The following is a 55,530-nucleotide window of genomic DNA, read 5'->3' on the forward strand; positions in this document are numbered from 1 at the left end:
ACAATAGAGTTGTGGAACCACCTGATCCCTTGCCGAACTCAGAAGTGAAACGCAACATCGCCGATGGTAGTGTGGGGCTTCCCCATGTGAGAGTAGGTCATCGTCAGGCTTTCATTCCAAAGGCCCTGATCGCTAACGCGGTCAGGGCCTTTTTCATTGCAGCCTGCCGATGACCTACCGCTGTGCGGTACGGTCAGGTCACTCGGGCCATCCATGGCCCTCACCCTTCGGGAGGTCACTCGGGCCATCCATGGCCCTCACCCTTCGGGCAGCCTGTGGCTGTGCAAAACGGCTTTCCTGCCGTTTTGTCAGGCTTCTAAAAAAGAAAACCCCCGCAGGGAAACCTGCGGGGGTTTTGTTTTTTGGATACGATGAAATGCTGTCGACTAGCACGCAGCGCGGAGCGCTGCCATGTGACAACCCATGCACCGAAGGTGCAGAGGTTGGGGCGCCGAAGGCGTCGCGTAGCGATGGCGAGCGCAGCTCGACACCCAGTGTAGGGTGAGGAGCGGTCGCCGCAGGCGGCGCAAAGCACCGCGTTGCGAGCGACGAACGCCTCGCCAAGGACGGCCGGGCCGGGGCCTGATCGAACACTCTGCCGTCGCGCCAGGGACGGCGGCACAAAAGCCTATAACCTCTGCGCAGGTAGATGGATCGGTGCCGGAATTTAAGGCCTATCGCGGCCATGGGCCGCTCCTACAGATAGCCGATTACAAATCACGCAAAGATCTGCCGCCGAACATCGCGATAAATCGGCGGGACACTCCTCTCCGTTCCTACGGCGGCCAATCCACTTGGCGGCTCTCTTTCCTGCTAAAAAACAAAAAAGTCCAATGCAGGCTTCGAGAGAGGCCGTCAGTAAATCTAAAGTCCACGCCTGCATGGGCGCCCGCTCACCGCGAGAAAAGCTGCGTAAAAAAGCCCATAAAGCAGCCCGCAATGGGCGGGTAAAAGCCTGATGTTTTTTTGCGCGCCATCTCGCGAAGCCCCAAATACGGCCGCAGAAACCAACTATCCCAAACTTGTACACAGGTCTATCCATGAAATCTGTTAGTAACAGCGTTGTGTGCACAGTGTTCGGAGAGCGGATCTCAAGTGGTGCTTTTTTACCCGCCATCAGCTCAGCGGCACGGATTCGGGCCTGAGGGTGAATATCCCATAGTTATGCACAGCTCTATCCATGTATTCTGTTAGTAACGCCGGTGTCATCTCCGAAAAACGGTTGGTGACGCCCTCTACAAAGTCACCAGCGAAGGTAAATAGTTATATTCCATGCAACGTATACAGTCCGCGCTCGATCAATCATTTTCGCTTTCCCGGATAGCAATGGGGCTCTGGCGCCTCGCTGACTGGAAATACACACCCCGGCAGACACTGGAGCTAGTCGAGCAGTTACTGGACCTCGGCATTACGACTTTCGACCTGGCGGATATCTACGGTGACTATCGCTGCGAAGAGTTGTTCGGCGAGGCGCTGAAACTTAAACCCGCACTGCGTGAACAGATGGAGATAGTGTCCAAGTGCGGTATCAAGCTGATGGGCAGCGGCAACGACTACGCCCTGAATCATTACGACACCACGGCAGGGCATGTCCTCGCTTCGGTCGAGTCCAGTTTGCGCAAACTGGCCGTCGAGTCCCTGGATCTGCTGTTGATACATCGCCCCGACCCGCTGATGGATGCGGAGGAGCTGGCCGGCGCACTGGACCGGTTGCTGTGCGCAGGTAAGATCCGCGCGGTAGGTGTTTCCAATTTTCTGCCGCATCAAGTGGCGCTGCTGCAATCGCGACTGTCTGTCCCGTTGTTGGTGAATCAGATAGAGGTGTCGCTGTTGCACACCGAGCCCCTGTTTGACGGTCAACTGGATTACTGTCAGCGCGAGAGACTGCTGCCGATGGCCTGGTCGCCTTTCGCAGGCGGGGCCCTGTTTACCGGCACGGGAGAGGTGGCCAGGCGTGTACAGACCTGCCTCGAGGTGTTGTCGCGGGAACTGGATATGGAACCGCAGCAGATCGCACTGGCCTGGTTGCTGAAGCATCCGTCGCGGATGGTGCCGCTGCTGGGCAGCGGCAGAGTGAGTCGCTTGCGCAGCGGTCTCGCCGCGCTGGATAGAGAGCTGCCGCGGGAGGCCTGGTTCCGGCTGTTGCGGGCCGCCCGCGGCAGGGATGTGGATTAGGGAGGCTGAAAAAACGCCGCCGGAACGGAGGGGCTTAGCGCTCGTAGGCGTTGTCTGGCATCAGGTCGTAGTTCTGATCGCCGAAATCGAATTCCTCCAGTGGCGCCAGATGTGTTGGCACCAGATAGTGGCGCAGGGGCTGGTCGTTGCGCCAGTCCATTACTTCCAGCTGTTCACCCTGGATGCCGTGCAGCAGTGTTTCGAATTCCGTGGCCGCGGCGGCGATCAGGGATTGGTATTCCAGGTTGTCGCCGAGCTTGATAAAGCGGTAATCGCCGTCGGCCTGTTCTATACGCAGCCAGCCGGCACCGCGCTTTTTCTCTGCTTCGCCGATCACCAGTGGGCCCTGTTGGTCGCAGAACACCGGTGTCAGCTGCAGGCGGGTATCCTGCTCCACCGGAGTGCCGACCCAGACCCAGCCGGAGAGACCGATGCGGCTGAGGTGCCACTCGCTCAACCACACGGTCTGTTCGCCGTCGATGCGGAACTCGCTGTATTCGCGCTGGCTCGAGCGGTTGTCAAAATTGATATCCGCGCTGGGATTCTCCTTGCGGAAATTGTGCAGCTGCTGGGTCATCTCGTAATTGACTTCCCAGTGCTTTTTCAGCCGCCACTGGATCGGATACTGGCCCCATTCGACGATGTATTCCTCGCGTTCGCGCACCGTTTCCACCACGCGCCAGAAGGCACCGTCGATGAGAATGCAGGTGTCCCCGGGCTTGCTGCCGGGGGCGATGATGCTGCACTCGGGCGAGGCCTCCGAGGCATTGACAAGATGTTCACCGCGACCCTCGATCACTTCGTACCAGGGAAAGCCGTGGCGCAGGGGCGGCGGGAAAGCCAGTGGCGGACGGCCGGCCAGCAGGCGGCGGAAGAGTACCGATTTCTCGATTTCCAGGTCAGAGAGTGTATAGCCTTCCTTGTGCGTGATCTGTCCCCAGGCAAAGGCGGCTCGGATTAGTTGTTTTTCTCGGTCTGAAAAGCTCATGGGTGTGGGTATGGGAAGAGTACAATGGGAAACCTTACCACTGCGGGCCCCGCCGCGCTAATGCAATCGCCGCCGGCCGGGCGGCACCGACGACAGGACGGACAAAAGTTCGATAGACTGGCGTTCTTTCCAAAGTATTCGAGTGGGAGAACAGTTCGTGGTATGGATGCGGCGGCTGCTACTGGCGGCAGTGCTAGCGGTCGGCAATGGATTGTCGGGGCCCGCATTGGCCCAGAGTGAGCCGGAATACACAAGGTGTTATCTCGACGGCTGGGGGAGCTCCCTGCGCTGCTATCGGGTAGTCGTCGGCGAAGGCGGGGGCCTGAGTGAGTTGGCGGTGATGGTGGCGCCGGCGGTCAACGACAGCGGCCGCGAGCCGCTGTATTTGCTCGCCGGCGGACCGGGGCAGGCGGCGAGTGAGTTGGCGCCGCTGCTGAATGCGTTCCGCAAGATCAACCGCGAGCGCGCCATCGTTATGGTCGATCGCCGCGGCGCCGGGCGATCCGGCGCATTCCGCTGCGGCTTCGGGCGTGAGATGCCGGCGGACCTGGAGCAGTTTTCCCAACGCCTGGCGGACTGCTATCTGCGCAACGCGCAGCTGGCCGAAACCCTGAACAGCCGCCAGGCGGTCGAAGACCTCGAGCGCGTGCGGCAGTACCTGGGGCACGAACGCATAGCCCTCTGGGGCGGCTCCTGGGGCACCCGCACGGCGCTTCTGTACCAGCAGTGGTATCCGCAATCCCTGACCGCGCTGGTTTTGGATGCCGTGGCGCCGATCGACAGCAAGGTGTTCCTGACCGCCGCGGCCGCCGAGCGGGCCCTGCGCGCGCTGGAGCGTGACTGCGCGCGCGATGCCGTCTGTGCCCGTTTCGGCGACTGGAGAGGGCAGCTCGATCGCCTGCTGCAAGACTGGGATCAGGAGCGGGCCGCGTCTTTTCCCGATCCACTGACCGGCGCGCCGCTGGGCGAGCCGCTGCAGCGCTGGGTACTGGCGAACGCTATTCGCGCGGCTCTCTACGATCCGGCCGCCGCCGCGCAGCTGCCCTACGCGGTGCACCAGGCCGGCCGCGGCAATTATCTGCCGCTGTCCGGGCTCACCGGACTGTTCCTGAATCAAGCCGACAGCATGGCGATGGGACTGACATTTTCCGTGGCCTGCGCCGAAGAGCTGAACCGCATCAGCGCCGAAGAGGTGGCTGCGGACAGCGCCGGCACCTTTCTCGGCTCGGCGTTTATCGATCTGTTTAGAAGCGGCTGTGGGGTCTGGCCGGTCCAGGCCAGACCCTACGCCGCGCCACAGCCGAGGGAGCAGCCGGTGCTGCTGATTTCCGGCTCGGCCGACCCGATCACGCCGCCGCAGTACGCCGAGCAGCAGTTGGACTACCTGTCTCGCAAACAGCACCTGGTGGTGGCGGGTGGCGGTCATATCAATTCCCCCCGCGGCTGTATTCCGGAGCTGATCGCGCGCTTCCTGGACGCGCCGGCGGAGCCGCTGGATCGGAGTTGCGTGGCGGATATCCGGCGGCCGCCGTTTATGGCGGATGCATTCGGCCCGGCCCTAGGGGCGGGCGGCGGTTCCGCGCAGCGGGGGGGGCAGTCGTGATTGCAGTGGAATCCATCGACAAACAGTTTGCCGGGCGGCAGGTCCTGAGGGCGCTCAGCTTCACCGTGCCCGACGGACAGATTACCGCGCTGCTCGGCGCAAACGGCGCCGGCAAGACCACCTGCCTGCGTATCATCACCGGCCTGCTGCGCGCGGACTCCGGCTGCGTGCGGCTGGGCGGTATCGATGTGGCCCGCGATCCTATGGCCGCGCGGCGGCAGCTCGGCGTGGTCGGCGACCGCGAGGGCCTCTACGAGCGGCTGACGGTGGCCGAATACCTGTCGCTGTTCGCCAGAGTGCAGGGGCTCTCCGGGAGTCGGCTGAAGGAAGCCCTGCAGTCGGTACGCGAGGAGCTGGAGCTGGACGACCTGTGGCAGCGCCGCACCCGCGGCTTCTCCCAGGGGGAGCGAATGAAGGTCGCCCTGGCGCGCGCGCTGGTACACCGCCCGCAGCACCTGATCCTGGACGAGCCCACGCGGGGTCTCGATGTGCTGGCGGCGCGACTGCTGCGCCGGACGTTGCTGCGGTTGCGGGCCCAGGGCACGACGATACTGTTTTCCAGTCACGTGATGTCTGAGGTGTCCGAACTGTCGGACCGGGTGTTGGTCATGGCCGGCGGGCGCATTGTTGACGGCGGCTCGCCGGCGGAGCTTGTGGCGCGCACCGGCTGCGGGAACCTGGAGGACAGCTTTGTCGCTCTCGCTTACGGCGCGGCCGGCAAACAGCGAGTGGAGGTGCCGGCGTGATGCTTGTGGGCCAGCTTTTTTCGCCGCAGATGTCGGCGCTGTTGCGCAAGGAGTTTCTCGAAGCCTGGCGCGATCGCCGCGCGCTGTGGATGGCCATCTGTTTCTCGCTGTTGTTTCCGGTGCTGCTGGCCGGCTCAACCATCTTTCTCGTCAAAAAGCACAGCGAGGAGTCCACGCGTCTGGCGCTGGTGGGCGGCGATGCCGTGCCCCTGCTGGCGCAGCAGCTGCGCGGCGACAGCCTGGAAGTGGAAGTGCTGGCCGAGGGGGATCCGCGTGAACTGATCGCCGGCGGCTACGACCTGGTGTTGACCCTGAGCGACGATTTCGTCGAGCGCTACGAAGCCTTCCGCGCGCCGCAGATGTATCTCTATGTGGACGCCTCCTCCACCTCCGCCGGGCGCGCCGAGCGCCACTTACAGGAGCGCCTCGGCAGACTGCAGCAGCTGATCGTGCAGCAGCGCCTGGCCGCGCGCGGTGTCGCCCCGCAGCTGCTGTCGCCCTGGCAGCTGCAGGTGCGCGACCTGAGCACGCCCTCGAGTCGCGGCGCCATGATCCTGGCGATGGTGCCGGGATTGCTGATCCTGACCCTGTTCGTCGCCAGTCTCGCCACCTCGGTGGATACCTCGGCCGGCGAGCGCGAGCGCCTCAGCCTGGAGACGCTGCTGCTGCAGCCGCTGCCCGGCTGGCAGCTGGTTGCGGCCAAGACGCTGGCCGTGGCCAGCATGGGCTGGCTGGGCGCGCTGTTGGCGATCGCGGCTCTGGTTGCGCTGATGCCCGTGATGCCACTGGCCGAGCTGGGCATACAGCAGGCCACCACCGCCGCCGGCGTGGTCGCCATGGGGCTGCTACTGTTGCCGCTGGCGCTGCTGGTGGCCGTAGTGCAGATTCTGCTGGCCCTGCGCTCGCAGTCCTTCAAGGATGCGCAGACGCAGCTGAGCATTCTGCAGCTGGCGCCGGTCACATTGCTGATGGCGCTGGATATGTCGCGCATACAATTAACGGAGCCCTACTGGCAACTGGTGCCGCTGGTGGGCCAGCAGCAGTGGCTCAAGGCGCTGCTGGTGGGGGACGCCGTATCCCCGCCGCTGGTGCTGGCGGGATCGCTGGTGTGCCTGTTACTGGTGGCTTTGGCCGTGGCCTTTGGCGCCCGGGCCCTGCGCCGCGAGAGCCTGCTGGGGGCGGTATAGCGAGTGAGTTGGATAGAGACGGCATGAGTGATTCCCGCGAAGGCCTGCTGACCATCGATCTGCAGGCGGTCGGCGACAACTACCTGGACCTCCGCGGCCGCCTGGCCGGCGGCAGCCGCTGCGGCGCCGTGGTCAAAGCGGATGCCTACGGCCTGGGGATGGCGCAGGTGGCGCCGGCGCTCTACCGGCGCGGCTGTCGGGACTTTTTCGTCGCCACCCAGACCGAGGGGGAGAGGCTGCGCGCCGCGCTTGGCGAGGCCGTCAACATCGTGGTGTTGACCGGCGTGCGCCACGGCGCCGAACTGGAGTGTGCGCGCGCGGGCCTGGTGCCGACACTGTTTACCCTGCAGCAGCTGCGCGACTGGGTGGCGATTTGCGCGAGAGAGGGCCTGCCCGCTCCCTGTGCCCTCAAGGTGGACTCGGGCATGACCCGCCTGGGCATGACCCCGGAGGAGTTCGAGCAACTGCTGGCGGACCGGGCGCTGCTGCGTGCGGCGGATATCCGCCTGTTGTTGAGCCACCTGGCCTGCGCCGACGAGCCCGGACACCCGCAGAACCGGCTGCAGCTGCGCAATTTCCGCGAGTTCGCCCAGCGGCTGCGGGCGCAGTGCCCGGACGTGCTGCTGAGCCTGGCCAACTCGTCGGGTATCTTCCTCGGCGAGGAATACCACTTCGATATCGTCAGGCCCGGCTGCGCGCTCTATGGTGTAAACCCGGTACCCGGCGCCCCCAACCCGATGCGCCCTGTGGTGGAACTGAGTCTACCCATAGTGCAGAAGCGCCACGTCAGCAGCGAGCAGCCTGTCGGCTATGGCGCCACCCAGCGCGTTGCGGCCGGAAGCTGGCTGGCGGTGGCCCGCGGCGGCTACGCCGACGGTATACTGCGCGCCCAGAGCGGTCGCGGCTGCGGCTGGGCCTGCGGCCGGCGCCTGCCGATGGTCGGGCGGGTGTCGATGGATTCCACCACTTTCGATATCAGCGCCCTCAGCGCCGCGGAGCGCGATGCGCTGACGTCCATCGAAGTGCTCAACCAGGAACTGACCGTGGACGAGGTGGCCGGCTACGCCGGCACCATCGGCTACGAAATACTGACCAGTCTCGGCAATCGCTATTTTCGCCGCTATTTGAGAAGTTGAATTTGCAGAGCTCCAGCCCGAAAAATCCGCTACAGCAGCTGCGCCCGGTACTGAACCTGCTCGCCGACGGAGAGGTGCACTCCGGTGAAGCCCTCGGCGCCGCTCTGGGGGTGAGCCGCGCGGCGGTGTGGAAACAGCTGCAGAAACTCGAGCGCTACGGTCTGGCCCTGGAGTCGGTCAAGGGGCGCGGCTACCGCCTGCCCGGCGGCCTGAACCTGCTGACTGCGGATGCGATCGAGTCCGGCCTGAACGCGGAGGCGCGCGACCTGCTGCAGCAACTGCTGCTGCGCGACGAGGTGGATTCCACCAACGCCCGGCTGCTGTCACTTCTCGAGCGCGGCGCCGGCCACGCTGTGGCCATGTTCGCCGAGCGGCAGACCGCGGGGCGCGGGCGCCGCGGGCGCGCCTGGGTGAGCCCCTTCAGTGGCGGCATCAACCTGTCTATTGGCTGGCAGTTCAGCGGCGGGGTACAGCTGCTGGAGGGACTGAGCCTGGCGGTGGGGGTGGCCCTGGCGCGCGCGCTGGAGGAGTTTTCGGTGCCGGATGTGCGCCTCAAGTGGCCCAACGACGTCTGGTGCCGGGGGCGCAAGCTGGCGGGGGTTCTGCTGGAGCTCTCCGGCGACCTCACCGATCGCTGCGCCGTGGTCGTGGGTATAGGGCTGAATGTGGGGCTGCGCGGGGACAGTACCGCCGCCATCGATCAGCCGTGGATAGATCTCAACAGCGTGCGCCCCGGCATCGACCGCAACCGTCTGGCCGCGGCCATGCTGAACCAACTGCTGCCGCTACTGCGGGATTACCCACAGTGCGGTTTCGGCGCCCACCGCGACGCCTGGCTGGCACTGGATCAGTTCGCCGGGCAGCCGGTGCGGCTGCAGTCGGCGAGCCGCGTCTGGTGTGGCACCGCGGCCGGGGTGGACGATTCCGGCGCGCTGCTCCTCGATATCGATGGGGAGACACAGCGCTTTCACGGCGGCGAGATATCGCTGCGGGGGAGGGAGCCTTGATTCTCGAGGTGGATCTGGGCAACACCCGCGGCAAGTGGCGCCTGCTGGACGGCGGTGAGGTGCGCGCGCGCGGCAGCCTCTCCACCGCGGCGCTGCGCGCCGGTGAGGTGCCGGAGGCCTGGGGTGAGTTGCGGCCGCGGCGGGTGCGCGCCGCCAACGTCGCCGGCGCGGCCGCCGCGACGGCCCTCAAAGAGGCCGCCCGCGTACTGTTCGCGCTGCCGGTGGAATTCGCCCGCGTCGAGGCCCGCTGCGCCGGCGTGACCTGCGGTTACCGCGATATCGGGCGCCTGGGGGTGGATCGCTGGCTGGCGGTTATCGCCGCTCACGATAAAAAACCGGGCGCCGCACTGATTGTGGACTGCGGCAGTGCCGTGACCCTCGACTTGCTGGATAATGGCGGCCACCACCTGGGGGGCTATATAGTGCCGGGCCTGGAGCTGATGCGCCGGGCCCTGTACAAGGACACGGACGCGGTCAAGGTGCCGCAGGCGTTTGCGCCGGATATGGCGCTCGGCGCGGGCCGCGATACCGATGAGGCCGTCAATCGCGGTCTGGTGATGATGGCGCTGGGGGCGATAGATCGCGGCCTTGGCGAGCTGCGTCGCGGCGGCGCGGCTGCGCCGCGGCTGTGGCTGACCGGCGGCGACGCGCCGCTGTTGTCCGCCCTGTGCGACAGGCCCCACACGCTGGCGCCGGAGCTGGTGCTGGACGGCCTGGCCCTCAGCAATCCCTAGATAGATTCAGAAGACACCATGCGTTGGATAGTTCTCGCCCTGTTACTCGCCAATATCGGCCTTTTTGCCTGGTTCCAGAGCGCCGGCCGCCCGCCCGCGGCAAGGGTCGCTGCTGTGCCGTCGCAGATGGGGGGCGGGGAGTCCATTCAACTGGTCAGCGAGGTGCCACGGGAGCGGCTGGCGAAGCGGGCTGCGCGGCCGGCACCGCAACCCCCGGCGCAGAAGCCACAGCCGGAGGCGCAGCTCTGCACCCTGGTGGGGCCCTTCGCGGAAGTGTACCAGGGGCAGGATGTGGCGCAGCGGCTGCAGGCTCTGCAGGTAGAGGCGGAACTGCGCGAAATCGAAATGGAAGGGCAGATGCGCTACTGGGTCTTTCTCGAGCCGCTCGGGTCCCGCCGTGAGGCCTTCCGCAAGCTGCGTGAATTGCAGGCGGCCGGTATCGACAGTTATGTGATCCCGAAGGGTTCCCTGACCAACGGCATCTCCTTCGGCATCTTCAGCGAGCTGGATCGCGCCGAGTCCCTGGCGGCGGAGCTGAAGGCGCGCGGTATCGCGGCGCGGACGCGGGAGGAGCCGCAGACCTATCTGGAGCGCTGGATCGTGCTGCCGCCCGGCGCTGCGGAAGGGCTCGCGGAGGAGTTCTGGAGCGAGTTGCAGCTTGAATACCCGGAGCTGGACCGCCGGCAGAACCTCTGTAGCGAAGTGAAGGGTGCGTCACAGGCATAGCCGACGCCTGTGAGCGCGAGCGCTCCGGCGTCTGGATTTCCCGCTTTGGCCGCCAATATCCGCCTTCCAATCTTTGGGGTGAATTTACTGTTGCTTGTCGGCATAACATCCCCTAGAATCCCGCCTCCACTGACGGGGCGACTAGAGTTTCCGCAGTGAGGGACAGGGCTGGCGTAGCTCAGTTGGTAGAGCAGCTGACTTGTAATCAGCCGGTCGGGGGTTCGACTCCTCTCGCCAGCTCCATTTTTGTCCTATGCGCTGAAGTGCTTTAAGTTCCGCAGATAAGTGTGTGAATTTGAAGGAAAAAACGTTGACAGCGCAGCGGGCGATGTAGAGAATACACGCCGCTTTAAGCAGGGGTTCCCGAGTGGCCAAAGGGATCAGACTGTAAATCTGACGCGCAAGCTTCGGTGGTTCGAATCCACCCCCCTGCACCATATTGAGATGCCGGTTCGCCGACAGGGTTGGCCGGTGTCGCCAGCGGAAGGTTGAAGACCTTTTGCTTGGAGGTTCCCGCATGCGGGCTTGGTCCTGCGGGCATAGTTCAATGGTAGAACCTCAGCCTTCCAAGCTGATGATGCGGGTTCGATTCCCGCTGCCCGCTCCATACTGCGTGTGGGGCTAGGTGGGAGTGAGTCGCCAGTGGGGTAAGCTGGTGGCTGGGTGAGTGGATGAGGTTGTCCGCTCGCCGATTCGGTGCTCCGTGTGGGTGCTGGGTTTGGCAGTAATATGCTCATGTAGCTCAGGGGTAGAGCACACCCTTGGTAAGGGTGAGGTCGGCGGTTCAAATCCGCCCATGAGCTCCATTTTTAATGGCCGCAGGGGCAGGTGCCTCTGCGGCTATTTGTATCCGGGGTCGGCGCCGGTTTTGGGGTGGTCGGCCGGGATGCGCCTGTTCTGGACGTAGGGGCGCTGGTGTTTGCGTACCTATATTAGGAGGCTGCAATGGCAAAAGAAAAGTTTGAACGTTCCAAGCCCCACGTAAACGTGGGCACCATCGGTCACGTTGACCACGGCAAGACCACCCTGACCGCTGCCCTGACCCGCGTCTGCGCGGAAGTCTGGGGTGGAGAGGCCGTTGCCTTCGACGGTATCGACAACGCACCGGAAGAGCGTGAGCGCGGTATCACCATTGCCACCTCCCACGTTGAATACGAGTCCCCGACCCGTCACTACGCCCACGTTGACTGCCCGGGACACGCCGACTACGTGAAGAACATGATCACCGGTGCCGCCCAGATGGACGGCGCTATCCTGGTCTGCTCCGCTGCTGACGGCCCCATGCCGCAGACCCGCGAGCACATCCTGCTGTCCCGTCAGGTAGGTGTACCCTACATCGTGGTATTCCTGAACAAGGCCGACATGGTCGACGACGAAGAGCTGCTGGAACTGGTTGAGATGGAGGTGCGCGAACTTCTGGATCAGTACGAGTTCCCGGGCGACGACACCCCGATCATCGTCGGTTCCGCTCTGATGGCCCTGAACGGCGAAGACGACAACGAGCTGGGTACCACCGCTGTCAAGAAGCTGGTAGAGACCCTGGACGAGTACATCCCGGAGCCGGAGCGCGCTATCGACCAGCCGTTCCTGATGCCGATCGAAGACGTATTCTCCATCTCCGGTCGCGGTACCGTGGTAACCGGCCGTGTGGAGCGCGGTGTCCTGAAGACCGGCGACGAAATCGAAATCGTCGGTATCCGCGAAACCACTTCCACCACCTGTACCGGTGTGGAAATGTTCCGCAAGCTGCTGGACGAAGGTCGTGCCGGCGAGAACATCGGCGCCCTGCTGCGCGGCACCAAGCGCGACGAAGTGGAGCGTGGTCAGGTACTGGCCAAGCCGGGTTCCATCACTCCGCACACCAAGTTTGAGGCGGAAGTGTACGTGCTGTCCAAGGACGAAGGTGGTCGTCACACCCCGTTCTTCAAAGGCTACCGTCCGCAGTTCTACTTCCGTACCACCGACGTGACCGGTGCGGTTGAGCTGCCGGAAGGCACCGAGATGGTAATGCCGGGCGACAATGTTCAGATGAAAGTGACTCTGATCGCTCCGATCGCGATGGAAGAGGGTCTGCGTTTCGCGATCCGCGAAGGCGGCCGTACCGTCGGCGCCGGCGTTGTAGCCAAGATCATCGAGTAATCCTTGATCGCCGCGCCGCCGGACCCCAGGGCGGCGCACTTTGCTAAATGTGGGGGAGGGTGGTAAGATTCGCCCCCTCATTTTGGGCGCTGAAGCGCCCAAGTACGTTCCAGGCCAGTAGTTCAATTGGTAGAGCACCGGTCTCCAAAACCGGCTGTTGGGGGTTCGAGTCCCTCCTGGCCTGCCAACTTTTCAATCGCCCCGCCACCTGGTGCCTGAGGGCGTCGCAGCCGCCGGTCCCCGGGGTTGTGTTTGTAAGCGCTAAGGGCTTATCTAGAGTGCGCTAAGGGCTTCTTTTGTATGAATGCTAAGGTAGAAGCGAAAACCTTTCGTCTTGACGGCCTGAAGTGGTTGCTGGTGGTGCTGTTGGTTGGCGCCGCCGTCGCGGGCAACTCCTATTATGCCGAATTCCCCCTGCTTTACCGTGTGCTGGCAATCGTGGCGATCTGCCTCGTGGCGCTGGTTGTGGCGATCAATACCGCCAAGGGTAACGCCTTCTGGAATTTGTTGCGGGAGGCGCAGACAGAGGTGCGCCGTGTCGTCTGGCCGAGCCGCCAGGAAGCGACCCAGACCACGCTGATCGTGGTGGTGTTTGTGTTGATCATGGCGCTGATTCTGTGGGGGCTGGATTCCGCCCTCGGCTGGGCTGCCTCCAAGATAATCGGCTAAAGGTTGATAGATGGCTAAGCATTGGTACGTGGTTCAGGCTTACTCCGGTTATGAGAAGCGCGTTGCCGCCTCTCTGAAGGAGCGCATCGAGCTGCACGAGATGGACCACCTGTTTGGCGAGGTGCTGGTGCCCACCGAAGAAGTGGTGGAGATGCGTGCCGGCCAGAAGCGCAAGAGCGAGCGCAAGTTCTTCCCCGGCTATGTGCTGGTGGAGATGGAGCTGAACGACGACACCTGGCACCTGGTGAAAGAGACGCCGCGGGTGCTCGGCTTTATCGGCGGCAAGGCGGACAAGCCGGCGCCGATTACGGATCGCGAGGCGCAGGCTATCCTGAATCGCATAGACGATTCGGCCGACAAGCCGAAGCCCAAGACCCTGTTCGAGCCCGGTGAGATGGTGCGGGTGATCGACGGTCCGTTCAATGATTTCAACGGTGTCGTGGAAGAGGTCAACTACGAGAAGAGCCGCCTGCGTGTGGCGGTGTTGATCTTCGGTCGGTCCACGCCTGTGGAGCTGGAGTTCGGTCAGGTAGAAAAGACCTGATTCTGGCATAAGGATTCTTGCCCTCTTCTGCCGTTTGGCGGAAGGGGGTTTTCGCGTCCCTGAAAAACGCCGCGCTGCGGTGTTGCGAGGGGCAAACGGGGAGCCGAGCGTTGCAGTCCTTGCGGCTGTACAGCGCAGGCGTTAATACCCAATCAGAGGAGAGCTGTAATGGCTAAGAAAGTCGAAGCTTATATCAAGCTGCAAGTGGCCGCAGGCCAGGCCAACCCGAGTCCGCCCGTCGGCCCCGCGCTGGGTCAGCACGGCGTGAACATCATGGAGTTCTGTAAGGCGTTCAACGCGCAGACCCAGGGTATGGAGCCGGGTCTGCCGGTGCCGGTAGTGATCTCTGTATACAGCGATCGCTCCTTCACCTTCATCATGAAGACCCCGCCCGCCGCGGTACTGCTGCGCAAGGCGGCCAAGATCAAGAGCGGTTCCGGTCGCCCGAACACCGAGAAGGTGGGTAAGGTAACCCGCGCTCAGCTGGAAGAAATTGCCCAGACCAAGATGCCCGACCTGACTGCATCCGATATGGAAGCGGCCGTGCGCACTATTGCCGGTTCCGCCCGCAGTGCCGGTATTGAAGTGGAGGGTCTGTAAGTGGCTAAGTTGAGCAAGCGTCAGCGCGCCATCGCTGAAAAAGTAGAAGCGGGCAAAGCCTACGGTATCGACGAAGCCGTAGCCCTGCTGAAAGAGCTGTCCAATGTGAAGTTCGCCGAAACCGTGGATGCGTCCATCAACCTGGGCATCGATCCGCGCAAATCCGACCAGGCTGTTCGCGGCGCCACCACACTGCCGCACGGCACTGGTAAAGAAGTGCGCGTAGCCGTGTTCACCCAGGGCGCCAACGCCGATGCGGCGAAAGAAGCCGGCGCTGACCTGGTGGGCATGGACGAACTGGCTGCCGAGGTAAAAGCCGGCAAGATGGATTTCGACGTGGTGATCGCCTCTCCGGATGCGATGCGCGTTGTCGGCCAACTGGGTCAGATTCTGGGTCCGCGCGGCCTGATGCCGAACCCGAAGACCGGCACCGTAACCCCGGACGTGGCCACTGCGGTGAAGAACGCCAAGGCCGGTCAGGTGCGTTTCCGCGCCGACAAGGGCGGCATCATCCACGGCGGTATCGGCAAGGTGAGCTTTGACGCCAGCGCGATCAAGGAAAACCTGGAAGCGCTGGTTGCCGATCTGAAGAAGGTCAAGCCGGCTTCCGCCAAGGGTGTTTACCTGAAGAAGATCACCCTGAGCACCACCATGGGCCCGGGTCTGACCATCGATCAGGCTTCCCTGAACATTTAATTGCTGGCAGGAGCGGCCATGGGCCGCTCCTGCGCAAACCGAACTTTGGGGTCCGCCCGAACGCTTCGGCGGGAGGGCGGGCCGTCAAAGACCGTAGGTGCCAGTTGCGTTTGAGGTTTTGAGGTATAGCGCGGCTGACTTAATCCGGACTTCGGCCAGGCCGGCCAATCGAGAAGTCCGAGCCTACGCAGACGGTGTCGCCCAAACCAGTATTTTTACTGGATTTGAGCTTTGTGCACCGGAACGGATCGGGCTGAATAGCCCGGTCTTTTTTCAAATCCAGGAGTGACACTATGGCTATTGGACTCGAAGACAAGAAAGCGATTGTCGCAGAAGTCCAGCAAGCTGCTTCGAGCGCTCTGTCGGCGGTAGTTGCGGATTCCCGCGGCGTTACCGTGAACGACATGACCGCTCTGCGCAAAGAGGCTCGCGAGAACGGCGTTTGGTTGAAGGTCGTCCGCAATACTCTGGCGCGTCGCGCTCTGGCAGGTACCGAATACGAATGTCTCACCGAGAAGTTCGTCGGTCCCAGCATCATCGCCTTTTCCACAGAACATCCGGGTGCCGGTGCGCGCATCCTGAGCAAGTTCGCCAAGGAAAACGACAAGCTGGAGCTGAAAGGTGCTGCCTTCGAAGGCGCGATCACCGACGTCGCACTGTTGGCAAGCCTGCCGACTTACGATGAGGCGATCGCCAAGCTGATGAGCGTGCTGAAAGAAGCATCTGCTGGCAAGCTGGTCCGCACTATTGCGGCCATTCGCGACCAAAAAGAGCAGCAGGCCGCCTAATTTTTTCGCATTTGCGAATGGCGGTTTTTCAACGACTGTTTTATTGAATTAGACGAGCAGCTCGCTGCTCAAATCAAATCAGGTACTGACTCATGTCTCTGACTAAAGAAGATATCATCAACGCTGTTGCCGAAATGTCTGTTAAGGACGTTGTCGAGCTGATCGAAGCAATGGAAGAGAAGTTCGGCGTTACCGCTGCTGCCGCAGTAGTGGCCGGCCCGGCTGGCGGCGAAGCTGCCGCCGAAGAGAAAGACTCTTTCGACGTGATCCTGGCTTCTGCCGGCGACAAGAAAGTGAACGTGATCAAGGTAGTTCGCGGTATCACCGGCCTGGGCCTGAAGGAAGCCAAGGCGCTGGTAGACGGCGCTCCGAGCCCGCTGAAAGAGGGCGCGACCAAGGAAGAAGCCGAAGCGGCCAAGAAAGAGCTGGAAGAAGCTGGCGCAACTGTAGAACTGAAGTAATTCGGTCGTTGCGACTCTCCGCTGCCGGCGGTGTGACCGCCCGGCAGCGGCAAGGCTGGTGGACTATGTCCGCCGGCCTTTTTGCCGTTTGCGGCAGTGAGGTTTTTGTGGCTCTGCGGGCATCGAAATTGACCGCATGGTTCCCGCATACACCTTAACGCACAGGGCGCGCTACTGAAAAGCGCGAGAGAGGTTTCCGGTCAGCGTGGCGGCACCGCGTTGACCAGAGGCTTCTCGCCCGGAGGGGCTCTTTGGCTCCACGAAGTCTTGTCACCGATCAAGCTGGGGAATATGAATGGCTTACTCATACACTGAGAAAAAACGTATTCGCAAGGATTTCGGCAAACTGCCCAAGGTCATGGATGTACCTTTCCTTCTTGCGATACAGCTCGACTCCTATCGCAATTTCACACAGGCCGACAAGCGCCCCGACGAGCGCCTGGATGTGGGCCTGCAGGCGGCCTTCAAGTCCGTATTTCCTATTGTCAGCTATTCCGGCAACGCCGCCCTGGAGTATGTGAGCTACACCCTGGGCAAGCCGGCGTTCGACGTTAAGGAGTGTACCCTGCGCGGCGTGACTTACGCCTGTCCGCTGCGGGTGCGCGTGCGCCTGATCATTTACGACAAGGAATCCGCCAGCAAGTCCATCAAGGACATCAAGGAGCAGGAAGTGTACATGGGCGAAATTCCGCTCATGACCGACAATGGTACCTTCGTGATCAACGGTACCGAGCGCGTGATTGTTTCCCAGCTGCACCGCTCCCCGGGTGTGTTCTTCGATCACGACAAAGGCAAGACCCACTCCTCCGGCAAGCTGCTCTACGCTGCGCGGGTGATTCCCTACCGCGGTTCCTGGCTGGACTTCGAGTTCGACCCGAAAGACCTCGTCTACGTGCGTATCGACCGCCGCCGCAAGCTGCCGGCGACGATCCTGCTGCGCGCCCTGGGCTACAGCTCCCAGGAGATGCTGGAGATGTTCTTCGAGACCAGCAAGTTCGAGCTGCACGACGAGAACTGCAGCCTCGAGCTGATCCCGTCGCGCCTGCGCGGTGACGTGGCCTCCTTCGACATCAAGGACGGCAAGGGCAAGGTCATTGTCGAGGAAGGCCGCCGTATCACCCCGCGCCATATCCGCCAGCTGGAAAAGGCCGGCGTCGAGCGCCTCGAAGCGCCGCTCGAGTATCTGCACGGCCGCGTGCTGGCCCACGACATCATCGACGAGTCCACCGGCGAAGTGGCCATCGAGTGCAACACCGAGATTACCGAAGAGGTGATCGCCAAGCTGCGCGCGCTGGGCATCAAAAAGTTCGAGACCCTGTACACCAACGACCTGGACCGCGGTCCGTTCATCTCCGACACGCTGCGCGCAGACCCGTCCCGCACCCAGCTGGAAGCGCTGGTCGAGATCTACCGCATGATGCGCCCGGGCGAACCGCCGACCAAGGAGTCCGCGGAGTCCCTGTTCGAGAACCTGTTCTTCACCGACGAGCGCTACGACCTGTCCGCGGTCGGCCGCATGAAGTTCAACCGCCGTCTGGGCCGCGAAGACGAAACCGGCCCGGGTACCCTGAGCAAGGAGGATATCGTCGACGTCCTGAAGACGCTGATCGATATCCGCAACGGCCACGGCATGGTGGACGATATCGACCACCTGGGTAACCGCCGCGTGCGTTCCGTCGGCGAGATGGCCGAGAACCAGTTCCGCGTGGGCCTGGTGCGTGTCGAGCGCGCGGTGAAAGAGCGCCTGTCCATGGCCGAGTCCGAGGGCCTGATGCCCCAGGATCTGATCAACGCCAAGCCGGTGGCGGCCGCGGTGAAGGAATTCTTCGGTTCCTCGCAGCTGTCCCAGTTTATGGACCAGAACAACCCGCTGTCGGAAGTGACCCACAAGCGCCGTGTATCCGCCCTCGGCCCGGGCGGCCTGACCCGCGAGCGCGCCGGCTTCGAGGTGCGCGACGTGCACCCGACCCACTACGGCCGCGTGTGTCCGATCGAGACGCCGGAAGGTCCGAACATCGGTCTGATCAACTCCCTGGCCACCTACGCCCGCGCCAACCACTACGGCTTCCTCGAGAGCCCCTACCGCAAGGTGGTCAACGGCCAGGTGACCGACGAAATCGAATACCTGTCCGCGATTAACGAGGCCAACTATGTGATCGCCCAGGCGTCCGCCGCCGTGGACGAGAACGGCCGCTTTACCGACGACCTGGTCAGCGTGCGTCACCAGAACGAATTCACCCTGAAGACGCCGGACGAGATCCAGTATATGGACGTGTCCGCGAAGCAGGTGGTGTCCGTGGCCGCGGCGATGATCCCGTTCCTCGAGCACGACGACGCCAACCGCGCCCTGATGGGCTCGAACATGCAGCGCCAGGCGGTGCCGACGCTGCGCGCCGAGAAGCCGCTGGTGGGTACCGGTATGGAGCGCACCGTGGCGCGTGACTCCGGTGTCTGCGTGGTGGCCAAGCGCGGCGGTGTGATCGAGCGCGTCGACGCCAGCCGCGTGGTCGTGCGCGTGGCCGACACCGAGGTGGAAGCCGGTGAGGCGGGTGTGGATATCTACAACCTGACCAAGTACACCCGCTCCAACCAGAACACCTGCATCAACCAGCGCCCGATCGTGAAGACCGGCGACGTTGTCGAGCGCGGCGATATCCTCGCCGACGGCCCCTCCGTGGACCTGGGCGAGTTGGCCCTGGGCCAAAACATGCGCATCGCGTTCATGCCCTGGAACGGCTACAACTTCGAGGATTCGATCCTGATCAGCGAGCGCGTGGTGCAGGAAGACCGCTTCACCACCATCCACATCCAGGAGCTGACCTGTATCGCCCGCGACACCAAGCTGGGCAGCGAGGAGATCACCGCGGATATCCCCAACGTGGGTGAGTCCGCGCTGAACAAGCTGGACGAGTCCGGCATCGTCTATATCGGTGCCGAAGTCGGTCCCGGTGACATTCTGGTGGGCAAGGTGACGCCGAAGGGCGAGGCCCAGCTGACTCCGGAAGAGAAGCTGCTGCGCGCCATCTTCGGTGAGAAGGCCTCCGACGTGAAGGACACCTCCCTGCGCGCGCCTTCCGGCACCCGCGGCACCGTCATCGACGTGCAGGTGTTCACCCGCGACGGCCTGCAGAAGGACCAGCGCTCCCTGGATATCGAGAAGGCGCAGCTGGACGAAGTGCGCAAGGATCTGAACGAAGAGTACCGCATCGTCGAGGGCGCCACCTTCGAGCGTCTGCAGGCGGCGCTGGAAGGCCAGAAGGTCGCCGGCGGCAAGGGCGTCAAGAAGGGCGATGTGCTGACCGCGGAGGTGCTGGCCAAGCTGCCGCGCGAGGACTGGTTCAAGCTGCGCATGGCCGAAGAGAGTCTCAACGAGCAGCTGGAAAAGGCCGAGGCGCAGCTGAAGGAGCGCCGCAAGCTGCTCGATGAGCAGTTCGAGGACAAGAAGAAGAAACTGGAATCCGGCGACGATCTGGCGCCGGGCGTACTGAAAATCGTCAAGGTCTACCTGGCGATCAAGCGCCGCATCCAGCCGGGCGACAAGATGGCCGGTCGCCACGGTAACAAGGGTGTGATCTCCGTGATCAAGCCGGTCGAGGATATGCCCTACGACGAAAACGGCGAGCCGGTGGATATCGTCCTGAACCCGCTGGGCGTGCCTTCGCGCATGAACGTGGGTCAGGTGCTGGAAATGCACCTGGGTATGGCCGCCAAGGGCCTCGGCGTGAAGATCGACCGCATGCTCAAGGAGCAGCAGGAGGCGGCCAAGATCCGCGGCTTCCTGGAAGAGGTCTACAACTCCACTGGCGGCCGCAAGGAGGAGCTGGACTCCCTGTCCGACCAGGAGATCCTGGAGATGGCGGAGAACCTGCGCAAGGGCGTGCCGATGGCGACGCCGGTATTCGACGGCGCCGACGAGAGCGAGATCAAGCAGCTGCTGCGCCTGGCGGATGTGCCGGACTCCGGCCAGATCACCCTGTACGACGGCCGCACCGGCGATGCCTTCGAGCGTCCGGTAACCGTGGGCTACATGTATATGCTGAAGCTCAACCACCTGGTGGACGACAAGATGCACGCGCGCTCCACCGGTTCCTACAGCCTGGTGACCCAGCAGCCGCTGGGCGGTAAGGCGCAGTTCGGTGGCCAGCGCTTCGGTGAGATGGAGGTCTGGGCGCTGGAAGCCTACGGCGCCGCCTACACCCTGCAGGAAATGCTCACGGTCAAGTCCGACGACGTGGAAGGCCGCACCAAGATGTACAAGAACATCGTCGACTCCGACCACCGTATGGAGCCGGGTATGCCGGAATCCTTCAACGTACTGGTCAAGGAGATCCGCTCCCTCGGCATGAACTTCGAGCTGGAGCACGACTGAGTCGATCGCTGGTGTAGGAGCCCGGCGGATTTGCGCGAGCAAAATTCGCCGGGCGAACTGAGACAAGCGCCGGCGGCCCCGCAATTTGGGGCGCCGGCCCGCCCGGCCCAAGATGGTGTAAGCCGGGATGAATACCCCCTAGTGGAGGAAAGGCCTTGAAAGATTTGCTGAACCTGGTGAAAGACCGGGAACACCTGGAAGAATTTGACGCTATCCGTATCGGTCTGGCATCCCCGGACATGATCCGCTCCTGGTCCTACGGCGAGGTGAAGAAGCCGGAGACCATCAATTACCGCACCTTTAAGCCGGAGCGCGAAGGTCTGTTCTGCGCCAAGATTTTCGGTCCGGTGAAGGACTACGAGTGCCTGTGCGGCAAGTACAAGCGCATGAAGCACCGCGGCATCATTTGTGAAAAGTGCGGCGTTGAGGTCACCAAGGCCAAGGTGCGCCGCGAGCGCATGGGCCATATCGAACTGGCCAGCCCGGTTGCGCATATCTGGTTCCTGAAGTCGCTGCCGTCCCGTATCGGCCTGCTGCTGGACATGACCCTGCGTGATATCGAGCGCGTGCTGTATTTCGAATCCTATGTGGTCACCGATCCGGGCATGACCACCCTGGAGCGCGGCCAGCTGCTGAACGACGAGCAGTACTTCGAGGCGATGGAGGAGTTCGCCGACGAGTTCGAGGCCAAGATGGGCGCGGAAGCCATCCAGGAGCTGATGCGCGATATCGACCTGCCGGCGGAAATCCAGCGCCTGCGCGAGGAGATCCCGGCCACCAACTCCGAGACCAAGATCAAGAAGCTGTCCAAGCGCCTGAAGCTGCTGGAGGCCTTCTACAAGTCCGGCAACAATCCGGAGTGGATGATCATGGAGGCGCTGCCGGTGCTGCCGCCGGATCTGCGCCCGCTGGTACCTCTGGACGGCGGTCGCTTTGCGACCTCCGATCTGAACGATCTGTACCGCCGGGTGATCAACCGCAACAACCGCCTGAAGCGCCTGCTCGAGCTGAACGCGCCGGACATTATCGTGCGCAACGAAAAGCGCATGCTGCAGGAATCCGTGGACGCGCTGCTGGACAACGGCCGCCGCGGCCGCGCCATCACCGGCTCCAACAAGCGCCCGCTGAAGTCCCTGGCCGACATGATCAAGGGCAAGCAGGGCCGCTTCCGCCAGAACCTGCTCGGTAAGCGCGTCGACTACTCCGGCCGTTCCGTAATCGTGGTGGGCCCGACCCTGCGCCTGCACCAGTGCGGCCTGCCGAAGAAGATGGCCCTGGAGCTGTTCAAGCCGTTCATCTTCGGCAAGCTGGAATCCCGCGGCCTGGCCACCACCATCAAGGCGGCCAAGAAAATGGTCGAGCGCGAAGAGGCGGTGGTTTGGGATATCCTCGACGAGGTGATCCGCGAGCACCCGGTACTGCTGAACCGCGCCCCGACCCTGCACCGCCTGGGTATCCAGGCGTTCGAACCGGTGCTGATCGAAGGCAAGGCGATCCAGCTGCACCCGCTGGTGTGTGCGGCCTACAACGCCGACTTCGACGGTGACCAGATGGCGGTACACGTACCGCTGACCATCGAGGCGCAGCTGGAATCCCGCGCGCTGATGATGTCCACCAACAACATCCTGTCGCCGGCCAACGGCGAGCCGATCATCGTGCCGTCCCAGGACGTGGTACTGGGTCTGTACTGGATGACCCGCGAGCGTATCAACGACAAGGGCGAGGGCATGTTCTTCTCCGATATCAAGGAGGTGAGCCGCGCCTACTACGCCAAGCAGGTGGGCCTGCAGGCGAAAGTCAAGGTGCGCATCCGCGAAGTGGAAATCGGGGATGACGGCGAGAAGCAGGAGAAGCGCACCATTTACGACACCACCGTCGGCCGCGCGCTGCTGTGGAACATAGTCCCGGAAGGCCTGCCTTTCGAGATGGTCAACCAGCCGATGAAGAAGAAGGCCATCTCGCGCATTCTGAACGAGTGTTACCGCAAGGTGGGCCTGAAGGCGACGGTGATTTTCGCCGACCAGCTGATGTACACCGGTTTCGATTTCTCCACCAAGTCCGGTTCCTCCATCGGTGTGAACGACTTCGAGATCCCGGCGGCCAAGGCCGAGCTGATCGCCGCCGCGGAAGCGGAAGTGAAAGAGATCGAGAGCCAGTTTGCCTCCGGTCTCGTGACCGCCGGCGAGAAGTACAACAAGGTCATCGACGTCTGGTCGCGCACCAACGACAAGGTGACCCAGGCGATGATGGCCGGTATCCGGAAGGAGAAGGTGATCGACCGCGACGGCAACGAGACTGAGCAGGACTCCTTCAACTCCGTGTACATGTACGCGGACTCCGGCGCCCGGGGTAGTGAGGCGCAGATTCGCCAGCTGGCCGGTATGCGCGGCCTGATGGCGCGTCCGGACGGCTCCATTATCGAGAACGCGATTACCGCGAACTTCCGCGAGGGGCTCTCGGTACTGCAGTACTTTATCTCCACCCACGGCGCCCGTAAGGGTCTGGCGGATACCGCCCTGAAGACCGCGAACTCCGGTTACCTGACCCGCCGCCTGGTGGACGTGGCCCAGGACGTGGTAATCACCGAAGTGGATTGCGGCACCGACGCCGGCCTGACCATGGCGCCGGTGATCGAGGGCGGCGACGTGATCGAGTCCCTCGGCGACCGCATCCTCGGTCGCGTGGTGGCGCGGGACGTGCTGAAGCCGGGCAGCGACGAGATCGCCGTGTCCGCGGGCACCATGATCGACGAGGCCTGGGTCGAGCGTATCGAGGCCATGGGTATCGACGAGGTGGTGGTGCGCTCTCCGATCACCTGTGAGACAGCGCACGGTATCTGTGCCCAGTGTTACGGCCGCGATCTGGCCCGCGGTCACCGCGCCAACCCGGGTGAATCCGTGGGCGTGGTTGCGGCCCAGTCCATCGGTGAACCGGGCACCCAGTTGACCATGCGTACCTTCCACATCGGCGGTGCGGCGAGCCGCGCGTCAGCGGCGGACAGCATCCAGGTGAAGCAGCCGGGTACTGTGCGCCTGCACAACGTGAAGACGGTCAAGACCGAGAGTGGCAACCTGGTGGCGGTGTCCCGTTCCGGTGAACTTGCGGTCGCCGACAGCGCCGGCCGCGAGCGCGAGCGCTACAAGCTGCCCTACGGTGCCACCATCAATGTGGCCGAAGGCGCGGAAGTGGAAGGCGGCCAGGTCGTGGCCAAGTGGGACCCGCACACTCACCCGATCATCACCGAAGTGGCCGGCTGGGTGAAGCTGTCCGGTATGGAAGAGGGACTGTCGATCCGCAAGCAGACCGACGAGATTACCGGTCTGACCTCCATCGAGGTGATCGATCCGGCCGAGCGCCCGGCGGCAGGCAAGGATCTGCGTCCGGCGGTGACCCTGGTGGACGAGAACGGCGAGGAACTGACCCTGGCCAACAGCAACGCACCGGCGCACTATGCGCTGCCGCCGCGCGCCATCCTGAGCCTGAAGGACGGCGACAAGGTCAGCGTGGGCGACGTTATCGCGCGTATTCCGCAGGAATCCGGCGGTACCAAGGACATCACCGGTGGTCTGCCGCGGGTTGCCGACCTGTTCGAGGCGCGCAAGCCGAAGGAGCCGGCCATCCTGGCGGAGATCTCCGGTACCGTGTCCTTCGGCAAGGAGACCAAGGGCAAGGTGCGCCTGCAGATTACCCCGCAGGACGGCAAGCCGCTGCCGAATGGCAAGGATCACTACGAGGTGCTGATTCCGAAGCACCGCCAGCTGACCGTGTTCGAGGGCGAGACGGTGGAGAAGGGCGAGGTCATCTCCGACGGCCCCTCCAATCCGCACGATATCCTGCGCCTGAAGGGCGTCGAAGAGCTGGCGCGCTACATCACCAATGAGATCCAGGAGGTCTACCGCCTCCAGGGCGTGGGCATCAACGACAAGCACATCGAAGTGATCGTGCGTCAGATGCTACGCAAGGTGGAGATCCTGGAGATGGGCGACTCCGAGTTCATCAAGGGCGACCAGGTGGAGTACCAGCGGGTCATCGAAGAGAACGAGCGCCTGCGCGCCGAGGGCAAGCAGCCGGCCCAGTTCGAGCGCCTGCTGCTGGGTATCACCAAGGCGTCCCTGGCCACCGAGTCCTTCCTGTCCGCGGCCTCCTTCCAGGAGACCACCCGCGTGCTGACCGAGGCGGCGGTGACCGGCAAGGAAGACAACCTGCGCGGCCTGAAGGAGAACGTCGTGGTGGGTCGCCTGATACCGGCCGGTACCGGCCTGGCATACCACGCCGAGCGCAAGCGCAAGCGCAGCCTGCAGATGGAAGAGGGCTTCGGCGAAGGTCCGTCCGCCGCAGAGGTGGAAGCGGCCCTGACCGAGGCTCTGAAGTCCTCCGGGGAGTAATAGTTCTCCGGAGTTCGTGCCCGGGCTCCCCTCTCCCGCTTGCGGGAGAGGGGCCGGGGGAGAGGGGAGTGCCGGAATCGGCCGCCGTGGCGGCCCTGCTACCGGTGCCTTCGCATCGAGTTCAGCGCTTTCTCTCGGGCTGAGCATGGATTGGCACGAAGGTTAGTACTTACTTCCGCTGCCAATTGACTAGGCGGGCCGCCGCCTATAGAATGCGGCCCCCGCTTATGTGGGGTGCTCTGCCCGGCCTTTATGTCATGGCCAGCGGGGCACACAGACGACTGGGCCCCCGCTCTCGAGGTGGGGGCGTTTTATTTTTGGAGTGATTTTTAATGGCAACGATCAACCAGTTGGTTCGTAAGCCGAGAAAACGCAAAGTCGAAAAAAGCGACGTTCCCGCTCTGCAGGCCAGCCCGCAGCGTCGTGGAGTTTGCACTCGCGTGTACACCACTACACCGAAGAAGCCGAACTCCGCACTGCGCAAGGTTTGCCGTGTGCGTCTGACCAATGGTTACGAAGTGACTTCGTACATCGGCGGTGAGGGCCACAACCTGCAGGAGCACAGCGTGGTGCTGATTCGCGGCGGTCGTGTAAAGGACCTGCCGGGTGTGCGCTACCACACTGTACGCGGTGCACTGGACTGTGCCGGCGTAAACGATCGCAAGCAGGGCCGTTCCAAGTACGGCGCCAAGCGTCCTAAAGGTTAATCCTTAGACTTTATTGCGTTTCGGTTTCCAACCGGAGTAAGGCTGAGCTCGCCGATGAGTATTTGAGTTACGGCGGCGTCTCAGAGTAACCCTGAAGAGAGGCAATCCCATGCCAAGAAGACGAGTAGTCGCCAAGCGCGAAGTGCTGCCCGATCCCAAGTTCGGGAACGTCACCCTCGCCAAGTTCATGAACCACGTCATGATCAGCGGCAAGAAATCTGTTGCAGAGCGTATCGTTTACGGTGCTCTGGACATGGTTTCAGAAAAACTGAACAAAGACCCGATCGAAGTTTTCGAAGAGTCCCTGGAAAATATCGCGCCGATGGTGGAAGTGAAATCCCGCCGCGTTGGTGGTGCGACTTACCAGGTGCCGGTAGAAGTGCGTCCCTCGCGCCGCATGGCACTGGCAATGCGTTGGCTGGTGGAGTTCTCCCGCAAGCGCGGTGAGAAATCCATGGCTCAGCGCCTGGCCAACGAGATGATCGACGCTTCCCAGAACAAGGGCGGCGCGGTCAAGAAGCGTGAAGACGTACACCGTATGGCGGAAGCCAACAAGGCGTTCTCTCACTACCGCTTCTAAGTCTGATGAATACCCACATCGGAAATTAATACCGAAAGGCAGCGCGAAAATTTTCGGGCTGCCTTTTGCCGTTATATCGAGGATACAACTGTGGCACGTAAAACGCCTATCGCACGCTATCGCAATATCGGTATCTGCGCCCACGTAGATGCCGGTAAAACCACTACTACCGAGCGCGTACTCTTCTACACTGGTCTGTCCCACAAAATCGGTGAGGTGCACGAAGGCGCCGCCACCATGGACTGGATGGAGCAGGAGCAGGAGCGCGGTATCACCATTACTTCTGCGGCGACCACCTGCTTCTGGGCCGGTATGCAGCAGCAGTTCGATCAGCACCGCATCAACATCATCGACACCCCCGGGCACGTCGACTTCACCATCGAAGTAGAGCGCTCCCTGCGTGTACTCGACGGTGCGGTTGTTGTTCTGTGTGGTTCCTCCGGTGTGCAGCCGCAGACCGAAACCGTTTGGCGTCAGGCCAACAAGTACGAAGTGCCGCGCATGGTGTTCGTCAACAAGATGGACCGCGCCGGTGCCAACTTCCGCAACGTGGTCAAGCAGCTGAAAGATCGCCTGAACGCGAATGCCGTTCCGCTGCAGATGACCATCGGTGCCGAGGACGAGTTCAAGGGCGTCGTCGATCTGGTCAAGATGAAGGCCATCATCTGGAACGACGAAGACCAGGGCATGAGCTTCACCTACGAGGACATCCCCGCAGATCTGGTGGACGAGTGCAACGAAATGCGCGAGTTCCTGGTGGAGGCGGCTGCGGAAGCCAACGAAGAGCTGATGGACAAGTACCTGGAAGGGGGCGAGCTGTCCGAGGAAGAGATCAAGGCGGCCATTCGTCAGCGCACTCTGGCCAACGAAATCGTACCGGTTCTGGGCGGCTCCGCTTTCAAGAACAAGGGTGTTCAGGCCGTGCTGGATGCGGTGATCGAATACCTGCCGGCGCCGACCGAAGTGCGGGCGATCGAGGGTACGCTGGAAGACGGCGAGACCGTCGAGTCTCGCGAAGCCGACGACGACGCGCCTTTCGCCGCGCTGGCGTTCAAAATCGCCACCGACCCCTTCGTCGGTACTCTGACCTTCTTCCGCGTTTACTCCGGTAAGTTGGAGAGCGGTACTTCCGTGTACAACTCCGTGAAGATGAAGAAAGAGCGGGTCGGCCGTATGGTGCAGATGCACGCCAACGACCGCAAAGAGATCAAGGAAGTGCTGGCGGGCGATATCGCCGCGGCCATCGGCCTGAAAGACGTGACCACCGGTGACACCCTGTGTGACGAGAACCACAAGATCGTACTCGAGCGCATGGAGTTCCCGGAGCCGGTAATCTCCGTGGCGGTGGAGCCGAAGTCCAAGGCGGACCAGGAGAAGATGGGTATCGCGCTGGGCAAGCTGGCCCAGGAAGACCCGTCTTTCCGTGTGAAGACCGACGAAGAGACCGGCCAGACCATCATCTCCGGTATGGGTGAGCTGCACCTGGACATCATCGTCGACCGTATGCGCCGCGAGTTCAACGTGGAGGCCAATATCGGTAAGCCGCAGGTGGCCTACCGCGAGACCATCCGCAACACTGCCGAGATCGAAGGCAAATTCGTTCGTCAGTCCGGTGGTCGCGGTCAGTACGGTCACGTGTGGATCCGCTTCGAGCCGGCCGAGGACGAGTCCCAGGACGGCCTGGAGTTCGTCAACGAAATCGTGGGCGGTGTGGTACCGAAGGAATACATCCCGGCGGTACAGAAGGGTATCGAAGAGCAGATGCAGAACGGTGTGCTGGCGGGCTACCCGCTGCTGGGCCTGAAGGCGACTCTGTACGACGGTTCCTACCACGATGTGGACTCCAACGAAATGGCGTTTAAAATCGCCGGTTCCATGGCGACCAAGCAGCTGGCCCAGAAGGGCGGTGCGGTACTGCTGGAGCCGATCATGAAGGTGGAAGTGGTAACCCCGGAAGAGAACATGGGTGACGTGGTCGGCGACCTGAACCGCCGTCGCGGCCTGATCCAGGGTATGGACGACAGCCCGTCCGGCAAGGTCGTGAATGCGGAAGTGCCGCTGGCGGAAATGTTCGGTTACGCGACCGATCTGCGCTCCGCCACTCAGGGCCGCGCCACCTACACCATGGAGTTCCTGAAGTACGCTGAGGCGCCGAAGAACGTCGCCGATGAAATCATCGCGAAAACCAAAGCCTGATTTTCTCAAGGTTTAATCTTTCACATTCTTTTAGCTAGAGGACATCTAAGATGGCAAAAGAAAAGTTTGAACGTTCCAAGCCCCACGTAAACGTGGGCACCATCGGTCACGTTGACCACGGCAAGACCACCCTGACCGCTGCCCTGACCCGCGTCTGCGCGGAAGTCTGGGGTGGAGAGGCCGTTGCCTTCGACGGTATCGACAACGCACCGGAAGAGCGTGAGCGCGGTATCACCATTGCCACCTCCCACGTTGAATACGAGTCCCCGACCCGTCACTACGCCCACGTTGACTGCCCGGGACACGCCGACTACGTGAAGAACATGATCACCGGTGCCGCCCAGATGGACGGCGCTATCCTGGTCTGCTCCGCTGCTGACGGCCCCATGCCGCAGACCCGCGAGCACATCCTGCTGTCCCGTCAGGTAGGTGTACCCTACATCGTGGTATTCCTGAACAAGGCCGACATGGTCGACGACGAAGAGCTGCTGGAACTGGTTGAGATGGAGGTGCGCGAACTTCTGGATCAGTACGAGTTCCCGGGCGACGACACCCCGATCATCGTCGGTTCCGCTCTGATGGCCCTGAACGGCGAAGACGACAACGAGCTGGGTACCACCGCTGTCAAGAAGCTGGTAGAGACCCTGGACGAGTACATCCCGGAGCCGGAGCGCGCTATCGACCAGCCGTTCCTGATGCCGATCGAAGACGTATTCTCCATCTCCGGTCGCGGTACCGTGGTAACCGGCCGTGTGGAGCGCGGTGTCCTGAAGACCGGCGACGAAATCGAAATCGTCGGTATCCGCGAAACCACTTCCACCACCTGTACCGGTGTGGAAATGTTCCGCAAGCTGCTGGACGAAGGTCGTGCCGGCGAGAACATCGGCGCCCTGCTGCGCGGCACCAAGCGCGACGAAGTGGAGCGTGGTCAGGTACTGGCCAAGCCGGGTTCCATCACTCCGCACACCAAGTTTGAGGCGGAAGTGTACGTGCTGTCCAAGGACGAAGGTGGTCGTCACACCCCGTTCTTCAAAGGCTACCGTCCGCAGTTCTACTTCCGTACCACCGACGTGACCGGTGCGGTTGAGCTGCCGGAAGGCACCGAGATGGTAATGCCGGGCGACAATGTTCAGATGAAAGTCGAGCTGATCGCCCCGATCGCGATGGAAGAAGGTCTGCGCTTCGCGATCCGCGAAGGCGGTCGTACCGTCGGCGCTGGCGTTGTAGCCAAGATCATCGAGTAATCCCTACTCCTGATCCGAGCGGAAAAGCCGCAGCGGAAACGCTGCGGCTTTTTTTGTGTCGGCGCTATTCCCCGGGCGCGCCGGTCTAGGGCCAGTCCTTGCTCAGGTCGCAACTGCGACTGCCGGACATCATCTTGGCGAAGCGCGCGCCGTCCATCTCCACCAGTTCTTCGTGGTCGCCGGCTTCGAAATAGACGGTGTCGCAGCGCTTCAGGCTGTTGTCCAGCAGCGTGGTGATCCCGTAGGCCTGGCCGATCGGGGGCAGGGCGCCGAGTTCGCAGTCGGGGAAGACGCGCCCCAGCTCGTCCTCGGGTACCATTTCCAGCCGATTGCGGCCGGTCTCCTCATGCACCGCGCGCATATCGAGGCTGCTGCTGGCGGGGATTACCGCCATCACATACCCCTGTTCGTCCTTCATCAGGATGGCCTTGGCCACCTGGTCTTCACGCACATGGGCGGCGTGGGCGCTCTCGCGACTGGTGTGGCTGTGTGGGTGCTGGACCAACTGGTAGTCGACCGACTGGTCGCGCAAATACTGACTCACTCTCGCGGCAATAGTCATTGTTCAACCCTCTTTCCGCTGCCGGTACCCAATTGTAGTTTCGCCGCGCGCCTTTTCGCGCCACCGCCGGGCGGTGAATATTTATCCCGCTCTCAGCTTGACAGGCTCGCGCGCCACCCGTAGAATTCGCGCTCCTTTTCGCCCGCCCTCGGGGTTGCGTAAAAGGACGTTCTTTAGCTTTAAACCTGGAGTTTGATTCCATGCAGGGTCAACGCATCCGAATTCGCCTGAAGGCGTTCGATCACAAGCTGATCGACACGTCTACCCAGGAGATCGTCGAGACGGCCAAGCGCACTGGTGCGCAGGTTCGCGGCCCCATTCCGCTGCCGACTCGCAAAGAGAAGTACACCGTGCTGATCTCCCCGCACGTTAACAAAGACGCGCGTGACCAGTACGAGATCCGTACCCACAAGCGCTTGCTGGACATCGTTGAGCCCACCGAGAAAACCGTCGACGCGCTGATGAAGCTCGATCTGGCGGCCGGTGTTGAGGTTCAGATCAGTCTCGGCTAACGCTTTAAATTAACTACCGAATCCCGGGCGAAAAAGGTCCGGGTAGTGTAACGCTCTGAAACTGGGCGGCCGCAGTGGGTTAAAGCCCCGTGCACTGAGAGGTTGAAAAGATGACTATAGGTATTGTCGGCCGCAAGAGCGGCATGACTCGCATCTTCACTGAGGATGGCGCATCCATTCCGGTTACCGTTATCGAGGTAGCTCCGAATCGCGTCACCCAGGTGAAAACTGTGGAAACTGACGGCTACGCCGCGGTTCAGGTAACCGTCGGCAAGCGCAAGGCTTCCCGTGTCTCCAAGCCCCTAGCGGGCCACTTCGCCAAGGCCAATGTAGAGGCTGGCACTGCACTCTTCGAGCTGCGCACTGACGGTTCTGAAGAGACTTTCGAAATCGGTTCCGAAATCACTGTTTCCGGCTTCGAGGCTGGTCAGAAGATCGACGTGACCGGCACTTCCAAGGGTAAAGGCTTTCAGGGCGGTGTTAAGCGCTGGAACTTCCGCACCCAGGACGCAACCCACGGCAACTCCCTGTCCCACCGCGCTCCCGGTTCTATCGGCCAGTGCCAGACCCCAGGTCGCGTGTGGAAAGGCAAGAAGATGGCCGGTCACATGGGTGCCGAGCGCGTAACCGTGCAGAACCTGGAAGTGGTTCGTGTCGACGCCGAGCGCAACCTGCTGCTGGTCAAGGGTGCCGTTCCCGGTGCGCCCGGCGGCAACGTTATCGTTCGTCCGGCAGTAAAAGCCTAAGTCTGAGGGGAAATAGATATGGAACTGAATATCGCTACTCCCGAAGGCGCTAAAGGCACTGTAGCTGTCTCTGAAGTGACTTTCGGTCGTGAGTTCAATCAAGATCTGGTGCACCAGGCGGTTGTGGCCTACATGGCCGGCGCCCGTCAGGGTACCAAGGCGCAGAAGAATCGCTCTGATGTTTCCGGTGGTGGCAAGAAGCCCTGGCGCCAGAAGGGTACTGGCCGCGCCCGCGCCGGTACCATCCGCAGCCCGCTGTGGCGTTCCGGTGGCGTAACCTTCGCCGCTGAGCCGCGCGATCACAGCGTCAAGCTGAACAAGAAGATGTACCGCGCTGCGCTGCGCTGCATTCTGTCCGAGCTGGCCCGTCAGGAGCGCCTGGTCGTAGTCGAGTCCTTCGACGTGGACGCGCCCAAGACCAAGCAGCTGGTGAGCAAGCTGGCTCAGTTCGATCTGTCCGACGCGCTGATCGTGACCGAAGAGGTGAGTGAGAATCTCTACCTGGCTGCGCGCAATCTGCACAAGATCGACGTGCGCGACGTGCAGGGCATTGATCCGGTAAGCCTGATTCGCTTTGACAAGGTCGTGGTTACCGTTTCTGCGCTCAAGAAAATTGAAGAGGTGCTGGGATGAACCAAGAGCGACTCTACAAAGTACTGCTGGGCCCGGTAATTTCCGAAAAAGCTGCTGTATTGGCGGATTCCGCCAACCAGGTGGTTTTCAAGGTAACCACCGACGCCGAAAAAGCCGAGATCAAGGCCGCGGTAGAAAAGCTGTTCAATGTTTCCGTTGAGCAGGTTCGCACCGTGAACGTAAAGGGCAAGACCAAGCGTACCCGCTACGGCATCGGCCGTCGCAACGACTGGAAAAAAGCCTACGTTCGCCTGGCCGAAGGCAGCGACATCAACTTTGAAGCTGCTGAGTAAAGGGGACAGTTACAATGGCAATTGTAAAAGCAAAGCCGACCTCTGCCGGCCGTCGCCACCTGGTCAAGGTTGTTAACCCCGACCTGCACAAGGGTGCGCCCTACGCGCCTCTGGTAGAGAGCAAGAGCAAAAGCGGTGGCCGCAACAACGCCGGTCGCATCACTACCCGTCACATCGGTGGCGGTCACAAGCAGCACTACCGCCTGATCGATTTCAAGCGCAACAAGGACGGTATTCCGGCCAAGGTTGAGCGCCTGGAGTACGATCCGAACCGCAGTGCGCACATCGCTCTGATCTGCTACGCAGACGGTGAGCGTCGCTACATCATCGCGCCCAAGGGCCTGAAGGCCGGTGCTACCGTGCAGTCCGGCGATGCCGCGCCGATCGTTGTGGGCAACACCCTGCCGTTGCGCAATATTCCGGTGGGCTCCGTCATTCACGGCGTCGAGCTGAAGCCGGGTAAGGGTGCTCAGTTGGCCCGCTCCGCCGGAGCTTCTGTGCAGCTGGTGGCCCGTGAAGGTCAGTACGCGACCATCCGCCTGCGTTCCGGTGAGATGCGCAAGGTTTTGTCCGAGTGCCGCGCCACCCTGGGCGAAGTGAGCAACTCCGAGCACAGCCTGCGCAAGCTGGGTAAAGCTGGTGCCAAGCGCTGGCGCGGTGTTCGTCCGACCGTTCGCGGCGTGGCGATGAACCCGGTGGATCACCCGCACGGTGGTGGTGAAGGTCGCACTTCCGGTGGCCGTCACCCGGTAACCCCGTGGGGCATTCCGACCAAGGGCAAGAAAACGCGCAAGAACAAGCGCACCGATAAGATGATTGTACGTCGCCGCGGCAAATAAGCCGCGCGATGTCTGAGCAGCTAGAGAGGAATCGACAGTGCCACGCTCACTAAAGAAAGGTCCCTTCATTGATCTGCACCTGATCAAGAAGGTGGAGGCGGCGATTGAAGCCAATGATCGTCGACCGATTAAAACCTGGTCCCGCCGTTCCATGATTATGCCGGAAATGGTTGGACTGACGATTGCCGTGCACAACGGTCGTCAACACGTGCCCGTACTGGTCAACGAAGAAATGGTTGGCCACAAGCTGGGCGAGTTCGCCGCTACCCGCACCTACCGCGGTCATGCTGCGGACAAGAAAGCGAAGAAGCGCTAAGCCGAGGTTATAACGATGGAAGTAGCAGCAAAACTACGCGGCGCTCGTCTGTCGGCGCAAAAGGCGCGACTGGTAGCTGATCAGATTCGCGGCAAAGGCGTTGAAGAGGCCCTGGATATCCTGGCGTTCAGCCAGAAGAAGGGCGCGGCGATCGTCAAAAAGGTTCTGGAGTCGGCCATCGCCAACGCCGAGCACAACGAAGGTGCCGACGTTGACGAGCTGAAGGTTTCCACGATTTTCGTGGATGAAGGTATGACCATGAAGCGCATCAAGCCGCGCGCCAAGGGTCGTGCCGACCGCATTCTTAAGCGTACTTGTCACATCACTGTGAAAGTGGCCGAGAAATAAGAGAGCAGGCGAGAAAACCATGGGACAAAAAGTACATCCTACCGGCATTCGTCTGGGTATCGTTAAAAAGCATACCTCCGTCTGGTATGCCGGCAGCGACGAGTACGCAGACAAGCTGTACACGGATCTGAAAGTTCGCGAGTACATTCGCAAGAAGTTGGCCCACGCTTCCGTGAGCCGTATCGAGATCGAGCGCCCGGCGAACACCGCGCGTGTGACTATTCACACCGCCCGCCCCGGTATCGTGATCGGTAAAAAAGGTGAAGACGTAGAGCGTCTGCGCAACGAAGTCAGCGCGCAGATGGGCGTGCCGGTGCACATCGACATCGAAGAAGTGCGCAAGCCGGACATGGACGCCGCTCTGGTGGCCCAGAACGTCGCCCAGCAGCTGGAGCGCCGCGTGATGTTCCGTCGCGCCATGAAGCGCGCGGTGCAGAACGCCATGCGTCAGGGTGCCGAAGGTATCAAGATTCAGGTAAGTGGCCGTCTCGGCGGTGCGGAAATCGCACGTACCGAGTGGTACCGCGAAGGTCGTGTGCCGTTGCACACCCTGCGCGCGAACATCGACTACGCCACCGCTGAAGCCATGACCACCTACGGCATCATCGGTATCAAGGTCTGGATCTTCAAAGGCGAAGTCATCGGTGACGAAATTCCCGATGAGAAGCCGGCGAAGACCCGCAAGAAAGCTGCTAAATAAGGGGTACGCAGATGCTGCAACCAAAGCGTACAAAATTCCGCAAGGTACAGAAGGGTCGCAATCGCGGTCTTTCCCAGCGGGGCTCTAAAGTGAGCTTTGGCGAGTTCGGCCTCAAGGCCATCGGTCGCGGTCGCATTACTGCGCGCCAGATCGAAGCGGCTCGTCGTGCAATGACTCGTCACGTCAAGCGTGGCGGCAAGATCTGGATTCGCGTGTTTCCGGACAAGCCCATTACCAACAAGCCCCTCGAAGTTCGTATGGGTAAAGGTAAAGGTGGCGTTGAATACTGGGTGGCTCAGATCCAGCCGGGCAAGGTCCTCTACGAGATGGAGGGTGTGTCCGAGGAACTGGCTCGCGAGGCTTTCGAGCTCGCCGCGGCCAAGCTGCCTGTAAAGACAACTTTCGTTAAGCGTTCGGTGATGTAATGAAGACTGCAGATCTACGCGAAAAGTCAGTTGAAGAGCTGAACCAGGAATTGCTGAATCAGCTCGAGGCTCAGTTTAAGCTTCGCATGCAAAAGTCCACCGGTCAGCTGACACAGACTCATCTGCTGAAGCAGACTCGTCGCGACATTGCTCGCATTAAGACGGTGTTGACCCAAAAGGCGGCACAAGAGAGCGCAGGTAACTAATCATGGCAGAAGCAAAACTGAAGCGTACTCTGACCGGCAAGGTTGTGAGTGACAAGATGGATAAAACCATCACCGTTTTGATCGAGCGCCGTGTTAAGCACCCGATCTACGGCAAAATTGTGAGCAAGTCCACCAAACTCAAGGCGCACGACGAGAACAACGAGTGCAGCATCGGTGATGTTGTAACTATCGAAGAGTCTCGTCCGCTGTCCAAGAGCAAGACCTGGTCTTTGCAGAAAATAGTAGAGCGTGCGGCGAAGGTTTAACCCCTAGCGCATTGAAGAGTTTCGGAGAGAGACGATGATTCAAGCGGAATCCTACTTAGAAGTAGCTGACAACAGTGGGGCTCGCCGCGTCATGTGCATCAAGGTGCTGGGCGGCTCCCATCGTCGTTATGCCGGCGTGGGCGACATTATCAAGGTGACCGTTAAGGAAGCCATTCCCCGCGGTAAGGTAAAGAAAGGTCAGGTGATGAACGCCGTTGTGGTCCGCACCAAGAAAGGTGTGCGTCGTGCAGACGGTTCCCTGATCAAATTTGACGATAACGCAGCGGTGCTGCTGAACCAGCAATTGGCGCCGGTCGGCACCCGTATTTTTGGCCCGGTAACTCGCGAGCTGCGCGGTGAGAAGTTCATGAAGATCATCTCGCTGGCACCGGAAGTTATCTAAGCCACTAGCGGAGAAGAGTTATGCGCAAGATCAAGCGTGACGACGAAGTGATCGTTATCGCCGGTCGCGATAAAGGCAAGCGCGGTACAGTACGCAAGGTACTGAACGACGGTCGCCTGATCGTTTCCGGTGTACAGATGGTCAAAAAACATCAGAAGCCGAACCCCCAGCTGGGTATTGCCGGTGGCATCGTTGAGAAGGAAGCTGCTATCGACGCTTCCAACGTGGCCATCTTCAACCCCAACACACAAAAGGCTGACCGGGTGGGCTTTAAAGTACTGGAAGACGGCACTAAGATTCGCGTCTTCAAATCCAGCGGCGAAGCCATCTAAGGCTTTAGGCGCAGAAGCAGGTTGGTAGATCATGGCAAAGCTTAAAGAGCTCTACACGAAAGAACTCGCGCCCAAGCTGAAAGAAGAGCTGGGGCTCGACAATGTGATGGCAGTGCCGCGCATCACCAAGATCACCATCAACATGGGTGTTGGTGAGGCTATTGGTGATAAGAAGGTGCTGGAGCACGCCGTCAATGACATGACGGCCATTACTGGTCAAAAACCCATTATCACCAAGGCGCGCAAGTCTATTGCGGGCTTTAAGATCCGCGATGGCTGGCCGATCGGCTGCAAGGTGACTCTGCGCGGCGAGCGCATGTACGAGTTCCTGGAGCGTCTGATTGACATCGCGATTCCGCGTATCCGCGACTTCCGTGGCATCAGCCCGAAGCAGTTTGACGGCCGCGGCAACTTCTCTATGGGTGTGACCGAACAAATCATCTTCCCGGAAATCGACTACGACAAAGTAGACAAGCTCCGCGGTCTGGATATTTGTATTACTACTACGGCGGCTAACGATGACCAAGGTCGCGCGCTGCTGAAAGCGTTTAACTTCCCGTTCAAGGGTTAAGAGGATTCCATGGCGAAGAAATCCATGATTGCGCGCGAGAACAAGCGCGCTCGAACCGCAGCTAAGTACGCTGAAAAGCGTCAAGAGCTGAAGGCGATCATCGCCAGTACCACTGCTTCCGAAGAGGAGAAGTGGGAGGCTCAACTCAAGCTGCAGAAACTGCCGCGCGATGCAAGCCCGGTACGTCAGCAACGCCGCTGCCGTATCACTGGTCGCCCCCACGCTGTTTACCGCAAGTTCGGCCTGTGCCGTAACAAGCTGCGCGAAGCGGCCATGCGTGGTGATGTGCCCGGCCTGGTCAAGTCCAGCTGGTAATTAACCCGGCCGGAAATAGGCAGATTTGAGGAGTCTCAGAAAATGAGTATGCAAGATCCGTTGGCAGATATGCTGACCCGCATCCGCAATGCCCTGGCGCGCGGAAAGGCGGAAGTCGCTCTGCCTTCATCCAAACTGAAAGTGGCGGTAGCCAAGGTCCTGAAAGACGAAGGTTACATCACTGACTACACCGTAAGCGAAGGCGCCAAGCCGGAACTGACCATTGCCTTGAAATATTTCCAGGGCAAGCCGGTTATCGCCGAGCTGGACCGCGTGTCCCGTCCGGGCCTGCGCGCTTACACTGGCAAGAAAACTCTGCCGACCGTACGCGGCGGCCTGGGCATTGCGATCGTATCCACCTCCAAGGGTGTGATGACCGACCGCGCTGCGCGTCAGGCCGGTGTCGGTGGCGAAGTGCTCTGCACCGTATTCTAAGCGGGGGTCGATATGTCTCGAGTAGCAAATAATCCGGTAGTTATCCCCGCTGGCGTTACCGTGAACCTCTCAGGTCAGGACATCGCCGTCAAGGGCGGTAACGGTAACCTGAGTATGGTTGTTCACAGCGACGTAGAAGTAAGTCAGGCGGACAGCCAGCTCACTTTCGCCGCGCGTAACAACTCCAAGCAGGCCAAGGCGCTGGCAGGTACTACCCGCGCACTGGTCAACAACATGGTGGTAGGCGTCAGCCAGGGCTTCGAGAAGAAGCTCCAGCTGCTGGGTGTTGGTTACCGCGCCAAGGCGTCCGGTAAGACCGTCAACCTGACCCTGGGCTTCTCCCACCCGATCGATTATCAGCTGCCGGAAGGTGTGACTGCGGAAACGCCGTCCCAGACTGAAATCGTACTGAAGAGCAGCAACAAGCAGCTGCTGGGCCAAGTGGCCGCCGAGATCCGCGCATTCCGTCCGCCGGAGCCCTATAAAGGTAAGGGTGTCCGTTACGCCGATGAGCGCGTGTATCGCAAAGAGGCCAAGAAGAAGTAAGTAGGGCATAGATATGAACGTTAAAAAAGCATCTCGCTTGCGTCGTGCACGTCGTGCCCGCGCCAAGATCCGCGAGCTCGGCGCCGTTCGCCTGACCGTGAACCGCACGCCGCGTCACATTTACGCACAGATCCTGTCTGCCGAAGGCAACAAGGTACTGGCCTCCGCCTCTACCCTGGACAAGGACCTGCGCGCAGGTAAAACCGGTAACGTCGAAGCCGCTACCGCGGTTGGCAAGTTGATCGCTGAGCGCGCCAAGGCCGCCGGCGTTGAAAAGGTTGCCTTCGATCGCAGCGGTTTTAAATACCACGGCCGCGTCAAGGCTCTGGCTGACGCTGCCCGCGAAGCCGGTCTGAAATTCTAAGGGTTGAGTTATGGCTAGAGAGAAAGACAAAAGCAACGACGAAGGCCTGCAGGAAAAGCTGGTCCAGGTCAATCGCGTTGCCAAGACTGTTAAAGGTGGCCGCATCTTCGCCTTTACCGCACTGACCGTAGTGGGCGATGGCAACGGCCGCGTCGGCTTCGGCCGCGGCAAGGCGCGCGAAGTACCGGTTGCCATCCAGAAGGCGATGGAAGCTGCGCGCCGCAACATGATCCAGGTAGAGCTGAACGGTGACACCATTCAGTACGCTACCAACGGCCGCCACGGCGGTTCCAAGGTATACATGCAGCCCGCTTCCCAGGGTACCGGCGTTATCGCCGGCGGTGCGATGCGCTCCGTACTGGAAATGGCCGGCGTACACAACGTACTGGCCAAGTGCTACGGCTCCACCAATCCGGTGAACGTGGTACGCGCGACTTTCAGTGCACTGGCGCAGATGCAGAGCCCGGAAGACGTCGCGGCCAAGCGCGGCAAATCAGTCGAAGAAATCCTGGGCTAATTGCGGCTCGGACTAAAGGTTAATGGTGGGTTAAGACCATGGCTAAGAAGACCATTAAAGTCACCCAGACCAAGAGCATCCACGGACGCCTGAAAAATCATCAGGCGTGCGTTGCCGGTCTGGGCCTGCGCCGCATCGGTCATACCGTAGAAGTGGAAGACACTCCGGCGGTGCGCGGCATGATCAACAAAGTAAGTTATATGGTTAAGGTTGAGGGGGAATAAGATGCGTTTGAACGAACTGTCTCCCGCAGAAGGCCACAAGCAAAGCGCCAAGCGCGTTGGTCGTGGTATCGGCAGTGGCCTGGGTAAGACCTGTGGCCGCGGTCACAAGGGCCAGAAATCGCGCTCCGGCGGCAAGGTTCGTCCGGGCTTCGAAGGCGGTCAGATGCCGCTGCAGAAGCGCCTGCCGAAGTACGGCTTCACCGCGCGTGTTTCCCGCTATGTGGCGGAAGTGCGCCTGGCGGAGCTGGCCAAGGTGGATGCGGACGTAATTGATTTGGCAGCGCTGAAGAATGCCGATATTATCGGCAACCACATTAAACGCGCCAAAGTGTTCCTGTCCGGCGAACTGACCAAAGCGGTAACCGTGAAGGGTCTGGGCGTCACCAAGGGTGCGAAAGCAGCCATCGAAGCTGCTGGCGGTAAAGTAGAAGACTAATCGAGGCCCCAATGGCACGACCAGGATCCGGTGTAAATCCCCTGGGCAACAGCAAGGGATTGGGCGAGCTTTGGGCTCGCCTTCGTTTTCTGTTCCTGGCGATACTCGTGTATCGCGTCGGAACGCATATTCCGGTGCCCGGTATAGACCCGGAAAAGCTGTCGAACCTGTTTAACCAGAACCAGGGCACCATCCTGGGGCTGTTCAACATGTTCTCCGGCGGTGCCCTGGAGCGCATGAGTATCCTGGCGCTGGGTATCATGCCCTACATCTCCGCGTCCATCATCATGCAGTTGATGACCGCGGTAACGCCCTCTCTGGAAGCTCTGAAGAAAGAGGGGGACGCCGGGCGGCGCAAGATCAACCAGTACACCCGTTACCTGACGGTGGTGCTGGCCCTGATCCAGGGAATCGGCATGACCTTTGGTCTGGCCGGTCAGAACCTGGCCTATTCGGCGGAACCGGCATTTGGCTTCTACTTCGTGGCGGTGACGTCACTGGTGACCGGTGCGGTGTTCATGATGTGGCTGGGTGAGCAGATTACCGAGCGCGGTGTCGGCAACGGTATCTCGATGCTGATCTTCGCCGGTATCGTCGCCGGACTGCCGAGTGCCATCGGCCAGGCGTTCGAACAGGCGCGCCAGGGCGAGCTGCACATTCTGCTGCTATTGGCGATCGGGTTCGTGGCTGTGGCCGTGGTGTACTTCGTGGTCGTGATGGAGCGCGGCCAGCGCCGCATCACCATCAACCACGCGCGTCGCCAGGCGGGCCGCTACTCCGCGGCGCCGGCGGCACAATCCAGCCACCTGCCGCTGAAGGTGAATATGGCCGGTGTGATTCCGGTGATCTTCGCCAGCAGTATCCTGCTGTTCCCGGCCACCCTGGCACAGTGGTTCGGCCAGGGCGGAGAGGGTATCGGTGCGCAGATACTGCAGTGGATGGCGCTGCAGCTGGGTCCGGGCCAGCCGCTGAACATCATTTTGTTCGCACTGTTGATCGGTTTCTTCTGCTTCTTCTACACCGCGTTGATGTTCAACCCGAATGAAGTGGCAGATAACCTGAAAAAATCCGGCGCCTATGTGCCCGGCATCCGCCCCGGTGAGCAGACCGCGCGCTATATCGACAGCGTGCTGACCCGTCTGACCCTGGTGGGCGCCGTGTACATTGCCGCGGTTTCCCTGCTGCCGCAGTTCCTGGTAGTGGGTTTGAATATTCCCTTCTATCTGGGAGGCACCTCACTGCTGATCGTTGTGGTGGTAGTGATGGACTTCATGGCACAGGTGCAGTCGCATCTGCTGTCGCACCAGTACGAAGGCTTGATGAAAAAAGCGAACCTGCAAAGCTACGGTCGTCGCTAGTGCGTCACCTGCTCGCAGTCAGATTGAATTGAGGTAAGGTCATGAAAGTACGCGCTTCTGTTAAAAAGATCTGCCGTAACTGCAAAATCGTACGTCGCAAAGGTGTTCTGCGGGTGATCTGCAGCGCCGAGCCGCGTCACAAGCAGCGGCAGGGCTAAATCGCGCAATTGTGCAGCACCGCTGCGTGCGCGATCTAGTGACCGGCCATGGATGGCCGGGCCGGCGTCCGCCCCAGGGAGGGCTGCCAGCGACGCCGCTTCGTTCGTGAAAGAATCGGCCGGATAGCACAGCCCCGTGTTATCCGGCAACACCGCAGCCCCTCCCGGGCGCGCGGTGGAGACCGGGAGGTCAAGCCGCCCGGTCTCAAATTGGGGGCGTTGACTGTCGTCCGCATCCTCTTCGGGCTGCCGTAGAGGGCGTGGGCTATTGCAATTTAGTGTCTGAAAAGCTATTCTTGCGCGCCTTTTTGGTGGCGCCGCCGGTTTTTTAGTCGCTGTCAGCGCCGAATTCAAAGCAGAGCCACGCGTTTATGCGCAGTAGTGGCTCCCAATACGTGGAGTATGCCTCTATGGCACGTATTGCTGGTGTCAATGTACCAGACCACAAGCACGCCGTGATCTCCCTGACCCACATCTACGGGGTTGGTCGCACCACGGCTAAGTCTATTTTGGCAGCGGTTGGTATCGCTGAATCCACCAAAATCCGCGACCTGTCTGAAGAGCAGCTCGAGTCCATCCGCGGTGAAGTCGCCAAGCTGACCGTCGAGGGCGACCTGCGCCGTGAAGTATCCATGAACATCAAGCGTCTGATGGACCTGGGTTGCTTCCGCGGTCTGCGCCACCGTCGCAGCCTGCCGCTGCGTGGTCAGCGCACCAAGACCAACGCCCGCACCCGCAAGGGTCCGCGCAAGCCGATTCGCAAATAAGACGAATTCGCGGTTTAACAAGCCCGACCTCCGATCGAGGCGGGATTTGATACAGGATTTAGGATACAGGTATGGCTAAGCCAAAGACTACTGTTCGCAAAAAGGTCAAAAAGACCGTTGTCGACGGTATTGCCCACATCCACGCATCGTTCAACAACACGATCGTAACGATCACTGATCGTCAGGGTAATACCCTCAGCTGGGCCACCGCAGGTGGTTCCGGTTTCCGTGGCTCCCGCAAGAGCACCCCGTTTGCAGCCCAGGTTGCCGCCGAGCGCGCAGGTACTGCCGCTCAGGAATACGGCCTGAAAAACCTCGACGTAGAAGTGAAGGGCCCCGGCCCCGGCCGCGAATCCGCTGTTCGCGCGCTGAACAACTGCGGCTACAAGATCACCAACATCACCGACGTGACGCCGATCCCGCATAATGGTTGTCGTCCGCCCAAGAAACGTCGCGTGTAAGAGGGGGCTGACAAAATGGCACGTTATATTGGACCGAAATGTAAGCTTTCCCGTCGGGAAGGTACCGATCTGCAGCTGAAGAGTGGCGTTCGCCCGCACGATTCCAAGTGCCGCGCGGAATCCAAGCCCGGTCAGCACGGCGCCGGCCGCGGCCGCCTGTCTGACTACGGCGTTCAGCTGCGCGAAAAGCAAAAAGTTCGCCGCATCTACGGCGTACTGGAAAAGCAGTTCCGCAACTACTATAAGGAAGCGGCGCGCCTGAAGGGCGCCACGGGTGAAAACCTGCTGCAACTGCTGGAAAAACGCCTGGACAACGTGGTTTACCGCATGGGCTTTGGCTCCACCCGCGCCGAAGCGCGCCAGCTGGTATCCCACAAGGCGATCCTGGTAAACGGCAGCACCGTGAACATCCCCTCTTATCAGGTAAAGGAAGGCGATGTGATTGCTGTGCGCGAGAAGGCCAAGAAGCAGCTGCGTATCCAGAATTCCGTTTCCCTCGCCGCCCAGCGTGGCGATGTCGAGTGGGTAGACGTCAACGCGAGCAAGCTGGAAGGCACTTTCAAGCGCGTTCCGGATCGTGTGGATCTGCCGGCAGAGATCAACGAAAACCTTATTGTGGAACTCTACTCCAAGTAAGACCTAGTCCACTTTAAGGAATGCAACTGTAAACAGGTATGGCTATGCAGACTGCTGTCAACGAGTTTTTGACACCTCGTCGTATTGACGTCACCGAGTACAACCCGAACCACGCCAAAGTGGTTCTGGAGCCCCTGGAGCGTGGTTTCGGCCACACTCTGGGCAATGCCCTGCGTCGCATCCTGCTGTCCTCCATGCCGGGCTGCGCCGTCACCGAAGTCGAAATCGACGGTGTTGAGCACGAGTACAGCGCGATCGAAGGTGTGCAGGAAGATGTAATCGAAATCCTGCTCAACCTGAAGGAGATCGCTGTTGTCATGCACGGCAAGGATCAGGCGGTTCTGAGCCTGAGCAAGAAGGGCCCGGGTGCGGTGACCGCAGGCGATATTCAGGTGGATCACGATATCGAGATCGTCAATCCCGAGCATGTGATCGCCAATATCACCGGCGACGTGGAGCTCAACCTGCGTCTGACTGTGGCGCGCGGCCGCGGCTACCAGCCCGCCGACGCCCGTCGTGACGAAGAGGAAGAAACCCGTGCCATCGGCCGTCTGCAGCTGGATGCTTCCTACAGCCCGGTTCGCCGTGTTGCCTACAGCGTGGAGTCCGCGCGGGTTGAACAGCGCACCGACCTGGACAAGCTGGTTCTGGATCTGGAGACCAACGGGACTCTGGATCCGGAAGAGGCCATCCGCCGAGCCGCCACCATCCTCCAGCAGCAGCTGGCCGTGTTTGTGGACCTGGAGCACGACAAGGAAGCTCCGGCGGCGAAGGAAGAGCCGGAAGTCGATCCGGTGCTGCTGCGCCCGGTGGACGACCTGGAGCTGACCGTACGTTCGGCCAACTGTCTGAAGGCAGAAAACATCTACTACATCGGCGACCTGATTCAGCGTACCGAAGTAGAGCTGCTGAAGACCCCGAACCTGGGCAAGAAGTCCCTGACCGAGATCAAGGATGTGCTGGCTTCCCGCGGTCTGTCCCTCGGCATGCGCCTGGAGAACTGGCCGCCGGCCAGCCTCAAGGGCGACAGCAAGCTGAGCCCCCTGTAAGCAGATTGATTTGGTAGGCGCGGCTCCGGCCGCGTATAGAAAGAACCCGAGCGGTGCCACGACTTACGCGACACCGCTCCAGAACGACTTGCTGAGACAGCAACAAAGTCGTAAGGAATTGAGTCATGCGTCATCGCTATAGTGGCCGTAAATTCAGCCGTACCAGCGCTCACCGCAAGGCCATGTTCAAGAACATGACCGCCTCTCTGGTGGAGCACGAACTGATCAAAACCACACTGCCGAAAGCCAAGGAGCTGCGCCGCGTCGCGGAGCCGCTGATCACCCTGGCCAAGAAGGACAGTGTCGCCAACCGCCGTCTGGCTTTCGCCCGTATCCGCGACAAGGATGCCGTGCGCAAGCTGTTCGACGAGCTGGGTCCGCGTTACGAGGCCCGTCCGGGCGGTTATATCCGCATCCTGAAGTGCGGTTTCCGCGCCGGCGACAAGGCCCCAATGGCCTACGTAGAACTGGTGGATCGTCCCCAGGTTGAAGGCGACGAGGCCGAAGCCGCCGAGGCGTAAGCCCCGACAGCTCAGTGCAAAGGAAGGCCGGTCTGTGACCGGCCTTTTTTGTATAGCAATCCCAGGTGTCTGCCATGTCCTTCGAAGAGTTACTCAACAACCTGAATCCACAGATTATCGGCAGTCTCAAGCGCGCCATCGAACTGGGTAAATGGCCCAACGGTGTCGCGCTGACAGACCAGCAGCGCCGCCTGTGTGCGGAGGCGGTCGCCAACTGGGAGAGGCGCAATCTGCCGGCTGAGGCCCAGGTTGGCTATGTGCCGCCAAAGAAGACGCCCTGCGCCGACAAGCGCGACGAAGAGCAGAGGCTCAACTGGGTTTAGCGGCGCGGCCCGCAGTCGCGGGCCTCTGCCGCCTTCGCACCTCTACAAAACAAGGCGGGCTTGCCGAGCCGCTCGCACCCGTTACACTGTTTCCGTCACTCTCAATAACGGAAGCGGCAACAATGAATAATAAAATCCGGCTGTCTGTTGTTATTGCCCTGACCCTGGGCGCAAGCATCGCCGCCTGGCGCTATCTCTCCCCTTCACCACTAGAACGCGCAGAAAATCCGCTGACGGTCACTCCCGCCGATACACCGCAGGAGGAGGATCTCCCTGTGCCGGATCGGGAGGCGTTGGCGAGTCTGTTATCCGATTCGCGAGTGCAGACCTACTTCGCGCGGCAAAAGGACAAGCGGGCGCTGTCGGATTACTTTGCCGAGGGAGGCGGCGAGCTCACAGACGAGGAGGCCTGGGAACTGATCGAGTCCGTCGAAAAGGAGGGGCGCATGATGGCCTATGAGGCCATGGCGCTGAAACTGGCCTGGCTCGAGCGCAACAGCACAAGCAAGGCCGAGTTCGATGCGGCGGCACAGGCGCTGGTGGGGGAATACCGCCAGAGATCGTCAGTGAGTGCGCAGGCGTACGACCCCTACGAGGATGTGCCCGGCTTCGCCGAGTACAAGGAGGAGGAAAAGCGCATAGTGCGGGAGGTGCAGCAGATGACCTCTTTCCCCGACGGTATGAGCCGGCAGGAATATCTGCGCAAGCGGCTGCAGGAGGCGCGCGAAAGGGCTTACGGTTCCTGACCTTGGGCAGCGAGAAGAGCGCGGCACTGCAGCGCTCTTCTGTTTGAGACGCTTGATTACCGCCTATAGCAGCCCGTCCACAAGGTCGTAGAACCAGTTGTGATTGTTCTCGTAATCCGACACCTGATCCGACTCGTAGGCCCGCATCATGGCGCCGCCGCGGTAGTTGACGATATTGTCCAGGAAGTCGCGCAATACCAGCCCGTGCTCGGCAATCTCGCCGTATTCCAGGTCGAGAATCGTGGTGCAGTGGCTTTCATTGAAGTCGCGGTACATCGGGAAATAGTAGCCCCAGTTGCTGGTCTGCTCGAGCAGGGGAATCAGGTTGTTGTGGGTGTCGTGCTGCCACTTCTGCCGCAACTTGTCCAGGCGCGATTCCGGGTCCGGGTCATTGTAGATATCCCCGTGGAAGCGCTCGTAGGAATAGGAGGAGAAGTTACCGTCGGCGAGGAAGTGGGTAATCCCCAGGCGGTCGTTGGGGAATTTGTTGGACAGTGCGCCGTAGAGTGAGGCCAGCTCGTTGCTGTCAAACCCGGGTGTGATACTGGCGAGCATATTGATCGGGTTGACTGCACCGGGATCGCCGCCGGGAGTGTAGCTGGTCCAGGACTCCAGTACCTCCCTGTGCAGGGGCACCGACGGATAGGCGGCGCTGTCGCTGCTGTCCAGGGGCGCCCGGTAGAGCGGGCCGGAATCATCGATCAGGTAGCCGTAATCCACGTTCATATCGCCGCGCAGCTTGGAGTAGTTCAACAGTGCGCCGATACTGCCGGCACTGCACCCCGCCGCCAGCATCTGTTTTGGCTTTTGCAGATTGTTCTTGACCCAGGATGTCACCGCCTGCACATTGCGCAGGCCGTTGTGGTGCCAGATCAGATCCGGGTTCTGACCCGTGGGGTCCTCGTAGATTTCTGTCTTGTCCCCCACATAGATATCACCGGTGCAGTAGGGCACATAGACAATATTCCACTCCCCGGTCTTGTAGCGGTTGTAGGGGTGCCAGGTGTAGATCAGCGGAGATACTGCCGCCGTGGCCAGGTTGGCTGTGTTCTGGAAATCCAGCAGGTTGATATTCTGTACATAGTCGTCGGGAATACCGTTGGGATTGCGCGCGCCGCGAATACCCGCCTGGCCGGAACAGCTTTCGTAATCCCAGCAGGCGCCGCCGCCCTCGAAATAAAAAATGGTATTGCTGGTATCCGGAACCCGGTAGACGAAAAACTTGTAGGGCGAGCCGTTGCCGCACATGGCGCCGGTACTGGCCGGCACGTCGACCTTCTGCCAGTTGTCGTAATTGCCCGGGTCGAAGCCATCGTTAAAATTCGGATCGTCCAGGCTCAGTGGATACATGCCCTGCGCCTGTTCCGGCGTGACCGGAGCATTGGCGTCGGGTGGGTCGAACAGGTTGACGAGGGTGGTCCAGAAGCCGTAATCGCCGGGTTCGGCCTGCGCGTTGCCGGAAAATATCAGTGAGCCGGCAACCAGCGCCAGCGACGTTTGACGGAGGGCTTTTATCATTATTAATCCCCTTGCGTTGATTGGAGTCTTCTCTATGGACTGCGCCAAATTGATAACGCAAAGCCGTACCGCAGGGGACCGCGATAAAAACTTACTCCCTTTCTCGACCAATTCAATTTGGACGCCCGTCCAAATCGTTATTTGGCTAAAACGCCCAGAGATTAGTGAATGAAATTGGGTGGGTCCAGAAAATTTCGCGCTAAAACTTGCTGGTCATCATAGACGTACCAGTCTCGTTTTTCCGGGGATAAACAGTTCGCATTTTCGGCGGGAGAAATCGAAAAGTGGCCGTGCGCCAACATTGTCGAGGCGGCTGGGCAGACAATCAGCCTTAGTTGCCGTAGTCGATAGGCACATCAAAAAAGTGATCGGCACATTTCCCATAGTCGCCTGGGGTGAAGGCGGAAAATGCGGTCTGGTAGTCCACCAGTTTGCAGGCTTAGCTCTTGCCGCCGGGGTTTTCCGCTGACCGGCTCCAGTCCTGCTCCCGCTAGATTTCCATGGCGCCGGTGCGGGCGAAAACCGCTACCGACGCTGTTATTTCGCTTCCACCACCCCGGATGGCGCATCGCCCGCTATGCGGATCGGGCGGCGCCGTCTGCGCGGGAGCAATTGCGGGTGTGTACTTCGACGGCGGGCAGGCGCGGAAAAACCCCCGCGACGCTGCAGGTTCAATTCCGCACGCCGAGTATGCGGCTGCTGTCGGACACCAGTGCGGCTTAAGCGTAGAGGTCCAGCGTCACTTCGCAGAAGCTCAGGCGGATCTTCCGCTCGAAGGCCAGCCCGAGTTTCTGCAGTACCCTGGTCGAAGCCAGGTTGGCCGGATCCACTATGCCGACGATACGCGTCAGCCCCAACTGCTCGCGGCCGTAATCCATCACTGTTGTACAGGCCTCGCTCGCCAGGCCCCGCCCCCAGTATTCGGGCAGGAAGCGATAGCCGATATCCACTTCGTCGATTTCCGGCACATACTTGAGGCCGCAGAAACCGATCAGCCTGCCGCTTTCCTTGTCGACGCAGGCCAGGCGGCCTATACCGTGTTGGCGGTAATCGCGCAGCGGCGCGGCGCGCATCATGTCGAGCGCGGCCTGCAGGGAGTCCAGCGGCGTGCGCCCGACATAGCGCACCACCTCCGGATGGGCATTGAGCAGGAAGTAGTTCTCGACATCGTCCGGGGTAAAGGGGCGCAGCCGCAGGCGCTTCGTCTCCAGTACCGGTGTTTGCGGGCGCGGCCCTGTTTCAGTTCTCATGCGTTGAGCCTCTGCCGCGCTTTGTCCAGTAGTGCGGTTTTGCCGGCGAGAATTTGCTGCGCCTGTGCCGGGGAGACTTTGCGCAGGCTTACGCGGTCGCCGGCCTTCACCTGCCCGAGTATATGCAGATCGGCGCTGATGACATGGGCAATGCGCGGGTAGCCGCCGATGGTCTGCCCCTCGACAAAGGAGATGATCGGCAGGCCACCCGGGGGTATCTGTATGGTACCGGGGCAGAGGCCGGAGGAGACGATCTGTGGCAGCTCTTCCGTATTGAGCGGACGGCCCTGCAGGCGGATACCCATGCGATTGCTCTGCGCCGAGACCTGGAACGCCTGTCGATAAAAATCCGCCAGCGCGGCGGTGTCGAAGTGCCGCTCCTCGGCGCCGGCGACGACTCGCAGCTGCGGATGCCCTGTATAGCGCGGCTGATACTCGGCGTCGAGTTGGCGCGGGGCGGCCCCTGTCACCTCTCTGAAGTCGATGATGTCACCGTCCTGAATGGCTCTGCCGTGCAGGCCGCCGAATCCACCCACCAGGTTGGTGCCACAACATCCGAACACCGGGGGCAGGTCCAGCAGCCCGGAGAAGGCGATATAGGCTCGCGCGCCGCTCAGCAGGCGGCCGAATATCAGAGTGTCGCCGCGCCGGATGTGCAGTACCCGGTTGTTGTCGACCGGTTCGCCGTTTTGTGTCAGTTCGAATTGCGCGCCGACAACGGCGATTGCGAGGTCGCGCCGGAACTCTATTTTCGGACCGGTCAATGTCACCTCGAGGACTGGATTGCCGGGCGGCCTGCCCAGCAGCAGGTTGGCCAGTTGCATCGCCATGGCGTCGGCGGCGCCGCCGCGGGAGATGCCGTAGCGCATTAGCCCGCTGCGGCCGAGATCCTGTACGCTGGTTTGCAGGCCCGCGCGGATAAAGCGCATGCTCACTGCGCGCCCTCCAGTTGCGTGATTTCCAGGGCGCCCTGATCGAAGCGTTCGAAGGCGTCGCGGTCGATCGGGCAGAATACTATCCGGTCCAGCGGTTCGGCGATAAACGGCGTATCGCTGTGTGGCTGGAACAGCTTCGCGGGCGTGCGCCCGACGATCTGCCAGCCCCCGGGTGTGGCCTGCGGATAGATGCCGGTCTGGCTGCCGCCGATGCCCACGGCGCCGGCGGGCAGGCGCAGCGCCGGTGTCGCCTTACGCGGGCAGTGCAGCTTCGGGTCCAGCCCGCCCAGATACAGGAAGCCCGGAGAAAATCCCAGCATATGCACCAGGTACTGCGGCGCCGTGTGCAGGGCGACAATCTGCTGCGGAGACAGGCCCGTGTGTTCGCTGACGGCGGGCATATCCGGTGCGAACTCCGCCTCGTAGCAGACCGGCAGCCGGATAAGGCGCGGTGTGCGCGGTAATTTGGGCGGCTGTTGCAGCAGCTGGCGGGTCAGCGTCTGTAGCCGGTCGGCGAGACGGCTGCGATCGCAGAGCAGTGGATCGAAGCAAACGGTCAGGCACTGGTAGGCCGGAATAAGATCCACAATGCCCACCCAGTCCTGCGCTGCTATCTGCTGCTCCAGCGCAATGATACGCCGGCTCAGCGCCTCGCCGGGCGCCTCTGCGAAGCGGATATCCAGCGCGCTGTCGCCGTTGGCCGAGATGCAAAACGCCGACTTCACGGGCTCACTTCCACATCGTGCCGGCGCAGGTGCCACTGCAGTTCCCGGGCAATTTCCAGAGCATTCGGGTTGTCGCCGTGCAGACAGATACTGTCGACGGAAAACTGCAGCGGCTCTCCGCGATAGGATTCGAAGGGCAGACATTTTGCCAGGCTCACAGCCTGCGCCAGGCAGGGCGTCAGCTCCGCAATCACCGCGCCATCGAGGTTGCGCGGCGCCAGCTGGTGATCGCTCAGGTAGCGCCTGTCCATAAAGCCCTCGCGCAGAAAGGGCTGCTTCCGTCTGCGCGCGGCGGCCTCCATGGCGCCGTTGGCCAGCCCGAGAATTTTCAGCGAGGGGAATTCAGCGCGAATGAAATCGACAATCCGCCCGGCGAGTTCGCGATCGGCCTCGGCGTCGTTGTAGAGGGCGCCGTGCAATTTGATATGGTCCAGATCCGCGCCCGCCTGTGCGGCCAGGTCCAGCAGGCGGCGGACCTGCTCGCCGATGGACTCGAGCAGCTGCCCGGTTTCCATCGCCAGCGAGCGGCGGCCGAAGTTTTCCGGATCCGGATAGCCGGGATGGGCGCCGATTTTCAGGCGGCTTTTCCGCGCGTTGGCCAGCGACAGCCGCATGGTGGTCGGATTGCCGGCGTGTCCGCCACAGGCGATATTGCAGCGGGAGATAAACGGCATAATCCGCGCGTCCCGCGCGCAGTCGTCCGCCGTCGCACCCTCGCCCAGATCACAGTTGATATCTATCTTGTGCATTTACAACCAGCCAAAGGCCGCCATCAGGCTGCGGCCGCCGAGCAGTATCGTCACCAGCAGGACCAGGAAACCGAGCAGGTTCTGCCAGCGTGAATTTCTGTAGTCGCCCAGCCGCGCGGAATTCGTTTCCCGCAACAGGAAAGCCGTGACGATCGGCAGCAGCAGGCCGTTGGCGACCTGTGCAAACCAGATAAGCCGGACCGGCTTTATGCCCAGGGTCGCCACCAGCGTGCCGATGGCCAGTATCGCCAGCCACACCAGGCGGAAGCCGGCGGATTTCAGATCTGGCTTCATACCCAGTATACCGCTGAGCGCGTAGGCCGCGGCCAGGGGCGCGGTCACCGCGGAGGAAATTCCCGCTGCGAACAGGCCGATACCGATAAAGTACTGGGCGCTGGCGCCGAACAGCGGCTGCAGAGAGCGGGCGATATCCCCGGCGTTGCGCAGCGCTATGTGTTCGGCAAAGAAGGCGGAGGCGGCGGTGGCCACTATCGCGATGGAAATCAGGCCGCCCAGCGGGATGGAGAAATAGATGTCTTTGCGCGCCTGCGGCAGGAATTCGGGGCCCTGCCATTTCTTCGCGGCGCTGGCGCTGTGCAGGAACAGGTTGTAGGGCACCACCGTGGTGCCGATCAGCGCGATTGCGGTGAGCCCGGCACCCGGCGGAATCGCGGGCAGTGTCAGACCGCGCAGCAGGGCGGGGAGATCCGGCCTGGTAATGGCGAGGGTGACGAGAAAGGCGAGGCTCATCAGCACCACCAGGAAGACCAGTGCGCCCTCGATCACGCGGTAGTCTCCGCGCCACAGCAGCGCGAAGGCCGCCGCGGCAATAAGCGGCGGCCAGGGACTGGGCGACGAAGTTCCGTGGCCGATGGCGGAGATCAGCGCATCCAGCCCCAGGCTGGCGCCGGCGATATTGCCGCTCTGGTAGGCGGCGTTGCCGATCACAATCGCGCCGACCACCAGCGCAGTGGCCACAAAGCGCGACAGCGGCCGCCGGAAGGTCCGGCGAATATTTTCCCCCAGCCCCTGCTGCGTCACTATACCGAGGCGCGCACTCATCTCCTGCAGTATCACACTGGCCAGTACCGCGAACAGCAGCGCCCACAGCAGTGCGTAGCCGAAGCGGGCGCCGGCCAGACTGGCGGTGACCACCGTGCCCGGGCCTATAAACGCTGCCGCGACCATGGTGGCCGGCCCTATGTTCAGAGCTTTGCCGATCTTCATGTATTTATTATGGGTTTTGTGATGAATAGTTAATCACAGCCCCCGGCGAATAGGAATTTCACAGAAAAAAGGCGAGGCCGGTGCGGCTTCGCCTTTTTGTATCGGCTTGTCTGTATGTCCTCAGCCGAGCATCGGTTTCAGGAAGCGCCCGGTGTGGGACTCCTCCATTTCGGCCACGTCTTCCGGCGTGCCGGTGGCAATGATCTGTCCGCCGCCGGAACCGCCCTCCGGGCCCAGGTCCACGATCCAGTCGGCGGTCTTGATCACGTCCAGGTTGTGTTCGATCACGACGATGGTGTTGCCGTGGTCGCGCAGCCGGTGCAGCACATCCAGCAGCAGCTGGATATCGGCGAAGTGCAGGCCGGTGGTGGGCTCGTCGAGAATGTACAGTGTCTTGCCGGTATCGCGTTTGGACAGCTCGCGCGACAGCTTGACCCGCTGTGCCTCGCCGCCGGACAGGGTCGTGGCCGCCTGGCCCAGCTTGATATAGGAGAGGCCCACGTCCATCAGCGTCTGCAGCTTCTTGGCGATGGCGGGTACCGGATCGAAGAATTCCCGCGCGTCCTCGACGGTCATCTCCAGCACCTCGTGGATATTCTTGCCTTTGTAGTGCACTTCCAGAGTTTCGCGGTTGTAGCGCTTGCCCTTGCAGGTGTCGCAGGGCACGTAGATATCCGGCAGGAAGTGCATCTCCACCTTGATCACGCCGTCGCCCTGGCAGGCCTCGCAGCGGCCGCCCTTGACGTTGAAGCTGAAGCGGCCCGGCTTGTAGCCGCGGGAGCGTGCCTCCTGGGTGCCGGCGAAGAGTTCGCGGATCGGGGTGAAGATGCCGGTGTAGGTGGCGGGGTTCGAGCGCGGCGTGCGCCCGATGGGGCTCTGGTCTATATCGACGCACTTGTCGAAATGCTCCAGGCCGTGCACGGCCTTGTAGGGTGCGGCCTTCAGCGTCGTCGCCTTGTTCAGCGCTGTGGCCGCGAGCGGATACAGGGTGCTGTTGATCAGCGTCGACTTGCCGGAGCCGGACACGCCGGTGATGCAGGTGAAGAGCCCCACAGGAATCTCCAGGTCGACATTCTTCAGGTTGTTGCCGCTGGCGCCCTCGATACGCAGCATATAGTCCGGGTCTGCGACATAGCGCTCTTCGGGCACTGCGATCTTTTTCCTGCCGGACAGGTACTGGCCGGTCAGTGAGCGCTCACAGGCGGCCACCTGCTCGTGGCTGCCGGCCACCACCACCTCGCCGCCGTGCACGCCGGCGCCGGGGCCGATATCGACGATAAAGTCGGCGGCGCGTATCGCGTCCTCGTCGTGCTCGACGACGATAACGGTGTTGCCGATATCGCGCAGGTGGGTCAGGGTATTCAGCAGCCGCTCGTTGTCGCGCTGGTGCAGGCCGATGGACGGCTCGTCGAGAATATACATGACCCCGACCAGGCCGGCGCCTATCTGGCTCGCCAGGCGGATACGCTGGGCCTCGCCGCCGGAGAGTGTCTCGGCGCTGCGGTTCAGGGTCAGGTAGTTCAGACCCACGTCGACCAGGAAGCGGAAGCGGTCGCGCAGCTCCTTCAGGATCTTGTCGGCGATCTCCTTCTGCGCGCCCTCGAATTTGAGCTGATTGGCGAAATACTCAAAGGCGTCACCCACCGGCATCTCGGTGATCTGCGCCAGGGTGCGGTTGTCGACGAATACGTGGCGCGCCTCGCGGCGCAGGCGTGTGCCGCAGCAGTCGGGGCATTTCTGCGTGCTCAGGTATTTGGCCAGCTCCTCGCGCACCGACTGGGATTCGGTGTCGCGGTAGCGGCGCTGGAAATTCGGAATAATGCCCTCGAAGGTGTGGCGGCGCACGGTGACGTCGCCGCGATCGTTCACATAGCTGAAATCGATCGGCGTGTCGCCGCTGCCGTAGAGAATCACGTCGCGGTATTTCTTCGCGAGTTTTTTCCACGGCCTGTCCAGATCGAAACCGTAGTGCTCGGCCAGGGAGTCGAGCATATGGTAGTAGTAGATATTGCGGCGGTCCCAGCCGCGGATGGCGCCCTCGGAGATGCTGCTGTCCGGGTCGAGGATGATCTTTTCCTCGTCGAAGAACTGCTTCACGCCCAGGCCGTCGCAACTGGGGCAGGCGCCGGCCGGATTGTTGAAGGAGAAGAGGCGCGGCTCCAGTTCGTTGAGTGAGTAGTCGCACACCGGGCAGGCGTGGCGCGCGGAGAAGAGGCGATCTTCCTGTGTGCCCTCCATAAAGGCGATGGAGGCGATGCCGTCGGTCAGGGCGAGCGCCGTTTCGAAGGATTCCGCCAGGCGCAGCTGCAGGTCCCCGCGTACCTTGAAGCGGTCCACCACCACTTCGATGGTGTGCTTCTTGCGCTTGTCCAGCTTGGGGGTGTCGTCCAGGTCGCACACCAGGCCGTCGATGCGCGCGCGCACGAAGCCGTCGCGCCGGAGCTGTTCGAATACGTGCAGGTGCTCGCCCTTGCGGTCGCGCACCACCGGCGCCAGCAGCATGACCTTGGTGCCCTCCGGCAAAGCCAGCACCTGGTCCACCATCTGGCTGATTGTCTGCGCCTGCAGCGGCTCATGGTGGTCCGGGCAGCGGGGTTCGCCGACGCGGGCGAAGAGCAGGCGCAAATAGTCGTAGATCTCGGTGATGGTGCCGACGGTGGAGCGCGGGTTGTGGGAGGTGGACTTCTGCTCGATCGAGATCGCCGGCGACAGGCCCTCCACCGTGTCCACATCCGGCTTTTCCATCATCGACAGGAACTGGCGCGCGTAGGTGGACAGCGATTCCACATAGCGCCGCTGTCCCTCGGCGTAGAGGGTGTCGAAGGCCAGCGAGGACTTGCCGGAGCCGGACAGGCCGGTGATCACGATCAGCTTGTCGCGGGGAATATCCAGATCGATATTCTTCAGGTTGTGGGTGCGCGCACCCCTCACATAAATCGTGTCCACACTGTACCTTGTTTTAGTGTCCCTGGGGTCAGCCCGGGCGGCCCTGCTGCCGGTGGCTGTTCTCGAGACACGCTGTGAATACATCCCTGTACGCTCTCCGCGGCCATCCATGGCCGCGAAAGGTCTCGAGAACAGCCCCCGGCATCAGGCCCTTAGCTTCAAGTTCGTTACTATCGGGCCGGAAAAACAGCCAAGTATAATCCCGCAGTCAAGTGTGCCAAAATTCCCCGTCCCAAAAATTAACAGCCGATCGACAATTCATGATTCCCGTTATCCTCTGCGGCGGCACCGGCTCGCGTCTGTGGCCGCTGTCCCGCGAAGCCTACCCGAAACAGTTCCTGCCCCTGGCCGGCAGCGACACCATGCTGCAGGCCACGGCGCTGCGCCTGGACGGCCTCGAGGGCGTGCAGGCGCCGATACTCGTGTGCAACGAGGCGCACCGCTTCGCCGCCGCCGAGCAGCTGCAGGAGATAGGCCGCGCGGCCCAGTCGA

The 55,530-nt window shown here is 61.6% G+C and carries 61 protein-coding genes, 5 tRNA genes and 1 rRNA gene (1 of these 67 only partly in view); 58 read left to right on the top strand and 9 right to left on the bottom strand.

What is annotated here, in order from left to right:
• Together rrf and ACXAF3_RS15510 are read left to right on the top strand one after the other, a co-directional pair.
• Positions 1–109 (top strand): 5S ribosomal RNA (rrf, locus tag ACXAF3_RS15505); the annotation flags it as partial.
• A gap of 1,217 nt (positions 110–1,326) precedes the next feature.
• Complete coding sequence (locus tag ACXAF3_RS15510; RefSeq protein WP_475113223.1) at positions 1,327–2,175, top strand: aldo/keto reductase; 849 nt, start codon at positions 1,327–1,329, stop codon at positions 2,173–2,175.
• 34 nt (positions 2,176–2,209) lie between these two features.
• On the opposite strand, the gene ACXAF3_RS15515 is transcribed toward ACXAF3_RS15510, so the two are convergent.
• On the bottom strand, positions 2,210–3,163 hold the full coding sequence (locus ACXAF3_RS15515; RefSeq protein ID WP_475113224.1) for a hypothetical protein: 954 nt from the start codon (positions 3,161–3,163) through the stop codon (positions 2,210–2,212).
• 226 nt (positions 3,164–3,389) lie between these two features.
• Between ACXAF3_RS15515 and ACXAF3_RS15520 the strand changes: the two genes are divergently transcribed.
• From ACXAF3_RS15520 to tuf (ACXAF3_RS15640), 25 genes are all read left to right on the top strand, one after another.
• On the top strand, positions 3,390–4,766 hold the full coding sequence (locus ACXAF3_RS15520) for an alpha/beta hydrolase (protein WP_475113225.1): 1,377 nt from the start codon (positions 3,390–3,392) through the stop codon (positions 4,764–4,766).
• Entirely contained in the window at positions 4,763–5,512 is a 750-nt protein-coding gene (locus ACXAF3_RS15525) for an ABC transporter ATP-binding protein (protein WP_475113226.1), read from the top strand. The genes ACXAF3_RS15520 and ACXAF3_RS15525 overlap by 4 nt, the downstream gene beginning before the upstream one ends.
• A complete protein-coding gene (locus tag ACXAF3_RS15530; protein ID WP_475113227.1) occupies positions 5,512–6,699 on the top strand; it encodes an ABC transporter permease in 1,188 nt (395 codons plus the stop codon). Before ACXAF3_RS15525 ends, ACXAF3_RS15530 begins: the two co-directional genes overlap by 1 nt.
• Before the next feature lie 23 nt (positions 6,700–6,722).
• On the top strand, positions 6,723–7,835 hold the full coding sequence (alr, locus tag ACXAF3_RS15535) for an alanine racemase (protein ID WP_475113228.1): 1,113 nt from the start codon (positions 6,723–6,725) through the stop codon (positions 7,833–7,835).
• Positions 7,836–7,837: 2 nt separating this feature from the next.
• A complete protein-coding gene (gene birA / locus ACXAF3_RS15540) occupies positions 7,838–8,842 on the top strand; it encodes a bifunctional biotin--[acetyl-CoA-carboxylase] ligase/biotin operon repressor BirA (protein ID WP_475113229.1) in 1,005 nt (334 codons plus the stop codon).
• Positions 8,839–9,576 (top strand): type III pantothenate kinase, encoded by a 738-nt coding sequence (locus ACXAF3_RS15545; RefSeq protein ID WP_475113230.1) that lies wholly within the window; start codon positions 8,839–8,841, stop codon positions 9,574–9,576. Before birA ends, ACXAF3_RS15545 begins: the two co-directional genes overlap by 4 nt.
• Before the next feature lie 18 nt (positions 9,577–9,594).
• The gene (locus ACXAF3_RS15550; protein ID WP_475113231.1) at positions 9,595–10,302 is read left to right on the top strand and encodes an SPOR domain-containing protein; all 708 of its coding nucleotides are present in this window, start codon (positions 9,595–9,597) and stop codon (positions 10,300–10,302) included.
• A 167-nt stretch (positions 10,303–10,469) separates the two neighbouring features.
• Positions 10,470–10,545: transfer RNA gene (locus tag ACXAF3_RS15555), tRNA-Thr, on the top strand.
• Positions 10,546–10,655: 110 nt separating this feature from the next.
• Positions 10,656–10,739: transfer RNA gene (locus tag ACXAF3_RS15560), tRNA-Tyr, on the top strand.
• A gap of 96 nt (positions 10,740–10,835) precedes the next feature.
• Positions 10,836–10,909, top strand: a tRNA-Gly gene (locus tag ACXAF3_RS15565).
• A 124-nt stretch (positions 10,910–11,033) separates the two neighbouring features.
• Positions 11,034–11,108 (top strand) — tRNA-Thr (locus tag ACXAF3_RS15570).
• 139 nt (positions 11,109–11,247) lie between these two features.
• Positions 11,248–12,441 carry an elongation factor Tu gene (gene tuf, locus ACXAF3_RS15575; RefSeq protein WP_475113232.1) on the top strand — a complete coding sequence of 398 codons (1,194 nt, stop codon included), beginning with the start codon at positions 11,248–11,250 and terminating at the stop codon, positions 12,439–12,441.
• Between the two features lie 111 nt (positions 12,442–12,552).
• A tRNA-Trp gene (locus tag ACXAF3_RS15580) sits at positions 12,553–12,628 on the top strand.
• 113 nt (positions 12,629–12,741) lie between these two features.
• Positions 12,742–13,110 (top strand): preprotein translocase subunit SecE, encoded by a 369-nt coding sequence (secE, locus tag ACXAF3_RS15585; RefSeq protein ID WP_475113233.1) that lies wholly within the window; start codon positions 12,742–12,744, stop codon positions 13,108–13,110.
• 10 nt (positions 13,111–13,120) lie between these two features.
• Positions 13,121–13,654, top strand: a complete 534-nt coding sequence (gene nusG / locus ACXAF3_RS15590) for a transcription termination/antitermination protein NusG (RefSeq protein ID WP_475113234.1) — start codon at positions 13,121–13,123, stop codon at positions 13,652–13,654.
• A gap of 168 nt (positions 13,655–13,822) precedes the next feature.
• Complete coding sequence (gene rplK / locus ACXAF3_RS15595; RefSeq protein ID WP_475113235.1) at positions 13,823–14,254, top strand: 50S ribosomal protein L11; 432 nt, start codon at positions 13,823–13,825, stop codon at positions 14,252–14,254.
• Positions 14,255–14,950, top strand: coding sequence for a 50S ribosomal protein L1 (gene rplA / locus ACXAF3_RS15600; RefSeq protein WP_475113236.1), 696 nt, complete (start codon positions 14,255–14,257; stop codon positions 14,948–14,950).
• 293 nt (positions 14,951–15,243) lie between these two features.
• Complete coding sequence (gene rplJ / locus ACXAF3_RS15605) at positions 15,244–15,738, top strand: 50S ribosomal protein L10 (protein WP_475113237.1); 495 nt, start codon at positions 15,244–15,246, stop codon at positions 15,736–15,738.
• 92 nt (positions 15,739–15,830) lie between these two features.
• Complete coding sequence (gene rplL / locus ACXAF3_RS15610) at positions 15,831–16,199, top strand: 50S ribosomal protein L7/L12 (RefSeq protein WP_475113238.1); 369 nt, start codon at positions 15,831–15,833, stop codon at positions 16,197–16,199.
• Between the two features lie 295 nt (positions 16,200–16,494).
• A complete protein-coding gene (gene rpoB / locus ACXAF3_RS15615; protein WP_475113239.1) occupies positions 16,495–20,568 on the top strand; it encodes a DNA-directed RNA polymerase subunit beta in 4,074 nt (1,357 codons plus the stop codon).
• Between the two features lie 155 nt (positions 20,569–20,723).
• Entirely contained in the window at positions 20,724–24,953 is a 4,230-nt protein-coding gene (rpoC, locus tag ACXAF3_RS15620) for a DNA-directed RNA polymerase subunit beta' (RefSeq protein WP_475113240.1), read from the top strand.
• Between the two features lie 332 nt (positions 24,954–25,285).
• On the top strand, positions 25,286–25,660 hold the full coding sequence (gene rpsL, locus ACXAF3_RS15625) for a 30S ribosomal protein S12 (RefSeq protein ID WP_067150990.1): 375 nt from the start codon (positions 25,286–25,288) through the stop codon (positions 25,658–25,660).
• A gap of 109 nt (positions 25,661–25,769) precedes the next feature.
• Positions 25,770–26,240 carry a 30S ribosomal protein S7 gene (rpsG, locus tag ACXAF3_RS15630; RefSeq protein WP_073277984.1) on the top strand — a complete coding sequence of 157 codons (471 nt, stop codon included), beginning with the start codon at positions 25,770–25,772 and terminating at the stop codon, positions 26,238–26,240.
• Between the two features lie 90 nt (positions 26,241–26,330).
• Entirely contained in the window at positions 26,331–28,436 is a 2,106-nt protein-coding gene (fusA, locus tag ACXAF3_RS15635) for an elongation factor G (protein ID WP_475113241.1), read from the top strand.
• Positions 28,437–28,486: 50 nt separating this feature from the next.
• A complete protein-coding gene (gene tuf / locus ACXAF3_RS15640; protein ID WP_475113242.1) occupies positions 28,487–29,680 on the top strand; it encodes an elongation factor Tu in 1,194 nt (397 codons plus the stop codon).
• Between the two features lie 85 nt (positions 29,681–29,765).
• Here tuf (ACXAF3_RS15640) and ACXAF3_RS15645 read toward each other — a convergent pair whose 3' ends face one another.
• Complete coding sequence (locus tag ACXAF3_RS15645; RefSeq protein WP_475113243.1) at positions 29,766–30,242, bottom strand: aminoacyl-tRNA deacylase; 477 nt, start codon at positions 30,240–30,242, stop codon at positions 29,766–29,768.
• A gap of 200 nt (positions 30,243–30,442) precedes the next feature.
• On the opposite strand from ACXAF3_RS15645, the gene rpsJ reads away from it, so the two are divergent.
• The 30 genes from rpsJ to ACXAF3_RS15795 all read left to right on the top strand — a co-directional run bounded on the left by rpsJ (position 30,443) and on the right by ACXAF3_RS15795 (position 45,688).
• The gene (gene rpsJ, locus ACXAF3_RS15650; RefSeq protein WP_066967210.1) at positions 30,443–30,754 is read left to right on the top strand and encodes a 30S ribosomal protein S10; all 312 of its coding nucleotides are present in this window, start codon (positions 30,443–30,445) and stop codon (positions 30,752–30,754) included.
• 110 nt (positions 30,755–30,864) lie between these two features.
• Positions 30,865–31,500 (top strand): 50S ribosomal protein L3, encoded by a 636-nt coding sequence (gene rplC, locus ACXAF3_RS15655; RefSeq protein WP_475113244.1) that lies wholly within the window; start codon positions 30,865–30,867, stop codon positions 31,498–31,500.
• Between the two features lie 18 nt (positions 31,501–31,518).
• Positions 31,519–32,133 (top strand): 50S ribosomal protein L4, encoded by a 615-nt coding sequence (gene rplD / locus ACXAF3_RS15660; protein ID WP_475113245.1) that lies wholly within the window; start codon positions 31,519–31,521, stop codon positions 32,131–32,133.
• The gene (rplW, locus tag ACXAF3_RS15665) at positions 32,130–32,426 is read left to right on the top strand and encodes a 50S ribosomal protein L23 (protein ID WP_475113246.1); all 297 of its coding nucleotides are present in this window, start codon (positions 32,130–32,132) and stop codon (positions 32,424–32,426) included. The genes rplD and rplW overlap by 4 nt, the downstream gene beginning before the upstream one ends.
• Positions 32,427–32,440: 14 nt before the next feature.
• On the top strand, positions 32,441–33,265 hold the full coding sequence (rplB, locus tag ACXAF3_RS15670; protein ID WP_475113247.1) for a 50S ribosomal protein L2: 825 nt from the start codon (positions 32,441–32,443) through the stop codon (positions 33,263–33,265).
• Between the two features lie 37 nt (positions 33,266–33,302).
• Entirely contained in the window at positions 33,303–33,581 is a 279-nt protein-coding gene (gene rpsS / locus ACXAF3_RS15675; RefSeq protein ID WP_020411388.1) for a 30S ribosomal protein S19, read from the top strand.
• Positions 33,582–33,596: 15 nt separating this feature from the next.
• Positions 33,597–33,929: a 50S ribosomal protein L22 gene (rplV, locus tag ACXAF3_RS15680; protein ID WP_069946925.1), complete on the top strand. Its 333-nt coding sequence runs from the start codon at positions 33,597–33,599 to the stop codon at positions 33,927–33,929.
• 19 nt (positions 33,930–33,948) lie between these two features.
• The gene (gene rpsC / locus ACXAF3_RS15685) at positions 33,949–34,629 is read left to right on the top strand and encodes a 30S ribosomal protein S3 (RefSeq protein ID WP_475113248.1); all 681 of its coding nucleotides are present in this window, start codon (positions 33,949–33,951) and stop codon (positions 34,627–34,629) included.
• Positions 34,630–34,640: 11 nt separating this feature from the next.
• Positions 34,641–35,054 carry a 50S ribosomal protein L16 gene (rplP, locus tag ACXAF3_RS15690; RefSeq protein ID WP_010133841.1) on the top strand — a complete coding sequence of 138 codons (414 nt, stop codon included), beginning with the start codon at positions 34,641–34,643 and terminating at the stop codon, positions 35,052–35,054.
• Positions 35,054–35,260, top strand: a complete 207-nt coding sequence (rpmC, locus tag ACXAF3_RS15695; RefSeq protein WP_193194837.1) for a 50S ribosomal protein L29 — start codon at positions 35,054–35,056, stop codon at positions 35,258–35,260. Before rplP ends, rpmC begins: the two co-directional genes overlap by 1 nt.
• 2 nt (positions 35,261–35,262) lie before the next feature.
• Complete coding sequence (rpsQ, locus tag ACXAF3_RS15700) at positions 35,263–35,526, top strand: 30S ribosomal protein S17 (protein ID WP_475113249.1); 264 nt, start codon at positions 35,263–35,265, stop codon at positions 35,524–35,526.
• Positions 35,527–35,560: 34 nt separating this feature from the next.
• Positions 35,561–35,929 (top strand): 50S ribosomal protein L14, encoded by a 369-nt coding sequence (rplN, locus tag ACXAF3_RS15705; protein WP_067151032.1) that lies wholly within the window; start codon positions 35,561–35,563, stop codon positions 35,927–35,929.
• Between the two features lie 20 nt (positions 35,930–35,949).
• A complete protein-coding gene (gene rplX / locus ACXAF3_RS15710) occupies positions 35,950–36,261 on the top strand; it encodes a 50S ribosomal protein L24 (protein ID WP_475113250.1) in 312 nt (103 codons plus the stop codon).
• A gap of 31 nt (positions 36,262–36,292) precedes the next feature.
• Positions 36,293–36,832 (top strand): 50S ribosomal protein L5, encoded by a 540-nt coding sequence (gene rplE / locus ACXAF3_RS15715; protein ID WP_475113251.1) that lies wholly within the window; start codon positions 36,293–36,295, stop codon positions 36,830–36,832.
• Between the two features lie 9 nt (positions 36,833–36,841).
• Positions 36,842–37,147, top strand: coding sequence for a 30S ribosomal protein S14 (rpsN, locus tag ACXAF3_RS15720; RefSeq protein WP_091516899.1), 306 nt, complete (start codon positions 36,842–36,844; stop codon positions 37,145–37,147).
• Between the two features lie 42 nt (positions 37,148–37,189).
• Entirely contained in the window at positions 37,190–37,582 is a 393-nt protein-coding gene (gene rpsH / locus ACXAF3_RS15725; RefSeq protein ID WP_475113252.1) for a 30S ribosomal protein S8, read from the top strand.
• A 12-nt stretch (positions 37,583–37,594) separates the two neighbouring features.
• A complete protein-coding gene (rplF, locus tag ACXAF3_RS15730; RefSeq protein ID WP_475113253.1) occupies positions 37,595–38,128 on the top strand; it encodes a 50S ribosomal protein L6 in 534 nt (177 codons plus the stop codon).
• A gap of 13 nt (positions 38,129–38,141) precedes the next feature.
• Positions 38,142–38,492, top strand: coding sequence for a 50S ribosomal protein L18 (gene rplR, locus ACXAF3_RS15735; protein ID WP_475113254.1), 351 nt, complete (start codon positions 38,142–38,144; stop codon positions 38,490–38,492).
• Between the two features lie 10 nt (positions 38,493–38,502).
• The gene (gene rpsE, locus ACXAF3_RS15740; protein WP_067151052.1) at positions 38,503–39,009 is read left to right on the top strand and encodes a 30S ribosomal protein S5; all 507 of its coding nucleotides are present in this window, start codon (positions 38,503–38,505) and stop codon (positions 39,007–39,009) included.
• Between the two features lie 38 nt (positions 39,010–39,047).
• Positions 39,048–39,233 (top strand): 50S ribosomal protein L30, encoded by a 186-nt coding sequence (gene rpmD, locus ACXAF3_RS15745; RefSeq protein ID WP_475113255.1) that lies wholly within the window; start codon positions 39,048–39,050, stop codon positions 39,231–39,233.
• Between the two features lies 1 nt (position 39,234).
• Positions 39,235–39,669: a 50S ribosomal protein L15 gene (gene rplO / locus ACXAF3_RS15750; RefSeq protein WP_475113256.1), complete on the top strand. Its 435-nt coding sequence runs from the start codon at positions 39,235–39,237 to the stop codon at positions 39,667–39,669.
• An 11-nt stretch (positions 39,670–39,680) separates the two neighbouring features.
• A complete protein-coding gene (gene secY, locus ACXAF3_RS15755) occupies positions 39,681–41,027 on the top strand; it encodes a preprotein translocase subunit SecY (RefSeq protein WP_475113257.1) in 1,347 nt (448 codons plus the stop codon).
• Positions 41,028–41,068: 41 nt separating this feature from the next.
• Positions 41,069–41,185 (top strand): 50S ribosomal protein L36, encoded by a 117-nt coding sequence (gene rpmJ, locus ACXAF3_RS15760; RefSeq protein WP_010133825.1) that lies wholly within the window; start codon positions 41,069–41,071, stop codon positions 41,183–41,185.
• Between the two features lie 410 nt (positions 41,186–41,595).
• Positions 41,596–41,952, top strand: a complete 357-nt coding sequence (gene rpsM, locus ACXAF3_RS15765; RefSeq protein ID WP_475113258.1) for a 30S ribosomal protein S13 — start codon at positions 41,596–41,598, stop codon at positions 41,950–41,952.
• Between the two features lie 71 nt (positions 41,953–42,023).
• Positions 42,024–42,413 (top strand): 30S ribosomal protein S11, encoded by a 390-nt coding sequence (gene rpsK, locus ACXAF3_RS15770; protein WP_020411406.1) that lies wholly within the window; start codon positions 42,024–42,026, stop codon positions 42,411–42,413.
• Positions 42,414–42,428: 15 nt separating this feature from the next.
• Positions 42,429–43,049 (top strand): 30S ribosomal protein S4, encoded by a 621-nt coding sequence (gene rpsD / locus ACXAF3_RS15775; protein ID WP_475113259.1) that lies wholly within the window; start codon positions 42,429–42,431, stop codon positions 43,047–43,049.
• A gap of 44 nt (positions 43,050–43,093) precedes the next feature.
• The gene (locus tag ACXAF3_RS15780) at positions 43,094–44,098 is read left to right on the top strand and encodes a DNA-directed RNA polymerase subunit alpha (protein ID WP_475113260.1); all 1,005 of its coding nucleotides are present in this window, start codon (positions 43,094–43,096) and stop codon (positions 44,096–44,098) included.
• A 125-nt stretch (positions 44,099–44,223) separates the two neighbouring features.
• Complete coding sequence (gene rplQ, locus ACXAF3_RS15785; RefSeq protein ID WP_193194806.1) at positions 44,224–44,619, top strand: 50S ribosomal protein L17; 396 nt, start codon at positions 44,224–44,226, stop codon at positions 44,617–44,619.
• A 74-nt stretch (positions 44,620–44,693) separates the two neighbouring features.
• Positions 44,694–44,942 carry a DUF1315 family protein gene (locus tag ACXAF3_RS15790; RefSeq protein ID WP_475113261.1) on the top strand — a complete coding sequence of 83 codons (249 nt, stop codon included), beginning with the start codon at positions 44,694–44,696 and terminating at the stop codon, positions 44,940–44,942.
• A 122-nt stretch (positions 44,943–45,064) separates the two neighbouring features.
• The gene (locus ACXAF3_RS15795) at positions 45,065–45,688 is read left to right on the top strand and encodes a hypothetical protein (RefSeq protein ID WP_475113262.1); all 624 of its coding nucleotides are present in this window, start codon (positions 45,065–45,067) and stop codon (positions 45,686–45,688) included.
• Positions 45,689–45,751: 63 nt separating this feature from the next.
• Here ACXAF3_RS15795 and ACXAF3_RS15800 read toward each other — a convergent pair whose 3' ends face one another.
• The 7 genes from ACXAF3_RS15800 to uvrA all read right to left on the bottom strand — a co-directional run bounded on the left by ACXAF3_RS15800 (position 45,752) and on the right by uvrA (position 55,038).
• On the bottom strand, positions 45,752–47,206 hold the full coding sequence (locus ACXAF3_RS15800) for a pectin acetylesterase-family hydrolase (RefSeq protein ID WP_475113263.1): 1,455 nt from the start codon (positions 47,204–47,206) through the stop codon (positions 45,752–45,754).
• Between the two features lie 719 nt (positions 47,207–47,925).
• A complete protein-coding gene (locus ACXAF3_RS15805; RefSeq protein WP_475113264.1) occupies positions 47,926–48,456 on the bottom strand; it encodes a GNAT family N-acetyltransferase in 531 nt (176 codons plus the stop codon).
• Positions 48,453–49,385: a 5-oxoprolinase subunit C family protein gene (locus ACXAF3_RS15810; protein ID WP_475113270.1), complete on the bottom strand. Its 933-nt coding sequence runs from the start codon at positions 49,383–49,385 to the stop codon at positions 48,453–48,455. Before ACXAF3_RS15810 ends, ACXAF3_RS15805 begins: the two co-directional genes overlap by 4 nt.
• A 2-nt stretch (positions 49,386–49,387) precedes the next feature.
• Complete coding sequence (gene pxpB, locus ACXAF3_RS15815; protein WP_475113265.1) at positions 49,388–50,116, bottom strand: 5-oxoprolinase subunit PxpB; 729 nt, start codon at positions 50,114–50,116, stop codon at positions 49,388–49,390.
• Positions 50,113–50,865 (bottom strand): 5-oxoprolinase subunit PxpA, encoded by a 753-nt coding sequence (gene pxpA, locus ACXAF3_RS15820; RefSeq protein ID WP_475113266.1) that lies wholly within the window; start codon positions 50,863–50,865, stop codon positions 50,113–50,115. The genes pxpB and pxpA overlap by 4 nt, the downstream gene beginning before the upstream one ends.
• On the bottom strand, positions 50,866–52,092 hold the full coding sequence (locus ACXAF3_RS15825) for an Nramp family divalent metal transporter (RefSeq protein ID WP_475113267.1): 1,227 nt from the start codon (positions 52,090–52,092) through the stop codon (positions 50,866–50,868). It lies immediately after the preceding gene.
• Positions 52,093–52,212: 120 nt separating this feature from the next.
• On the bottom strand, positions 52,213–55,038 hold the full coding sequence (gene uvrA / locus ACXAF3_RS15830; RefSeq protein ID WP_475113268.1) for an excinuclease ABC subunit UvrA: 2,826 nt from the start codon (positions 55,036–55,038) through the stop codon (positions 52,213–52,215).
• 260 nt (positions 55,039–55,298) lie between these two features.
• Here uvrA and ACXAF3_RS15835 point away from each other — a divergent pair, with 260 nt between their 5' ends.
• On the top strand, positions 55,299–55,530 hold the 5' portion of the coding sequence (locus ACXAF3_RS15835; RefSeq protein ID WP_475113269.1) for a mannose-1-phosphate guanylyltransferase/mannose-6-phosphate isomerase. Its footprint extends 1,175 nt past the window's final position; 232 of the gene's 1,407 nt are visible here — the first part of the coding sequence; it begins with the start codon at positions 55,299–55,301; its stop codon lies off the right edge, out of view.

This window comes from Microbulbifer sp. ABF4_143, assembly GCF_056160225.1.

Coding starts and splice junctions, on each gene's coding strand:
- rpmD (WP_475113255.1), top strand. CDS start 39,048: ATGGCTAAGAAGACCATTAAAGTCACCCAGACCAAGAGCATCCACGGA.
- rpsQ (WP_475113249.1), top strand. CDS start 35,263: ATGGCAGAAGCAAAACTGAAGCGTACTCTGACCGGCAAGGTTGTGAGT.
- rplX (WP_475113250.1), top strand. CDS start 35,950: ATGCGCAAGATCAAGCGTGACGACGAAGTGATCGTTATCGCCGGTCGC.
- rplF (WP_475113253.1), top strand. CDS start 37,595: ATGTCTCGAGTAGCAAATAATCCGGTAGTTATCCCCGCTGGCGTTACC.
- rpsC (WP_475113248.1), top strand. CDS start 33,949: ATGGGACAAAAAGTACATCCTACCGGCATTCGTCTGGGTATCGTTAAA.
- secY (WP_475113257.1), top strand. CDS start 39,681: ATGGCACGACCAGGATCCGGTGTAAATCCCCTGGGCAACAGCAAGGGA.
- rplK (WP_475113235.1), top strand. CDS start 13,823: ATGGCTAAGAAAGTCGAAGCTTATATCAAGCTGCAAGTGGCCGCAGGC.
- ACXAF3_RS15825 (WP_475113267.1), bottom strand. CDS start 52,092: ATGAAGATCGGCAAAGCTCTGAACATAGGGCCGGCCACCATGGTCGCG.
- rplV (WP_069946925.1), top strand. CDS start 33,597: ATGGAAGTAGCAGCAAAACTACGCGGCGCTCGTCTGTCGGCGCAAAAG.
- pxpA (WP_475113266.1), bottom strand. CDS start 50,865: ATGCACAAGATAGATATCAACTGTGATCTGGGCGAGGGTGCGACGGCG.
- rpsD (WP_475113259.1), top strand. CDS start 42,429: ATGGCACGTTATATTGGACCGAAATGTAAGCTTTCCCGTCGGGAAGGT.
- ACXAF3_RS15510 (WP_475113223.1), top strand. CDS start 1,327: ATGGGGCTCTGGCGCCTCGCTGACTGGAAATACACACCCCGGCAGACA.
- ACXAF3_RS15645 (WP_475113243.1), bottom strand. CDS start 30,242: ATGACTATTGCCGCGAGAGTGAGTCAGTATTTGCGCGACCAGTCGGTC.
- ACXAF3_RS15800 (WP_475113263.1), bottom strand. CDS start 47,206: ATGATAAAAGCCCTCCGTCAAACGTCGCTGGCGCTGGTTGCCGGCTCA.
- ACXAF3_RS15810 (WP_475113270.1), bottom strand. CDS start 49,385: ATGCGCTTTATCCGCGCGGGCCTGCAAACCAGCGTACAGGATCTCGGC.
- ACXAF3_RS15805 (WP_475113264.1), bottom strand. CDS start 48,456: ATGAGAACTGAAACAGGGCCGCGCCCGCAAACACCGGTACTGGAGACG.
- rplB (WP_475113247.1), top strand. CDS start 32,441: ATGGCAATTGTAAAAGCAAAGCCGACCTCTGCCGGCCGTCGCCACCTG.
- alr (WP_475113228.1), top strand. CDS start 6,723: ATGAGTGATTCCCGCGAAGGCCTGCTGACCATCGATCTGCAGGCGGTC.
- rplW (WP_475113246.1), top strand. CDS start 32,130: ATGAACCAAGAGCGACTCTACAAAGTACTGCTGGGCCCGGTAATTTCC.
- rplC (WP_475113244.1), top strand. CDS start 30,865: ATGACTATAGGTATTGTCGGCCGCAAGAGCGGCATGACTCGCATCTTC.
- ACXAF3_RS15550 (WP_475113231.1), top strand. CDS start 9,595: ATGCGTTGGATAGTTCTCGCCCTGTTACTCGCCAATATCGGCCTTTTT.
- ACXAF3_RS15515 (WP_475113224.1), bottom strand. CDS start 3,163: ATGAGCTTTTCAGACCGAGAAAAACAACTAATCCGAGCCGCCTTTGCC.
- rpsK (WP_020411406.1), top strand. CDS start 42,024: ATGGCTAAGCCAAAGACTACTGTTCGCAAAAAGGTCAAAAAGACCGTT.
- ACXAF3_RS15530 (WP_475113227.1), top strand. CDS start 5,512: ATGCTTGTGGGCCAGCTTTTTTCGCCGCAGATGTCGGCGCTGTTGCGC.
- rplJ (WP_475113237.1), top strand. CDS start 15,244: ATGGCTATTGGACTCGAAGACAAGAAAGCGATTGTCGCAGAAGTCCAG.
- rplP (WP_010133841.1), top strand. CDS start 34,641: ATGCTGCAACCAAAGCGTACAAAATTCCGCAAGGTACAGAAGGGTCGC.
- rpsE (WP_067151052.1), top strand. CDS start 38,503: ATGGCTAGAGAGAAAGACAAAAGCAACGACGAAGGCCTGCAGGAAAAG.
- rplQ (WP_193194806.1), top strand. CDS start 44,224: ATGCGTCATCGCTATAGTGGCCGTAAATTCAGCCGTACCAGCGCTCAC.
- tuf (WP_475113232.1), top strand. CDS start 11,248: ATGGCAAAAGAAAAGTTTGAACGTTCCAAGCCCCACGTAAACGTGGGC.
- ACXAF3_RS15795 (WP_475113262.1), top strand. CDS start 45,065: ATGAATAATAAAATCCGGCTGTCTGTTGTTATTGCCCTGACCCTGGGC.
- rpsN (WP_091516899.1), top strand. CDS start 36,842: ATGGCGAAGAAATCCATGATTGCGCGCGAGAACAAGCGCGCTCGAACC.
- nusG (WP_475113234.1), top strand. CDS start 13,121: ATGGCTAAGCATTGGTACGTGGTTCAGGCTTACTCCGGTTATGAGAAG.
- rpmC (WP_193194837.1), top strand. CDS start 35,054: ATGAAGACTGCAGATCTACGCGAAAAGTCAGTTGAAGAGCTGAACCAG.
- rpsL (WP_067150990.1), top strand. CDS start 25,286: ATGGCAACGATCAACCAGTTGGTTCGTAAGCCGAGAAAACGCAAAGTC.
- rpmJ (WP_010133825.1), top strand. CDS start 41,069: ATGAAAGTACGCGCTTCTGTTAAAAAGATCTGCCGTAACTGCAAAATC.
- rpsM (WP_475113258.1), top strand. CDS start 41,596: ATGGCACGTATTGCTGGTGTCAATGTACCAGACCACAAGCACGCCGTG.
- rpsJ (WP_066967210.1), top strand. CDS start 30,443: ATGCAGGGTCAACGCATCCGAATTCGCCTGAAGGCGTTCGATCACAAG.
- rplN (WP_067151032.1), top strand. CDS start 35,561: ATGATTCAAGCGGAATCCTACTTAGAAGTAGCTGACAACAGTGGGGCT.
- rplD (WP_475113245.1), top strand. CDS start 31,519: ATGGAACTGAATATCGCTACTCCCGAAGGCGCTAAAGGCACTGTAGCT.
- secE (WP_475113233.1), top strand. CDS start 12,742: ATGAATGCTAAGGTAGAAGCGAAAACCTTTCGTCTTGACGGCCTGAAG.
- rpsG (WP_073277984.1), top strand. CDS start 25,770: ATGCCAAGAAGACGAGTAGTCGCCAAGCGCGAAGTGCTGCCCGATCCC.
- rplO (WP_475113256.1), top strand. CDS start 39,235: ATGCGTTTGAACGAACTGTCTCCCGCAGAAGGCCACAAGCAAAGCGCC.
- rplR (WP_475113254.1), top strand. CDS start 38,142: ATGAACGTTAAAAAAGCATCTCGCTTGCGTCGTGCACGTCGTGCCCGC.
- rpsH (WP_475113252.1), top strand. CDS start 37,190: ATGAGTATGCAAGATCCGTTGGCAGATATGCTGACCCGCATCCGCAAT.
- tuf (WP_475113242.1), top strand. CDS start 28,487: ATGGCAAAAGAAAAGTTTGAACGTTCCAAGCCCCACGTAAACGTGGGC.
- rplE (WP_475113251.1), top strand. CDS start 36,293: ATGGCAAAGCTTAAAGAGCTCTACACGAAAGAACTCGCGCCCAAGCTG.
- rpoB (WP_475113239.1), top strand. CDS start 16,495: ATGGCTTACTCATACACTGAGAAAAAACGTATTCGCAAGGATTTCGGC.
- ACXAF3_RS15780 (WP_475113260.1), top strand. CDS start 43,094: ATGCAGACTGCTGTCAACGAGTTTTTGACACCTCGTCGTATTGACGTC.
- ACXAF3_RS15790 (WP_475113261.1), top strand. CDS start 44,694: ATGTCCTTCGAAGAGTTACTCAACAACCTGAATCCACAGATTATCGGC.
- rplL (WP_475113238.1), top strand. CDS start 15,831: ATGTCTCTGACTAAAGAAGATATCATCAACGCTGTTGCCGAAATGTCT.